46 protein-coding genes, 1 tRNA gene and 1 pseudogene are annotated in these 49,758 nt (G+C 43.1%); 18 read left to right on the forward strand and 30 right to left on the reverse strand.

Going from position 1 to position 49,758, the window contains the following annotated elements; translation table 11 throughout:
* Nucleotides 1-142: 142 nt before the first annotated feature.
* The 8 genes from rpsC to V7K25_RS23285 all read right to left on the reverse strand — a co-directional run bounded on the left by rpsC (nucleotide 143) and on the right by V7K25_RS23285 (nucleotide 4,717).
* Nucleotides 143-925 (reverse strand): 30S ribosomal protein S3, encoded by a 783-nt coding sequence (rpsC, locus tag V7K25_RS23250; RefSeq protein ID WP_335161006.1) that lies wholly within the window; start codon nucleotides 923-925, stop codon nucleotides 143-145.
* Between the two features lie 53 nt (nucleotides 926-978).
* A complete protein-coding gene (rplV, locus tag V7K25_RS23255) occupies nucleotides 979-1,335 on the reverse strand; it encodes a 50S ribosomal protein L22 (protein ID WP_100903154.1) in 357 nt (118 codons plus the stop codon).
* 109 nt (nucleotides 1,336-1,444) lie between these two features.
* On the reverse strand, nucleotides 1,445-1,723 hold the full coding sequence (gene rpsS, locus V7K25_RS23260) for a 30S ribosomal protein S19 (RefSeq protein ID WP_012410721.1): 279 nt from the start codon (nucleotides 1,721-1,723) through the stop codon (nucleotides 1,445-1,447).
* A gap of 99 nt (nucleotides 1,724-1,822) precedes the next feature.
* Complete coding sequence (rplB, locus tag V7K25_RS23265; protein WP_100901241.1) at nucleotides 1,823-2,686, reverse strand: 50S ribosomal protein L2; 864 nt, start codon at nucleotides 2,684-2,686, stop codon at nucleotides 1,823-1,825.
* A gap of 102 nt (nucleotides 2,687-2,788) precedes the next feature.
* A complete protein-coding gene (locus V7K25_RS23270; protein ID WP_094349089.1) occupies nucleotides 2,789-3,103 on the reverse strand; it encodes a 50S ribosomal protein L23 in 315 nt (104 codons plus the stop codon).
* Nucleotides 3,096-3,734 (reverse strand): 50S ribosomal protein L4, encoded by a 639-nt coding sequence (rplD, locus tag V7K25_RS23275; protein ID WP_100903153.1) that lies wholly within the window; start codon nucleotides 3,732-3,734, stop codon nucleotides 3,096-3,098. The genes V7K25_RS23270 and rplD overlap by 8 nt, the downstream gene beginning before the upstream one ends.
* 104 nt (nucleotides 3,735-3,838) lie before the next feature.
* A complete protein-coding gene (gene rplC / locus V7K25_RS23280; RefSeq protein ID WP_229450960.1) occupies nucleotides 3,839-4,471 on the reverse strand; it encodes a 50S ribosomal protein L3 in 633 nt (210 codons plus the stop codon).
* A gap of 72 nt (nucleotides 4,472-4,543) precedes the next feature.
* Nucleotides 4,544-4,717, reverse strand: coding sequence for a hypothetical protein (locus V7K25_RS23285; RefSeq protein WP_335161010.1), 174 nt, complete (start codon nucleotides 4,715-4,717; stop codon nucleotides 4,544-4,546).
* Between the two features lie 728 nt (nucleotides 4,718-5,445).
* Here V7K25_RS23285 and V7K25_RS23290 point away from each other — a divergent pair.
* Nucleotides 5,446-5,922: an NAD(P)H-quinone oxidoreductase subunit N gene (locus tag V7K25_RS23290; RefSeq protein WP_335161012.1), complete on the forward strand. Its 477-nt coding sequence runs from the start codon at nucleotides 5,446-5,448 to the stop codon at nucleotides 5,920-5,922.
* Between the two features lie 143 nt (nucleotides 5,923-6,065).
* Here V7K25_RS23290 and V7K25_RS23295 read toward each other — a convergent pair whose 3' ends face one another.
* Nucleotides 6,066-6,893 carry an ABC transporter permease gene (locus V7K25_RS23295; protein WP_335161014.1) on the reverse strand — a complete coding sequence of 276 codons (828 nt, stop codon included), beginning with the start codon at nucleotides 6,891-6,893 and terminating at the stop codon, nucleotides 6,066-6,068.
* A 559-nt stretch (nucleotides 6,894-7,452) separates the two neighbouring features.
* Here V7K25_RS23295 and V7K25_RS23300 point away from each other — a divergent pair.
* Nucleotides 7,453-7,992 (forward strand): DUF3172 domain-containing protein, encoded by a 540-nt coding sequence (locus V7K25_RS23300; protein ID WP_335161016.1) that lies wholly within the window; start codon nucleotides 7,453-7,455, stop codon nucleotides 7,990-7,992.
* 112 nt (nucleotides 7,993-8,104) lie between these two features.
* Here the strand turns inward: V7K25_RS23300 and V7K25_RS23305 are convergent, their stop codons facing one another.
* On the reverse strand, nucleotides 8,105-8,869 hold the full coding sequence (locus V7K25_RS23305) for a DeoR/GlpR family DNA-binding transcription regulator (protein ID WP_335161018.1): 765 nt from the start codon (nucleotides 8,867-8,869) through the stop codon (nucleotides 8,105-8,107).
* Nucleotides 8,870-9,176: 307 nt separating this feature from the next.
* On the opposite strand from V7K25_RS23305, the gene V7K25_RS23310 reads away from it, so the two are divergent.
* Nucleotides 9,177-11,096: a transketolase C-terminal domain-containing protein gene (locus V7K25_RS23310; RefSeq protein WP_335161076.1), complete on the forward strand. Its 1,920-nt coding sequence runs from the start codon at nucleotides 9,177-9,179 to the stop codon at nucleotides 11,094-11,096.
* Nucleotides 11,097-11,280: 184 nt separating this feature from the next.
* Here the strand turns inward: V7K25_RS23310 and V7K25_RS23315 are convergent, their stop codons facing one another.
* The 6 genes from V7K25_RS23315 to V7K25_RS23340 form a co-directional block, all read right to left on the reverse strand.
* Nucleotides 11,281-12,111, reverse strand: a complete 831-nt coding sequence (locus V7K25_RS23315) for an AMIN domain-containing protein (RefSeq protein WP_335161020.1) — start codon at nucleotides 12,109-12,111, stop codon at nucleotides 11,281-11,283.
* Between the two features lie 106 nt (nucleotides 12,112-12,217).
* Nucleotides 12,218-12,700: a hypothetical protein gene (locus tag V7K25_RS23320; RefSeq protein WP_335161022.1), complete on the reverse strand. Its 483-nt coding sequence runs from the start codon at nucleotides 12,698-12,700 to the stop codon at nucleotides 12,218-12,220.
* A gap of 5 nt (nucleotides 12,701-12,705) precedes the next feature.
* A complete protein-coding gene (locus V7K25_RS23325) occupies nucleotides 12,706-14,916 on the reverse strand; it encodes a cation:proton antiporter (RefSeq protein ID WP_335161024.1) in 2,211 nt (736 codons plus the stop codon).
* A 336-nt stretch (nucleotides 14,917-15,252) separates the two neighbouring features.
* Entirely contained in the window at nucleotides 15,253-16,542 is a 1,290-nt protein-coding gene (locus V7K25_RS23330; RefSeq protein ID WP_335161026.1) for a cation:proton antiporter, read from the reverse strand.
* A 384-nt stretch (nucleotides 16,543-16,926) separates the two neighbouring features.
* Nucleotides 16,927-17,361, reverse strand: coding sequence for a hypothetical protein (locus V7K25_RS23335; RefSeq protein ID WP_335161028.1), 435 nt, complete (start codon nucleotides 17,359-17,361; stop codon nucleotides 16,927-16,929).
* A 126-nt stretch (nucleotides 17,362-17,487) separates the two neighbouring features.
* Nucleotides 17,488-18,213 (reverse strand): GDSL-type esterase/lipase family protein, encoded by a 726-nt coding sequence (locus tag V7K25_RS23340; RefSeq protein ID WP_335161030.1) that lies wholly within the window; start codon nucleotides 18,211-18,213, stop codon nucleotides 17,488-17,490.
* A 342-nt stretch (nucleotides 18,214-18,555) separates the two neighbouring features.
* Between V7K25_RS23340 and V7K25_RS23345 the strand changes: the two genes are divergently transcribed.
* A complete protein-coding gene (locus tag V7K25_RS23345) occupies nucleotides 18,556-18,849 on the forward strand; it encodes a hypothetical protein (protein ID WP_335161032.1) in 294 nt (97 codons plus the stop codon).
* A gap of 24 nt (nucleotides 18,850-18,873) precedes the next feature.
* Here the strand turns inward: V7K25_RS23345 and V7K25_RS23350 are convergent.
* The 3 genes from V7K25_RS23350 to hisF form a co-directional block, all read right to left on the reverse strand.
* Nucleotides 18,874-18,946: transfer RNA gene (locus V7K25_RS23350), tRNA-Ala, on the reverse strand.
* 100 nt (nucleotides 18,947-19,046) lie between these two features.
* A complete protein-coding gene (locus tag V7K25_RS23355; RefSeq protein WP_100901219.1) occupies nucleotides 19,047-19,241 on the reverse strand; it encodes a hypothetical protein in 195 nt (64 codons plus the stop codon).
* Between the two features lie 99 nt (nucleotides 19,242-19,340).
* The gene (gene hisF, locus V7K25_RS23360; protein ID WP_335161034.1) at nucleotides 19,341-20,114 is read right to left on the reverse strand and encodes an imidazole glycerol phosphate synthase subunit HisF; all 774 of its coding nucleotides are present in this window, start codon (nucleotides 20,112-20,114) and stop codon (nucleotides 19,341-19,343) included.
* A 129-nt stretch (nucleotides 20,115-20,243) separates the two neighbouring features.
* Here hisF and ruvB point away from each other — a divergent pair, with 129 nt between their 5' ends.
* The 5 genes from ruvB to V7K25_RS23385 all read left to right on the forward strand — a co-directional run bounded on the left by ruvB (nucleotide 20,244) and on the right by V7K25_RS23385 (nucleotide 26,497).
* Complete coding sequence (ruvB, locus tag V7K25_RS23365) at nucleotides 20,244-21,344, forward strand: Holliday junction branch migration DNA helicase RuvB (RefSeq protein ID WP_335161036.1); 1,101 nt, start codon at nucleotides 20,244-20,246, stop codon at nucleotides 21,342-21,344.
* 180 nt (nucleotides 21,345-21,524) lie between these two features.
* Complete coding sequence (locus tag V7K25_RS23370) at nucleotides 21,525-22,328, forward strand: tetratricopeptide repeat protein (RefSeq protein WP_335161038.1); 804 nt, start codon at nucleotides 21,525-21,527, stop codon at nucleotides 22,326-22,328.
* Nucleotides 22,329-22,339: 11 nt separating this feature from the next.
* Nucleotides 22,340-23,614 (forward strand): glycosyltransferase, encoded by a 1,275-nt coding sequence (locus tag V7K25_RS23375; RefSeq protein ID WP_335161040.1) that lies wholly within the window; start codon nucleotides 22,340-22,342, stop codon nucleotides 23,612-23,614.
* A 239-nt stretch (nucleotides 23,615-23,853) separates the two neighbouring features.
* Nucleotides 23,854-25,137, forward strand: coding sequence for a glycosyltransferase (locus V7K25_RS23380; RefSeq protein ID WP_335161041.1), 1,284 nt, complete (start codon nucleotides 23,854-23,856; stop codon nucleotides 25,135-25,137).
* Between the two features lie 79 nt (nucleotides 25,138-25,216).
* Nucleotides 25,217-26,497 (forward strand): glycosyltransferase, encoded by a 1,281-nt coding sequence (locus V7K25_RS23385; protein ID WP_335161043.1) that lies wholly within the window; start codon nucleotides 25,217-25,219, stop codon nucleotides 26,495-26,497.
* A gap of 49 nt (nucleotides 26,498-26,546) precedes the next feature.
* Here V7K25_RS23385 and V7K25_RS23390 read toward each other — a convergent pair whose 3' ends face one another.
* Nucleotides 26,547-27,935 (reverse strand): cytochrome P450, encoded by a 1,389-nt coding sequence (locus V7K25_RS23390; RefSeq protein WP_335161045.1) that lies wholly within the window; start codon nucleotides 27,933-27,935, stop codon nucleotides 26,547-26,549.
* A gap of 74 nt (nucleotides 27,936-28,009) precedes the next feature.
* On the reverse strand, nucleotides 28,010-28,825 hold the full coding sequence (locus V7K25_RS23395) for a TIGR01548 family HAD-type hydrolase (RefSeq protein ID WP_335161047.1): 816 nt from the start codon (nucleotides 28,823-28,825) through the stop codon (nucleotides 28,010-28,012).
* 292 nt (nucleotides 28,826-29,117) lie between these two features.
* Here V7K25_RS23395 and V7K25_RS23400 point away from each other — a divergent pair, with 292 nt between their 5' ends.
* Nucleotides 29,118-29,417, forward strand: coding sequence for a 30S ribosomal protein PSRP-3 (locus tag V7K25_RS23400; RefSeq protein ID WP_069071048.1), 300 nt, complete (start codon nucleotides 29,118-29,120; stop codon nucleotides 29,415-29,417).
* A 10-nt stretch (nucleotides 29,418-29,427) separates the two neighbouring features.
* Here the strand turns inward: V7K25_RS23400 and V7K25_RS23405 are convergent, their stop codons facing one another.
* The 4 genes from V7K25_RS23405 to atpD form a co-directional block, all read right to left on the reverse strand.
* Nucleotides 29,428-31,317, reverse strand: coding sequence for a serine/threonine-protein kinase (locus V7K25_RS23405; RefSeq protein WP_335161049.1), 1,890 nt, complete (start codon nucleotides 31,315-31,317; stop codon nucleotides 29,428-29,430).
* 104 nt (nucleotides 31,318-31,421) lie between these two features.
* Nucleotides 31,422-33,533, reverse strand: coding sequence for an SPFH domain-containing protein (locus V7K25_RS23410; RefSeq protein ID WP_335161051.1), 2,112 nt, complete (start codon nucleotides 33,531-33,533; stop codon nucleotides 31,422-31,424).
* A gap of 262 nt (nucleotides 33,534-33,795) precedes the next feature.
* Complete coding sequence (gene atpC / locus V7K25_RS23415; RefSeq protein ID WP_335161053.1) at nucleotides 33,796-34,209, reverse strand: ATP synthase F1 subunit epsilon; 414 nt, start codon at nucleotides 34,207-34,209, stop codon at nucleotides 33,796-33,798.
* Nucleotides 34,210-34,324: 115 nt separating this feature from the next.
* Nucleotides 34,325-35,773 carry a F0F1 ATP synthase subunit beta gene (atpD, locus tag V7K25_RS23420; protein ID WP_335161055.1) on the reverse strand — a complete coding sequence of 483 codons (1,449 nt, stop codon included), beginning with the start codon at nucleotides 35,771-35,773 and terminating at the stop codon, nucleotides 34,325-34,327.
* A 1,234-nt stretch (nucleotides 35,774-37,007) separates the two neighbouring features.
* Between atpD and V7K25_RS23425 the strand changes: the two genes are divergently transcribed.
* Nucleotides 37,008-37,832 carry a SirB1 family protein gene (locus V7K25_RS23425; RefSeq protein ID WP_335161057.1) on the forward strand — a complete coding sequence of 275 codons (825 nt, stop codon included), beginning with the start codon at nucleotides 37,008-37,010 and terminating at the stop codon, nucleotides 37,830-37,832.
* Between the two features lie 44 nt (nucleotides 37,833-37,876).
* Here the strand turns inward: V7K25_RS23425 and V7K25_RS23430 are convergent, their stop codons facing one another.
* Nucleotides 37,877-38,320, reverse strand: coding sequence for an SRPBCC family protein (locus V7K25_RS23430; protein ID WP_335161059.1), 444 nt, complete (start codon nucleotides 38,318-38,320; stop codon nucleotides 37,877-37,879).
* A gap of 440 nt (nucleotides 38,321-38,760) precedes the next feature.
* On the opposite strand from V7K25_RS23430, the gene V7K25_RS23435 reads away from it, so the two are divergent.
* Nucleotides 38,761-40,413, forward strand: coding sequence for a mechanosensitive ion channel (locus tag V7K25_RS23435; protein WP_335161061.1), 1,653 nt, complete (start codon nucleotides 38,761-38,763; stop codon nucleotides 40,411-40,413).
* A 110-nt stretch (nucleotides 40,414-40,523) separates the two neighbouring features.
* On the opposite strand, the gene V7K25_RS23440 is transcribed toward V7K25_RS23435, so the two are convergent.
* From V7K25_RS23440 to V7K25_RS23450, 3 genes are all read right to left on the reverse strand, one after another.
* Nucleotides 40,524-41,444 carry an alpha/beta hydrolase gene (locus V7K25_RS23440; RefSeq protein ID WP_335161063.1) on the reverse strand — a complete coding sequence of 307 codons (921 nt, stop codon included), beginning with the start codon at nucleotides 41,442-41,444 and terminating at the stop codon, nucleotides 40,524-40,526.
* Between the two features lie 116 nt (nucleotides 41,445-41,560).
* Nucleotides 41,561-41,857 (reverse strand): hypothetical protein, encoded by a 297-nt coding sequence (locus V7K25_RS23445; protein WP_335161065.1) that lies wholly within the window; start codon nucleotides 41,855-41,857, stop codon nucleotides 41,561-41,563.
* 225 nt (nucleotides 41,858-42,082) lie between these two features.
* Nucleotides 42,083-43,702, reverse strand: coding sequence for a hypothetical protein (locus tag V7K25_RS23450; protein WP_335161067.1), 1,620 nt, complete (start codon nucleotides 43,700-43,702; stop codon nucleotides 42,083-42,085).
* An 88-nt stretch (nucleotides 43,703-43,790) separates the two neighbouring features.
* Here V7K25_RS23450 and V7K25_RS23455 point away from each other — a divergent pair, with 88 nt between their 5' ends.
* Nucleotides 43,791-47,090, forward strand: a complete 3,300-nt coding sequence (locus V7K25_RS23455; RefSeq protein WP_335161070.1) for an alpha-mannosidase — start codon at nucleotides 43,791-43,793, stop codon at nucleotides 47,088-47,090.
* Nucleotides 47,091-47,159: 69 nt separating this feature from the next.
* Here V7K25_RS23455 and psbN read toward each other — a convergent pair whose 3' ends face one another.
* Nucleotides 47,160-47,291: a photosystem II reaction center protein PsbN gene (psbN, locus tag V7K25_RS23460; RefSeq protein ID WP_100901201.1), complete on the reverse strand. Its 132-nt coding sequence runs from the start codon at nucleotides 47,289-47,291 to the stop codon at nucleotides 47,160-47,162.
* 85 nt (nucleotides 47,292-47,376) lie between these two features.
* Here psbN and psbH point away from each other — a divergent pair, with 85 nt between their 5' ends.
* The 5 genes and pseudogenes from psbH to V7K25_RS23485 form a co-directional block, all read left to right on the forward strand.
* A complete protein-coding gene (psbH, locus tag V7K25_RS23465) occupies nucleotides 47,377-47,580 on the forward strand; it encodes a photosystem II reaction center phosphoprotein PsbH (RefSeq protein ID WP_109011888.1) in 204 nt (67 codons plus the stop codon).
* Nucleotides 47,581-47,731: 151 nt separating this feature from the next.
* Nucleotides 47,732-48,004 carry a TatA/E family twin arginine-targeting protein translocase gene (locus V7K25_RS23470; protein ID WP_229468263.1) on the forward strand — a complete coding sequence of 91 codons (273 nt, stop codon included), beginning with the start codon at nucleotides 47,732-47,734 and terminating at the stop codon, nucleotides 48,002-48,004.
* Nucleotides 48,005-48,037: 33 nt separating this feature from the next.
* Nucleotides 48,038-48,682 carry an aminoacyl-tRNA hydrolase gene (gene pth / locus V7K25_RS23475; protein ID WP_335161072.1) on the forward strand — a complete coding sequence of 215 codons (645 nt, stop codon included), beginning with the start codon at nucleotides 48,038-48,040 and terminating at the stop codon, nucleotides 48,680-48,682.
* Nucleotides 48,683-49,454: 772 nt separating this feature from the next.
* Entirely contained in the window at nucleotides 49,455-49,589 is a 135-nt protein-coding gene (locus V7K25_RS23480) for a hypothetical protein (protein ID WP_335161074.1), read from the forward strand.
* 71 nt (nucleotides 49,590-49,660) lie between these two features.
* Nucleotides 49,661-49,758: pseudogene (locus tag V7K25_RS23485) on the forward strand (paraslipin); the annotation flags it as partial.

Below are 49,758 nucleotides of genomic sequence, written 5' to 3' on the forward strand. Positions count from 1 at the left end.
CCTCCATCCGTCCGCGCTGTTGTTTGCGGAATTTAGTTCTTCTAGGGCTTAACATGGTTTGTCACTTGTCATTTGTCATTTATCATTTGTCATTTATCATTTGTCATTTACTAATGACTAATGACTAATGACTAATGACGATTTATCCTTCATTTGAGCGGTCTTCAAATTGCTGGCGACGACGTTGTTGTTGACGACGACGGGGTTCACGATCGCGTTCGCGGGGATCGCGTTCGCGATCGCGGCTTGCTGGTGGTAGCGGATCTGGTTCCTGTCCAGGAATAATTTCTCCCTTAAACACCCATACTTTGATGCCCAGAATGCCGTAAACAGTCTTTGCCGTGCAATAAGAGTAGTCGATGTCAGCCCGTAACGTATGTAAAGGTACTCTACCTTCACGAGTCCACTCTGTCCGGGCAATTTCTGCACCGTTGAGTCGGCCGCTAACTTGGATTTTAATACCTTGGACACCAGCCCGTTGAGCACGCTGAATCGATTGCCGCACTACCCGCCGAAAGGAAACCCGGCGTTCTAATTGTTGAGCAATGTATTCGGCAATTAGGTAGGCATCAGCATCAACTCGTTGAACTTCAACTACGTTAATGCGAATTTGGCGATTACTACCTAACAATCCTTGGAGTCCGGTGCGTAAGGATTCAATACCTTGCCCACCACGACCCACTACTACACCTGGTCTAGCAGTGCGTACTTCTAAATCGATTTGGTCGGCTTTGCGCTCAATCCGCACCTCGGAAATCCCGGCGTTGTTTTGAGCCTGCCTACCCAGCTTTTGTTCTATATATTGACGAAGTTTGTAGTCTTCTTGCAAAAGTTCTGGATAACGATCAGGAACAGCAAACCAACGGGATTGATGCTCATGTGTAATACCCAGGCGAAAACCAACTGGATGAATCTTCTGTCCCACGAATGCTTCCTCTAAGATTTCTTACTTTACGTAATTTATTCGTGTAAGCGTGCTTATTTTTCTGGTGCGGCTCCAACAGCCACAGTAATATGACACGTTGGTTTGCGAATTTGGTAAGCTCGACCTTGCGCTCTTGGTTGGAACCGCTTTAGCGATGGCCCTTGATCGGCATAAGCCTGAGTAATCACTAGTTGAGTCCGATCTAACCCAGCGTTGTGTTCGGCATTTGCAGCAGCGCTTCTAAGAACCTTCAATATGGGTTCAGTGGCGCGATAGGGCATGAATTCTAGGATGATTAATGCTTCACGGTACGATCGCCCACGAATTTGATCGAGTACGCGACGCACTTTATAGGCCGAGATGCGGATAAAACGAGCGATCGCTTTTACTTCAGTAGTATTAGTAGCCATAATTTTCTCCAATTTTCTCCTTCGTCCTTTATCTTTTGTCCTTATATCATTTGTCGAAAGTTAATAACTAATGACCAATGACTAATGACAAATGACCAATGACTAATAACTACCTACCTGCTTTTTTGTCGCTTTTTCCATGACCTCTGTAGGTGCGTGTCGGGGCAAATTCACCCAACTTGTGACCTACCATCTGTTCATTTACAAAAACTGGAACGTGTTGGCGTCCGTTATGAACAGCTATAGTATGACCTACCATTAGAGGCAAAATTGTCGAAGCTCTTGACCAAGTTTTAATAACTTCTTTTCTGTTGTTGTCGTTGAGCTTTTCAATTTTCTTTAGAAGATGATCCGCAACGAAAGGACCTTTTTTTAGAGAACGACCCATAGTTCAATTTTGGATTTAGGATTTAGGAATTATGAGTGAGGAGTGAGGAATTAGGAGTTAGATTTTACTCTCAACTTATAACTCTTAACTCCTAACTCTTTAAGACTCACGACCACCGCGACCGCGTTTGGAAGACTTACGGCGACGACGGATAATCAATTTGCTGCTAAGTTTCTTGCGATTGCGTGTCTTCGCGCCCAATGTGGGTTTACCCCAAGGTGTAACAGGCCCTGATCTACCGATAGGTGCCCTACCCTCACCACCACCATGTGGGTGATCCACTGGGTTCATGACGCTACCTCTAACCTTAGGACGGCGGCCTTTCCAACGATTTCGTCCTGCTTTACCTGCACTCAGGTTTCTTGCATCGGTGTTGCCTACTTGCCCAATGGTGGCGTAGCATTCGCGCCGAATCAAGCGGACTTCTCCTGAAGGCAACTTGAGAGTTACATAATTACCTTCTTTTGCCACAACTTGAGCGCTAGCACCAGCAGCACGCACAATTTGACCACCTTTACCAGGAGTCAATTCTACGTTGTGAACACCAGTACCCAAGGGAATCCTTGAGAGAGGTAAAGCATTCCCATCTTCAAAGGGAGCTTCAGGCCCAGAAATAATTATTGTTCCAACTTTCAATCCATTGGGATGGAGAATATACCGTTTTTCGCCATCTTGGTAATACAAAAGGGCAATTCGGGCATTGCGGTTAGGATCGTATTCAACTGCTGCGACTTTGGCAGGAATATTATGTTTATCCCTTTTAAAATCGATGATCCGGTAAAGTTGTTTGTGTCCGCCACCCCGGCGACGACTAGTAATCCGCCCAGTATTATTCCGACCTTTGGCGCGATGCTTCGAGGTAGTTAGGGATTTTTCTGGCTCGGTTTTTGTGATTTCCGCAAAGTCAGAAACTGTAACTTGGCGGGTGCTGGGGGTATAAGGGCGATAAGAACGAGTACCCATATTTTTAAGTGCTGAGTGCTGATAGCGTTAGCGGGGCGTTTAGCCCGTGCTGAGTGCTGAGTTTTGAGTTCAGTAACTCTTAACTCCTAACTCACAACTTTTTTAGACTTCTGGGAATAGAACTTGTCTAATCTTGTCTTCATCCCCAGGTGCGACGGTAACAATGGCTCGCTTATATTGGGGCTTATAACCAATAAATTTACCAACGCGCCGCTTTTTACGCGGTGGTAAGATGGTGTTGACTTTTACAACCTTGACCTGAAACAAGTCTTCGATCGCAGCCTTGATTTCTGGCTTAGATGCTTTTGGAATTACTTCAAAGGTGTACTTATTTTGCTCCATTAGGATGGTCGCTTTTTCGGTGACGATTGGGCGACGCACTAAGTCGGCAAGATCGCGGGGGTCAAAGCTAGGCACTGTAGACCTCCTGAATTTTTTCTAGGGCTGATGCCGTAACTACAATCTTGTCAGCGTGCAGTAAATCAAAAACATTTAGCTGGTCGGCTGCAATTAGTTTTAAATTTTCAATGTTGCGGGCTGACAAATAAACGTTATCTGTATCCGCAATTTCAGACAAAATTAACAGTGACTTGCTTTCTGGTACTACTCCCCAACGGGCAAGCGCTGCCACTAATTCTTTAGTCTTCGGGCGAGATAGCTCGGTGCTAAATTCTTCTACTACGATCAAATCCTCAATGCGGCTGACAAATGCTGTCCGCAGTGCTAAACGTCGCTCTTTGCGGTTCAGCTTGAGGTTGAAGTCTCTGGGCTTTGGCCCAAAGATTACACCACCACCACGCCACAATGGTGAACGAATAGACCCTGCACGAGCGCGACCAGTACCTTTTTGTCGCCAAGGTTTACGGCCACCGCCTCTGACTTCTGAACGAGTTTTTGTACTGGCATTTCCTTGGCGAGCATTAGTCAATTGCCGTACTAAGGCGCGATGCACAATATGAGACGCTGTTTCTTCCTTGGCAACGCGCAACTCGAAGGTCGTCTCGCCGACCTGTTCTCCTTGCCAATTTTTAACTACGCTTTCAACCATCTTTGTTATTTGTCCTTTGTCATTTGCCATCTGTCATTTGTCTTTATGCCATTTGTCTTTAGCCAATGACTAATGACTAATGACGTTTGACTAATGACTTTTGACTATCCCACTGTTTTTGCAGGCACAATACTTACTAAAGCGCCCGGTTTACCAGGAATTGCTCCCTTAATAAGCAATAAGTTGCGTTCTGTATCAACTCGCACTATCGTCAGTTTACGAATTGTGATCCGTTTGCCACCTAAACGCCCTGCCATCCGCTTACCTGGATAGACACGACCTGGTGTTGTACCAGCACCAATAGAACCCGGCGCTCTGTGGTTTTTGGAACCGTGGGACATGGGCCCCCGACCAAAGTTGTTGCGCTTCTGGTTACCCGCAAAACCGCGACCGATGCTTGTGCCGACTACATCGACAATCTGACCTGCACTAAAAATATCTGCTTTAATCTCTTGACCTAAAGCATAATCACCAGAACTTTCTGTGTGATATTCATTTAGGTGACGCAATGCTGGGGCAGATGATTTAGCCAAATGACCCAGTAGTGGTCTGTTCAGTGCCTTTGGTTTAACTTCGCCATAACCAACTTGAATGGCAAAGTAACCGTCGGTTTGTTTCGTTTTAACTTGTGTAACGGTGCATGGACCTGCTTGAATGACAGTCACAGGAATGGCTACTCCTGCTTCGTCAAATATTTGGGTCATGCCCAGCTTGGTGCCGAGAATACCTACAGACACAGTAACTGGTTCTCCTTTCTACTTGCTGACCTTGGAATTGGACTCTAGAGGACACGCTTTGTACGCATCAGTTTAGGCTGGTTTAGCCTGCGAAATTTGGAATGGTTTAAATAAACCGCTCCAAATGCTTTCGGACACAACAAACCGTGTCCGTACTGCTTGGTGAATCTGTTTAGCTTCACTCACTAGATCACCAGAACAGCCACAAGTACCTTCCCATTGGGAAGGAGTAACTTCTGGAATCAATGCAAGGCGCTACAGCTTTCTTTAAGCTGTGTGCAGCAATGCTTTCTTCCAAGCAATTGCTCTGGCACTTTCTGGAGGCAGCGCTGTCGGCGGGTTTCCCGATTTTTAGACGCCCATAAGAATAAGACGGCTTCCCGGAGATTGGCTACTGCCGTGTTGCAGTTGGACTTAAGCGGTTTTTACCACCCAGTATCCGTTAACTGAGACTGACGTAATGCCATGAAACCAACATTGCTGCTCAGTTTTCACTTCCTTAAACACCTTAAACTATTGTTTAAGATTTTGCCTGCTTTTTCAGAGGCACAGGAGTAAATCGTACTCTGGAGCTTTGGATTGGCTTTAATTCTTCGTCCATAAGCTCCAATGTTGACCTGAAAGCTTTCTTAGTTTACCAGTCTATGATCAATCTGAGTTAGATTATCCAATTTGGATTGAGTCATCAGCTTTTGATGCTAACACTATCTCAAAATGACAGTAATAAGGGAGTCTAATTTGCGTCTTTGGTCACAATCTAATAATATAAATTATTTATTTATGTTTGTCTAGTAATTTATAGAGTTATTTTTGGGAAGTGGGGAAGAAGCAGCAAAGCAGGGGCAGGGTGCAAGGGAGAGAATAAAAAATTACCTGTTTGCGCTCTGCATCTTCTTGATGCCCAAAAAAATGCTTTTAATCTATCGGTTCAGGGTAAATAATAGAGATATCTAAGTGGGATAAGACGAAAATCTATGGCACTAATTACCACTGGCAACGGTTTAATGCGCGATCTGGAAAAATTTGGCGCTCTTGGCGTGTATGTACCTCTGGAAGGAGGTTATGAAGGTCGATATCAGCGCCGACTACGCGCAGCTGGCTATACCACCCTCCACATTACCGCTAAGGGACTGGGTGACGTAGCTGCGTATCTCACAAGAATTCATGGAGTCAGACCTCCTCATCTTGGTAAAAAAAGTACTGGTAGTGGTGCGGCAGTAGGTCATGTGTACTACTTACCACCAATTATCAATTCTCATCTAGAACAGCTACCACCAAAATCTAAGGGGCTAGTCTTGTGGATTATTGAAGGGCATATCCTTTCCAATGAGGAACTTGAGTATTTAACGAATTTGCCTCAATTAGAACCACGAGTAAGGGTAGTAATTGAGAGAGGTGGCGATCGCGCCTTCCGTTGGACTTCTCTAGAAAAAACTCTGTTGGCTAGTTAGTCCTTTGTCATTTGTCATTAGTCATTTGCTCATGACTAATGACTCAATTCAATCAGTATTTCAATAATGCTGACTCGAAAACCACAAGATGCAAAAGTTAAAGCACAGATTGTCATAAAGGCTTTAACTAATTACGAATTATTTTAATCTTGTTGGTGAGCGAATCTATAACCACCCCACAAAGAAAGAGCGATCGCTATTACTAGCAAAATCGGTATACTGTACCAAGGAAACTGAGACAAGGGTAAATGAGCAGCTGCACGTAGTCCGATGCTGGCATAGGTGAGTGGTAACAGGTAAACTACGACTTTAAGGGCTACTGGTAATGTACTAGGGTCAAAGAAGGTCGCTCCTAAGAATGACATGGGGATAATTATAAAGTTGTTGTAGAGTCCAACTGATTCGAGCGATCGCACACTCAAACCCACAATTACCCCTAACCCAGCAAATACCGAACAATTCAGCACTACCAATAATAGAAATAGTGGATTGAGAAAATTCCAGTTTCCAGTCAACAGCACCGCTACTAAAATCACCGAAGCCGATGTCATCAACCCTCGTACTACTCCCGCCAGCATTTTTCCGATGTACAAGGCTAAGGGATGTATAGGAGTTAACAACAATTCCTCGAAGGTTTTGGTAAATAGTCTGTCCCCACAAATCGAAAATGTCGTTCCAGCAAAGCTAACCGTCATTGACGATAGCGCCACCATCCCCGGTAATATGAATTCCAGATAGTTGTTATAGTTACCACTAATTCCTGAGCCTGGTTTGATGGAACTACCCAAACCCAAGCCAAAAGCTAAAATATATATCAGTGGGGATATTAAGCCTGATGCAGCAACTTGTACAATTCTGACACGTAAATCTAACCAATCTCCCCAAAAAATAGTCAGACTATCAGCTAGAAGGATTTGAAGTTGCGAAGTTTTGAACTTCTTGCTTGAGAATAACGCTCTTTGAGATGCCACTTGCTTCAATTAGTTATTAAAACTTTATTAAATTTTAATTTACATCGTTTAACATATCAATTACTAGGGGTAACAAAAATATCTCATACGAATACGAAAAATTCGTCTGGGAAAGTTATCAGTACAGGTTTACTTCACTCAGACTTTTCGCAAAATTACAAACACAAAGCTAGCTAATTCAAGCATTCTCACTGCATAATTTGTGCAAATTGAATCAAGACTATCTGATAGATATTAAAAATATGCTATGATTGGTTAATAAAATATAGAAATTAAAAATTTAGTTGCTCTATGATTTGCATGTGAAGCAGCACAAAGGTAATAAAAATTCCTTAATCAGCAAATAAATAAAAAGATTCACCAATTCTTCAAGATGGAAACAATAGCCAACAAGGTTGAGATTCTATCCAGATATCTAGATAAGTTCCTATTTTTATCATTTAAGAAGAATACTGTCCAAGACCTCGCAGACAATTACAGTTAAGAATAGGCATACTGAAAGAGGGAGAAAACTTTAGACCACTCCCTGCCAAATCGGCGTGAAGGTGATTAAGCAACAATGAGACGTAAACCTACTGGTAAATCGGCTACTACTTCTAAACCCTCTATTTTCCAATCCCCAATTTTTAACCTCTTCACCATCGCAATTATGGGAGGGGTGTTGATTTTAGGAATTGGGATTGGCATTGCTTTTAGTTCTACAACCACGTTAGCCCCATCAAATGTGGCTTCTCGTGAATTCATTGATTTGAAAGCACCTAACCCTGAGATTTGTGTGCAGTACGGAGCCAGCGCGATGGTGATGGACGCCAGACTGTTCGTCACTCTCAACCCCTTCAATGTCTATGTTGCCCAGCCGAGTATGCGTCCTGGATGCGTAATCCGACAAAATAACTGGGCGCTTTTAGAGCAACGTAAGCTAGTGACATCTGAGCAGGTAAATGAGTGCAAAAATCGCCTGAACACCTTTGGCTTTACAGGTAATTTGGACAGTGATAAACCTGATATTAGATGTATATATCAGAATGAAGCTGCTCAAAACTTCTTTACGGCTCAACCCGGAGCAGTTGGAACACCTCAAGAAACGGACAGATTTTAGATTTGGGCATTGGGGTTAGTTAGGGAAGACGTGACAGGTGACAGGGAATAATCTGTACCCTATTCCCCTGTTCAATCCCCAGTCTCTAGCGATCGCATCTGCCTTGATCAGATCATTCGTACTCATCACGTATAATGGTCAAACCTAAAGCTTTGTAGGCACTCAGCATATTATTAGATACTGTAGGTGCAGTTACTAGGTAAGTTAGGGCACGAATAGACTCCACTAGATAAGGAGCAGCTGTGTCTAATTTTTCTGCTGTCACTAATCCTACTACCTCTGCCGATCCAGCAATCATGGCTCGTTTGACGTGGGCTTCGTCTAGGTTAGGTACACTAATCCCAACTTCTGGATGCAAACTGCAAACTCCCAACATGCACAAATCTGCACGAATCATCCGTAATGTCTCAATCGTGACAGTACCCACGTTCACCAAGGCTTTTTTGTAAAGTTGTCCACCTAACATCACAACCTCTATATGGGGATGTTCTGCTAAAGCAACGGCGATTGGCGGACTATTTGTGATCACTGTTGCGTGCAAATCTAGGGGCAAATGACGGCTTACTTGGAGAGTTGTTGTACCTCCGTCTAAAATCACCACCTGTCCTGTACAAACTAATTTTGCTGCTGTCCGAGCGATCGCTTCCTTTTCTTTTGGCGCTTGCTTTTGGCGGTCGGCATAACTAGCGGTGGCTGGGGATTTAAGGAGCGCTCCCCCATGAACGCGTTGCAATAGTCCAGTTTCTGCCAGTTCTCGCAAATCCCGGCGAATCGTATCCTCAGAAACTTTGAGAACAGCACTAAGTTCTGTCGAAAGTACCTTTTTATCACGACGCAGTATTTCTAAGATGAATTGTCGTCGTTCAGCAGTTAGCATAATTAATTTTCCTGAAATTGCGTTTTTGGACTTGAAATTGCATGTTTGTGAGTTTATACTTATTGATATGCAAGTCTTTGTACGGTAATCCGTAACTTCAATTGAATTCAAGTACATTCATGCACAATTGAATGTATTAATTTTGGCATTTGATGAAATCACACAGTTCCACAATGGTTCTGAGTGGTTGGCTTGAGCTTGGATAATTGTTGCCCAATGGGGGTTTTAACAATTTTTTTGTAGTGCGATCGCACGTCTTGTCTGTTCAAATTGTTTTTTATTCAATCAATAAACCATGACTATTACCATGACTATTATTAATACCCAATTTCCAATCGATCTCGGTGCTTACAAACCTTTAGCGCTCAATCCAGCAAATTCGAGCCTCACAGATGAACAGCGAAAAACTCTAAAAGCGAATATTCAACTCTGCCGAGATGCGATCGTCTTTTTTACAGCGACTGGCGCTGCTAGCGGAGTCGGCGGTCATACTGGCGGCCCATACGATACAGTGCCAGAGGTAATGATTCTCGATGCCTTTTTTCGGGGAGCATCGGAGCAATTTGTACCGATTTTCTTTGATGAGGCAGGACATCGAGTCGCCACCCAATATCTGATGGCAACATTACATGGTGATTTACCTGCCGAGCAACTTTTACGTTATCGGCAAGCACATTCCAATTTACCGGGACACCCCGAACTAAAACTAACTCCTGGTGTGAAATTTAGTTCTGGGCGCTTGGGCCATATTTGGCCTTACATCAATGGTGTGGCAATGGCGAATCCAGGCAAGGCTGTTTTCTGTCTCGGTTCTGATGGTTCGCAGCAAGAAGGCAATGATGCCGAAGCTGCTCGCTTGGCTGTTGCTCAACATCTCAACGTTAAGCTGCTTATTGATGACAATGATGTAACGATCGCTGGACATCCTTCTAAATATTTACCTGGTTTCAGTGTTGCCAAAACTTTAGAAGGCCACGGTTTAAAAGTACTTCAAGGAGACGGGGAAGACTTAGACGATTTATACCGTCGCATTTGCGAAGCTGTGAATACTCCCGGAGCGATCGCTCTGATTAATAAACGCCCAATGTGTCCTGGTATTGAAGGCTTAGAAGGTTCCATTCATGGTCATGATGTAATTTCTGTAGATTTAGCAGTTAAGTATCTAGAATCTCGCGGACAAACTGCGGCTATCGAATACCTTAAAAATATTGAGAAACCTAAACAAACATATACGTTTCTGGGTTCCAGTGACAAATGGGGCGCTAACCGTAGTGTATTTGGTGAAGCCGTGGTGGGTGTCCTCAGTCGCATGAGTGAGACGGAGCGTAAAGAAAAAGTCATGGTCATTGATAGCGATCTAGAAGGCTCCTGCGGTTTGAAGAAAATTCATGAAACATACCCAGAAATATTTATTTCCTCCGGGATTATGGAACGCAGCAACTTCTCTGCTGCGGCTGGATTCGGGATGGACAAGGGCAAGCAAGGTATTTTTGCGACCTTCAGCGCCTTCTTAGAAATGTGTATCTCAGAAATCACAATGGCACGGCTGAACTATTCCAATGTTCTATGTCATTTTTCCCACGCGGGTATAGATGACATGGCAGATAACAGCTGCCACTTTGGTTTGAACAATATGTTTGCCGACAATGGCTTGGATGATGGCTACCCAACACAGTTGTACTTCCCGGCAGATAATAATCAAATGACAGCTTGTGTAGAAGCTGTGTTCTTTGAGCCTGGACTGCGGTTTATTTTCTCCACCCGTTCCAAAGTGCCCAACATTAGGGACAGCAACGGCAATGACTTCTTTGGCAATGGCTACAAATTTGTTCCTGGTAAAGATGAGGTTATACGAGAGGGAACGCAAGGTTACATTATCAGTTTTGGTGATGCTCTCTACCGTACCGTTGATGCTGTAGAGCGTCTTAAGCAAGAAGGGTTAGACGTTGGTTTGATTAACAAAACAACTTTAAACACCATTGATGAAGAAATGATTACCAAAGTTGGTAATGCTCCTTTTGTCCTTGTAGTAGAACCTTTCAACCGTCGCACTGGCTTAGGCAGCCGTTTTGGTTCCTGGTTGCTAGAGCGGGGGTTGACTCCCAAATATGCCCATCTTGGAACTTATAAAGAAGGTTGCGGCGGTTTGTGGGAACAGTACCCATATCAAGGTATCGATCCAGTCGGCATCATCAACAAGGTGAAAGAGTTAGTTGGAGGAAGGTAATCTATAGGACTTACGTAAAAATCGCCCAAAAGCTTAATTTATCGAACCGCCTTCTCTGCGAGAGGCGAACGCCAACGCGTAGCGTCTCGTAGAGAAGAATTCGTAGAGTGTGCGTAAGTCCTAATATACATGGCGCATAAAAGATGGGGCATTGGTTGGATTTCCAATGCCCAATTCCCAATTTTTATTTAGTTTTGGGTAAAGGTTGACCAAACTCAATGATTTGGGGATTGGGAGCATTGGGGATTGTTGGAACTGGAAATTCTGATATTCCCAAAGGAGGAATGTTATTTAAATTATTGGGTTGATTTGGAAAAGAAGGAGGGGGAAGAATCGAAGCAGGTTGTTGAGAGGATGTATTTGGATTTAAAGGAGGTACGGTGACGAAAGGCTGTCCTGAGTTAGTAGTAATTGTTGAGGGCAGTTGATTGGGTGGAGAGGGAACTGTCAGTAAGGGCAATTGTGGATTAGTAGTTATGGGTGGGTTACTAGGCGGCTTTTGGAGTGTTTGAGGTTGTTTCTTGGCTGAAGGCGCGGACTTTCCTGGTTTTACGGCAGTAGTTTTACCAGAAATAACCGGACGTAATACCCAGCGAGTGGGGTTTTTTCGAGAAACAGGTTGCAGTTGTATCTGTTTAGGATTTAAAACAGTCCCTGGTGCTAAATCTAGGACAATGCGTGTATCGTTTGCATTCAGTTGAGAAACGCGAATGCTTTTGATTGCTCCAGAATAATTTTGTTGTGTGGTAACTTTGCCCAACTTTGTATTCGGTAAATCTACAACAAGCCGAGACGGTTGGGCTAGGTAGAAATAACGGGGGGTTGTGCCTGCTGAAAGGGTGATTTCGAGTTGCTGTGTCTTGGAGGAAAAACGCCAATTTTCTAGCTTTGCCACTGGTGTCGCAGCAGTAGTGCAAGTTTCAAGCGCGATCGCTGCACAAAAGCCTAATAGACTGATGCTAAATAGCTGCTTGCGCCATTGGCAAAACTGCCTAGTCTTTAGTCCCTGATCCATTCTTTTTATCTGCTCCATAAAACCCATGCAATGCGCTCACATTGCTGTTTACTTCGCGCTTCCAATCCCGTAGACGCGATGAATCGCGTTTTTACCCACTCCCAATTCAATTAGCTTTTTGGGGCACAGCAGTAAATTTCAGAGGTTGGGGAATACCATTTACGGTTAATTGACCTGTCATATTACTTTTATCCACAAGTTGCATTTGAATTGTGACTGAGTTCAGAGGATCATTTTGGGGGCGAGGAATATTACAAAGGATTGATTTACCAACTTTTCCAGATAAATTTAACTGTTGATTTCGGAAGATGCCTGCCAGAGAGTGCTTTTCGTCAGTATCGGGGTTAGCGTTTGCCGGTAATACAGAGGCATTTAAGTAAATACCCGACTGCTGGATGTTTAACGTCAGGGTATCCGATTTTTCACAGTTAGGCAAATTCTCTGACAGGGTTAGACGATATCGACCGCTAATTGCAGGAGGAGCTTTAAGATTTGTTTCCCCGTAAGCACTGACAGTTTTAAACAACAGTAGCACTGAAATTATTGCTACTCCGTAAAAAGTTAAAGATTTGAAGTTGAAATGATTCATGAATTTCAACTCCTCAATGTTGGCTCTTGACTACTAACTTCAGGAAGCATAGAGGCAAGGTGAGCGGTGACTTGGCTGTAACGGCGGGTAATCAGCAGCGAGGAACGACATTGGATAGCTAGTTGATCTGTATATCTTCCCAAGGTTTGGCGCTCGATACCCCAAGCGCGGCTGGTACCAGCAATAGTTAGGTCAACACCTTCTGAGGCTTGAATGACGGCTTGGATTGGTTCTGGGGCTTCGAGAATTTTGATTTCAATGCGATCGCGTACACTGGGAGGCAATTGTTCCATCATCGTGTGCAGTTCATAACTCGATTCTTCCTTGGCATGATTTGCAACTATCTGTAATATCTGCAACATACAAGTCTCACGATTGATTAACAGTCTCAAAGCTAGTATTAGTGCTAAATCATCATGGATATTGGCTGAATAAGGTACCAATAAACTTTCTAATTGCTTTTTGCCTTTATCTACAAACACTGCTACATCCACCGGGGCAGTGGTAAGCATTTGTCCGACTCGTCCACCTAAACGATTACTACTAAAAGCTGGGCGATGCCAGCCCACGAGAATTAAATCAGCTTGTTCTGATGTGGCAATCTGTGCTGTTTCGCGGGCAACATTGCTGGATATGCGAACGATAGGATGCACACAAGAACGAGTTTCTGGGGGTTCGAGAGTATTGATCAATTCTTGTAGCTGCTGGCGGCGCTGGGCGATTAATCGGTCTGCTTCAACTGGGGTACTTTCAAAGGCATAATCTTCTTCAAATTCAATCAGGCTCAGAGGGTTAACAATGGCAGGATATCGATAATTGAGAGCAATACCTACGGCAGGCTGTGCCAAGGCTACTGCCAACTGTACTAAACCTTTTTGGGTACTTGGATTAGCCACTGGTACCAAAATTCGGAAAGGATGAGGGTAAGTTTCACTTCCAGCAGAGGTGTCTATACCTGTTTGTGCTTCCAACCCCGGTTCCATGACATCTAACCTGATCAGCTTTTTCGGATATGTCCATTCCAGCAGTGGCGAGGTCATGAATGTAGTTACCAATGCCATAATTACCAGCATGGTAAATATTAAGGGGGAAATTACCTTTAACTCTAGACCGATGTTTAGTACTATCAGTTCGGTTAAACCGCGAGTATTCATTAACCAACCAAGTGCTGAGGCTTCCCGTTTACTAATGCCACTCACACGGGCCGCTACATAAGTACCAACATATTTGCCTACGATCGCCACTCCTAAAACCAACGCACACAAAAGCCACAATTCTGGACGGTTGAGTAAACCAATCTGTGTCTTTAAGCCACTGTAGGCAAAAAATATAGGCAGCAAGAATATCAAAACAAAATCTTCGGTTTTTACTGCCAATTCCCGCACTAAATCTTCATTTTTGGGCATGGCTGCTCCCAGTAAAAATGCCCCAAAAATTAAATGAATACCAATTAGTTCGGTGATTAATGCCGACGCAACCACTGCCATATAAATCCCAGCTAGCAGCACTTGGCTGAGTCGTCCCGCACGAAGGTAGTGTTTAGCAAGGCGTTGGAGGAACCAACGTCCAGCTGTCAACATCAAACCGATGTAAACTATGCTGGCAATAATTGTGGGTATGGCACCTGCAAAGTCACCAGTTCGCGCAACTGCGATCGCAACAGCTAATAGACACCAAGCTGTTACATCATCCACTGCTGCACAAGTTAACGCCAACGTTCCTAAACGCGTTCCTTGTAAATTGTTTTCAGTAATGATTCGCGCCAACACTGGAAAGGCCGTAATCGACATCGCCGCCCCCAAAAATAAGGCGAAGGCAGTGAAGGATACACTTGCATCGGAAACTAGGGGATAAAGTAGCACCGCTAGCAATGTTCCTAAAGAAAACGGCACTAAAATGCTGACATGAGAAGTTAAAACAGCTACTTCTAATTGCCCACTGAGGTATTTTGGATTTAGTTCTAGCCCAATCAGAAACATGAAAAATATTAGTCCCACTTGAGACAAAACATTTAGAAAAGGAATAGTTTCTGGTGGAAACAAGGAAACTGCTACATCGGGAGCAACTAAACCAAATAAAGATGGGCCAAGCATAATTCCGGCGACAATCTCACCAATTACCAGAGGTTGCTTAATGGAACGGAATCCTAGCCCTACGAGCCGTGAAAGCCCAATAATAATCAGCACTTCAACCAGAACGAGAATAACTATATGCATGGTTTCCTCAAAATTAACTATCTGGTTTCCCTAAGATAATTCTTTAAAAGACTGGGAAATGTCAAGCTTGTTAGATACAGCGAAGGTTAATTTCTGCTTTGTTGTAATGTCAATTATTGTTACAATGCAGTTATAGCCGTGAAACATTAATTTTGATAATTTTAGGAGCCACATTTCTAAGAATATCCGAATTAACGATAACAAGAAAATTAGTTAATAGGCAGTCAGTTTGTAGTGGTGCTAAAACGCTACTACAAACTCCTTAGCGAGTATGACCAGAGTCAAAGCACAGAATTTTTCTCAATTACTAGATAATTAATCTAATATTTAAATTGCTTAAGCAGAATATTTTTCATAGCTTGTACCTTGCAACAGAAAGGCAATCAGTGGTGATGCCATGAGTGTAGTAATGACTGCCATAATAACCATGATAGTGAATAAAGTTGGGGTAATTATACCTTGCTCCAGACCAATATTAAGAATGATTAACTCCATCAAACCACGAGCATTCATCAGAGCGCCGATAGTTGCAGATTCACGCCAATTTTCTCCCGCCAATTTTGCAGCCAACATACAAGCAACACCTTTGCCAAGAATTGCGATCGTAATAATTAATAACGTAATTCCCCATAAAGTCGGTGTGTTTACCAATCCAATTTGAGTATTCAGTCCAGAGAAGACAAAAAATATCGGTAGCAAAAAAGAAGTAGTTAAAAACTCCGTATATTGGCGAATTTGTTGGGCGAATTCTCCCCGTGGTGTCACTGCTCCCAGCACAAAAGCACCAAATATTGCATAGATACCTGTGACATCGGTAAACCATGCACAAAACATCAAAATTATCAACATTAAAGTCAGAGTTTGTTTGTTCACACCTGCATCGCGTTTTGTCATGCGTGTGAAGGCTCTTAGTAGAGGTTGACCAAGAAAAATTGCAAATAGCACGTAGCAAATGCCGCCACCAATTGCTAATATGGCGATGCTGAGAGAATTTTTTACGCTAGCAAGCACGATCGCTAGCAAACACCAAGCAACTGCATCATCTACAGATGCTGCACCTAAAGCCAAAGTACCGAAGCGGGTTTGTGCAAGACCGCGTTCGTAAAGAATGCGAGCTAACATCGGAAAAGCCGTAATTGTCATCGACGCACCTAGATATAAAGCAGCTGACCAAGGCGTTACTTTTGGTTGAAAGAAATCGCCATTGTGATAAAACCAAAAAGATGCGATCGCTCCTAAAATAAAGGGAGTGATAATCCCGGCAGCAGATAGCAAACTTGCACTTTTAATATGATGTTTTAATAATTTGGTGTTGAACTCTAAACCAATTAAAAACATATAAATTATCAACCCAATCTGGCTAATAGCATATAAAATAGACATTGATGGGTTGGGTATCTTGAGTCCTACAGCAGTTATAATGGGAAGCTTAGGAAACAGCCATTGCTGAAAATCTGGTGCAATCAATCCTAAAAGAGATGGCCCTAACATTACGCCTGCAATCATTTCGCAAACAACATCGCTTTGACCAAGATAGCGGCGTCCTAAAATCGTGACGACGCGACATGTGACTAGAATAACTGTGAGTTGTAAAAATAGCTGAATAACCAGATCAAAATTTGACATTACACTTCCTTAATTTGCGTCTCTGCATTGAATAATCTCCCCAAACTGTAAAGCTTATCCTATGTTTCTCATAGATAACTACATCAGCACAAGCACCAATTTTGGAAACATAAGATAGCTGTTTTCATTTGATGAGATAGGGCAGTTGCTAGAACTACCATATTGTTCATAAAAATGCATACAACTGTACGTCAATACAACATATTGCATCTAAGCTGAAACCGCCATCTGTGAGTTAATTTTTATAAACCGATGTATTAGCCTAACAAGCCGATGCATTGGCGTAACACCTCAAGAGGCTTGTGTCTAGACCATAAACCAATACGCTTATTTGAATTTTTCCCCCTTCTCGCTAGGGGGTTAGGGCTATTTGCGGACACGATATTACAACCATTCCCCACCCCGGAAACGCCAACGGGGAAAGATAATTCGCATCAGGCTTTGTGAACTAATAAAAACTGCTAGCCACACGACGGCATAGTGCAAGAAAAAAACTGCTAACGGGAGTTCTTGTTTAGGTAAAGGTATTGGTAAGAAGCCAAACAGTTTTACTCCACAGAACACAAATATTAATTCCCATATACCAGCTAAGAGTTGATAAACTGCGGGCCAATCCCTATCCCATCGGAATTTTTGGAGATAATTATAAAGCACATCCCAACCTAAGCCAAAGACGGCGATATAACCAAGTATCCAAAAATAAACCGAGTTAGCATTAGAACCAATCCAACCCATTACAAAAGGCAAAGACACAAGTACACCCACCGTTGCAAGTAATAATAATCGAGTTTGCCAACGACCAAATAAAGTTGGTGTCATAGGAATACTGAGTAAAAAATAGGGAAAAGATGGATTTAAAAATTCAGCACTCTTGTAGTGCTTTTTGCAACGGCGGGAGATACGAGAATATTCGGTTAGCCCTAAAGCATCAAGATATTTATCTAATTACGATGGTTTAAGGCGGTAATCAAATTTAGAATGGTAAGTTGCTATGGCATCCCAATCGATCACATCTTCTAGCAAAGCTTGATAACCTAGTGTATTGGGATGAAGACCATCTTCACTCAAGCGTTTAAGCCGCCAATTTTCACCACGTTTCATCCATTGCTCAAAAATATCTAAATAGGGAATCTGCCGTTTGCTACAAGCAATTCGAGTTGCTTCTTTGTAACGGTACTGGTCGGCATGATTATAGTAAAAACAATCTAAAAATGGCATCTTGGCTTCATCTACTGGCACCATGCCCACAAATAACACAGGACATAGTTGCTGTGCTAAATCTAGCAGAGAAGCAATTTCCTTTTCAAACAATGTAAAATCTGTGTAACTTCGGCCATCGGGACGCGCCAACCGCGCTGAGTCATTTACGCCTACTGATAAAATAATCAAGTCGGGGACACGATTTCGCAGTTCACCTCGGTGGCGAAATTCAACTTCTAGCCTTTGGGCTACTTGTTGCGTGCGATCGCCTCTTACCCCTAAATTATAAAGAACATGACCCGCACTATCCGGCAACATCCACCATCGCCGTAGTTGCTCTATCCAGCCTCCCTTTTCCGGGTCGCCGAATCCATAAATTAAGCTGTCCCCCAGTGCGACAATCTTCATGGGCTGAAAGTCATTTGGTGGTACAGACACCTGCATTGAGGAAGAAGCTAGAAATGTGTGCATTTAAGAACTATATTTTATATCTTTACAAGATTCTATACATTTCTATACCATAGATGGCTATATTTAAAGATCCAAGCAGCTATGGTTCTAGTTCTTGATATGGTTGCAAGGTTAATATTGCCGCAGTTGAGCCTCCGAGAGTCAACTGTCGAGTAGAGAACTTGAAACGCCTAAGCGATATCTTACACCTACGCACTTTGCCAACTGAGTCTGAGAATCGAACCGTAGAGACGCTGAGGAGCCGAGAGCGTTGCTAACGCACAAAATTTCTACCCGGAATCTTTCCAGTCCAATCAACTCTCGCCTAGTTTAGAAGCATATTATCAGCAGCATTTACACAAAATGTTTTCACCCGAAAAAGGGACGGAACATAGCACAGATGTGTTAAATGTCTTAATACAGCAGCAAAAAGCAATATCAGTGGATGCTTTGGCGCAGACTGCCGCAGCGATCGCACAAATCATTAATACTGATGAGTATGAAGTTGAAGAAGTGCTAGAAAATTGGCTAGAGTTCTTACAGAAAAAACCAATTGCCTCAGAAACCCATTACAATCTCTATCATTCCAACTTTCGAGACTGGTTAGGTAAACAGCAAATAAAACCTTCTGAAAAATTTCATAACCCTTTCAGTTAATAGAGAAGGTTAGGGTCTGAAGAATGGAGCTAAGCGGATTCGAACCGCTGACCCCCTCAATGCCATTGAGGTGCGCTACCAACTGCGCTATAACCCCTTAAAATCCATTATACATAATGGCTTAATTATTGCTACTTTGTCAAGCTTGTTGTGAAAAATAAATTTTTAATTTTAATATCTCCTCAACCACTGGGCAATCACAAGGACACTTGCAATAAATAGGTCATACAGTGCCCCATCAAAAAGTAAACTACTAACATGGCAGCAGCAGCCAAAGCAACTAATGTACCAGCCAACATGAGAGAAAATTCTTTACTCTCGTAGGCTCTTTCCATCAAGTGCAACGACCATGCCACCAGGGCGACATCAAAAAGTAAAATAGGAAGCAACATATTTTTTAATATTTGTTAATACTTGTAAAATAATATTAACACCCTTTCAGGGAAGTGTGTCTAACCTTAGATAGATGTCATTAAACAGGAAATGATGGATCAAGAGGATGTTCTTACTGGCACGTTGCGATCGCGCAAGTAATTTTTGATTTCTGCTACGCTTAATTGTCCGTAATGTAACAATGATGCGAGTAATGCTGCTTCAGCTTTGCCTTCAGTTAGGGCTGTGTAGATATGTTCACAATTACCTGCACCACCTGAAGCAATAACTGGAATTTCTACAGCATTGGCAATTGCCCGTGTGATCTCAATATCATACCCAGCTTGGGTTCCATCAGCATCCATACTTGTTACTAGCAGTTCACCGGCCCCCCGTTTTTCAACTTCTTGTGCCCACATTAGAGCATCTAAGCCTGTATTTTCCCTGCCACCCCGCACATACACATCCCAACCTGGGTTCTCCGGGTTATTTCTGCGTCTGGCATCAATTGCAACAACTATACACTGATTACCAAAGCGATCGCTTGCTCGATTAATCAAGTCTGGATCGCGCACCGCCGCAGAATTAATACTAACCTTATCTGCGCCCGCTCGTAACAAAGCTTTAACATTTTCTAAGGATTGAATGCCACCACCCACAGTCAATGGAATAAAGACCTGTTCCGCAGTTCGGTAGACCACATCTAAAATAGTAGCTCGGTCTTCATGAGTAGCTGTAATATCCAGAAATACTAACTCATCAGCACCGGCTTCGTTGTAAACCTTGGCCAGCTCTACCGGATCGCCTGCATCTTGGAGATTTACAAAGTTAACTCCTTTTACAACCCGTCCCGCCTTCACATCTAAGCACGGTAAGATTCTTTTAGATAACATAATAACTTTTGTACTTCTGGGTAATTGACCGGAATTTAAATTTTAAATTGGCGCGGGTATTCTCAAACTAAAATTTTCACACCCCCAACTCCCTAGTCTCTAGTTCCCTTAAAAGTAGATAGCTGAATTATGGCGATAATCTCCTCGAAAAAACAGCCTCCAGAACCCAACGGAGAACCAAAGCAGCGTCTGGAATCGGCGAAAGCACCATCCACAGAAAATATTTTGAAGCCTGAAGCCGCTATTGATGAACAAGAACAGCAGGAAGAAGGTATTCGACCCCACCGATTTGCTGATTACATTGGGCAAAAAGATTTAAAGGATGTGCTAGATATTGCCATCAAAGCAGCCAAGTCTCGTGGTGAGGTGCTGGATCATTTGCTGCTGTATGGCCCGCCGGGATTGGGCAAAACCACAATGGCAATGATTTTAGCATCGGAGATGGGGGTAAATTACAAAATTACCAGTGCGCCAGCCCTAGAACGTCCACGGGATATTGTCGGGCTACTGGTGAATATGAAACCAGGTGATATTTTATTTGTGGATGAAATTCATCGCCTCTCGCGGATGACGGAGGAAATTCTCTATCCTGCGATGGAAGATTATCGCTTAGATATTACCATTGGAAAGGGTTCTAGCGCTCGGATTAGAAGTTTGCCGCTATCAAAGTTTACCCTAGTTGGTGCTACAACCCGTGTGGGTGCTTTAACTTCACCACTGCGCGATCGCTTCGGTTTGATTCAAAAACTCCGATTTTACGAAGTTGACGAACTGACTCAAATTGTACTGCGAACCGCTCTATTACTCAAAACCCCTATTACAGAAGATGGTGCAACAGAAATTGCCCGTCGTTCACGCGGAACACCACGGATTGCTAATAGGCTACTAAAGAGTGTACGTGATTATGCGGAGGTAAAAATCTCTGGAGAGATTAATGAAAGCATTGCATCTGAAGCATTGCAACTATTCCAAGTAGATCCTTGCGGTTTAGATTGGACAGACCGCCAGATGCTGAGTGTAATAATTGAACAATTTAACGGCGGGCCAGTGGGGTTAGAAACAATGGCAGCAGCGACGGGTGAAGATACTCAAACAATTGAAGAGGTGTACGAACCTTACCTGATGCAGATTGGCTATTTAACTCGAACTCATCGCGGCAGGATGGCGACTAAGGCAGCATATAAGCATTTGGGATTCACGCCGCCTAATGAACAGTTGTCATTATTGTAATTATTGGGCATGGGGCATTGGGCATGGGGCATGGGGCATGGGGCATTGATACTCGTAAATGAGTCTTTGAACTCCTTTAATGAGTCTTTGAACTCCTTTAATGAGCCTTTGAACTCCATTCCTCTGCTCAATGACAAATGGCAAATGACAAATGACAAATAACAAATTAGGTAAACCTAGATGATTAAGTTGATTAGTATTTTTCTCAGTCTATTAATTGTGTTTGGCTGGGGTACTCCAGTCATGGCACAATCTCAGCAGCCCATTACTCAAGAACAGTTAAGACAAGGCGATGAGTGGGCAACTCAAGCCTTTGCAGCGACGAATCAAGGTGATTTTGCAACGGCTGAAACTTATTGGACAAAGATTATTGAGCAATTTCCGACAAATGCCGGGGCGTGGAGTAACCGGGGAAATTCGCGGGTGAGTCAGAATAAATTACAAGAGGCGATCGCAGATTATAACAAAGCGATAGAACTAGCACCAAATGTCACCGATCCATATTTGAATCGGGGGGCGGCGTTAGAAGGGATGGGAAAATGGGATGATGCGATCGCAGATTATAATCATGTCTTAGAACTCGATCCTAATGATGCGATGGCGTATAACAATCGCGGAAATGCCAAAACAGGGTTAGGAAAATGGGAAGATGCGATCGTAGACTACAAAAAATCTAATGAGATAGCCCCAAATTTTGCCTTCGCCCGTGCTAACTATGCTCTCGCTCTTTATGAAACTGGTAAAAAAGAGCAAGCAATCCGTGAGATGCGAAATATCGCCCGTAAATACTCGAAGTTTGCTGATGTGCGTGCCGCCCTCACTGCTGCATATTGGGTAAATGGAGAACAAGGCGAAGCCGAAAGCAACTGGGTTGCAGCCTATGGACTTGATAGCCGCTATAAAGATATCGACTGGGTAAAAAATATCCGTCGTTGGCCGCCCAGTATGGTAGTGGCTTTAGATAAGTTCTTAAAAATCAAATAGAGGCATTAATCATGACTCATTTCGGTATCATCTGTCCTGGTGCAGCAACTGGCCCCCTCAATACAATGCTTCCTTTAGGGCAGGAACTTCAACGGCGTGGGCATCACGTCACCTTCTTTGGCTCACTCGATACTCAATCTAAGGTACTAGCAGCAGGAATAGAATTCCAAGCAATTGGTGAAAAAGATTTTGTCCCTGGCTCAACAGCAGAAACTTTTGCCAAGTTAGGTCAACTCCAGGGATTGGCTGCGTTTCGATACACTATTGACCTGCTGAAGCTTGTTTCATCTGTGACACTCCAAGAGGCTCCAGCAGCAATTAAAGCAGCAGGTGTAGAAGCTTTGCTAGTAAACCAAAGTTCGGTAGAGGGAGGGACAATTGCCGAGTTTCTCAAAATTCCTTTCATTACTGTGTGCAGCGCTGTGGTGCTGAATCGAGAACCTAGCATTCCTCCTTTTTTCACAACTTGGAAGTATAGCCCAGCTGCGTGGGCACGCTTACGCAACCAAATAGGCTACACGTTACTTAATAGCGTCGTCAAACCCATTGAAGATTTGATTAATGAATATCGTCGAGAGTGGAAATTACCCCTGTACTCAAGTCTTAAAGATAGTGACTCTCCACTGGCTCAAATAAGTAATGCACCTGCTGAATTTGAATTTCCCAGAGAAGAATTAGCTCCTTGGTTCCATTTCACTGGAAGCTACCATACTTCAGCTAGTCGAGCAACTGTTTCTTTCCCTTATGAAAAATTGACAGGGAAACCGTTAATTTACGCTTCGATGGGAACATTGCAAAATCGTTTGATTTGGGTTTTTCAGACTATTGCTTCAGCTTGTGAAGATTTGGATGCTCAGTTAGTGATTTCTCTGGGAGGTTCTGCTAAACCAGAATCACTGCCAGACTTAGCAGGAAATCCTTTAGTAGTTGAGTATGCGCCTCAATTAGAAGTGCTGGAAAAAGCCACCCTCATGATTACTCATGCGGGAATGAATACAACAATGGAATGTGTGAAAAAAGGAGTGCCAATGGTGGCGATTCCAGTTGCCAATGACCAGCCAGGAGTAGCAGCGCGTATCGCTTGGACAGGGGCGGGTGAGCTTATCACTCTCAAAAAACTGAATGTTCCCAGATTGAAAAATGCGATTAGGCGCGTGTTGACAGAAGAATCTTATAAACAGAATGCGCTCAGATTACAAGCAGCTACTCTTCGTGCTGGGGGGGTAAGTCGAGCGGCTGATATTATTGAGCAGGCTATTTCTACAGGTAAGCCTGTCTTGGCTTAAACACAATAATCAGAATGAAATTGATGATGAACTCGGACTCGTTTTATCCGTCTCAATTTTCTGACTTTTGACTTTTGACTTCCCCGTTCGCGTAGCGTCCCCAAGGGTTGGGGCTGACCGGATTATTTGAACATCCTTATATTCTCAGCAAGTTGAAGTAACTCAGCAAAAATTTCTTTTCTTTGCCTATATAACTGTTTTCTGGTATACATCATTGTAGATATACAGAAACAGTAGTTATGACTCATTATGGGCTGATCTGTCCAGCAACAACTGGTCATCTCAACACTATGCTCCCCTTGGGTAAAGAACTCCAAAAGCGAGGTCATCGCGTCACCTTATTCGGTATACTTGATGCTAAATCCAAGACACTCGCGGCAGAGTTAGAATTTCAAGCCGTTGGTGAATCTGAATTTCCTACTGGAGCGATCGCTGAATCGATAACTCAGTTAGGTAAACTGAGTGGACTCGCCGCACTGCAATATACCGTCAACTTCCTCAAAGATCAGGCGGCTGTTATGCTCAGAGATGCACCATCAGCAGTCAAGGAAGCATGTGTGGAGGCACTTTTAGTAGATCAAGTTTCACCAGAGGGAGGTTCTGTTGCAGAATTTCTAGGCATTCCTTTTATTACAGTTTGCAGTGCTGTGGTACTGAATCGAGAACCGAGCGTTCCACCTTATTTTAAAACCTGGGGCTACAATCCAGACTGGTGGGCGCGATTACGTAACCGAGCCGGCTATACATTGCTGAGTCGCACCGTAAAACCCATTACAGGGGTAATCAATCAGTATCGCCAAGAGTGGAAATTGCCCCCACAGTTTAGCTCTAACGATCGCTATTCCCAACTAGCTCAGATTAGTCAACAGCCTTCACAATTGGAATTCCCAAGGGAAAATTTGCCCCAGTGTTTCCATTTCACAGGCCCTTATCATAGTCCAATTGGTCGGGAACTTCCTAATTTTCCTTATGAAAAATTGACCGGACAACCATTGATTTACGCCTCAATGGGGACTTTACAAAATCGCCTATTGGGAATTTTCAAATCTATTGCCGAAGCTTGTAATGATTTGGATGCCCAACTAGTGATTTCGTTAGGTAGTTCTGCAACTCCAGAGTCTCTGGGAAGCTTGCCGGGGAATCCGCTGGTAGTTGGTTATGCACCCCAATTGGAATTGCTGCAAAAAGCGTCTCTCACCATTACCCACGCAGGTATGAATACTACTTTAGAGTCCCTAAATAATGGGGTACCAATGGTAGCAATACCAATTGCTAATGACCAGCCAGGCGTAGCAGCACGTTTGGCTTGGGCTGGTGCTGGTGAAGTGGTGCCGCTTGCTCGCTTGACTGTTCCCAAGTTGCGAAATGCTGTACAAAAGGTATTTACGAAAGATTCTTATAAACAGAATGCTTTGAGACTACAAGAGGCGATTCAACGAGGCGGGGGTGTGAGTCGAGCCATTGATATTGTCGAACAGGCTGTGTCTACAGGGAAGCCTGTTCTCAGACAAAAACAGCAATAACGATATTTTCAAGCCTCGAAGACAACTCTAGTATCAATGATCAGTTCTTTTAAACAGGTTGCATAGTAAAAACGCGCAAATGACTCATTTTGGTATTCCCTCTCCTTCAGAAACAGGTCACATCACTCCCATGATTGCATTGGGATGTGAACTTCAAAAGCGTGGTCATAAAGTCACCTTTTTCCAGGTTCCTGATTCCCAGCAAAAGGTACTCTCAGCCGGACTAAACTGCCATTTAATTGGGGAGTCTGAATTTCCCATAGGTTCAATGTCCCAAAGATATGCTGAGTTAGGGAAATTAAGTGGGCTTAGTGCGATGCGCTACTCAATCCAATTTGTGCAACAGGTAGCTGCTATGAACCTTCGTGAATTGCCTCACATCATCAAAGTAGCTGGTGTAGATGCGCTTTTGGTGGATCAGGTAGCGCGAGGGTGTGAATCTGTTGCAGAATACCTGAGTATTCCGTTTATTAGTGTGTGTAATGCCCTGCTGTTTAATAGAGAAACTAACATTCCCCCTCTCTTTACAAACTGGAGTTATAAACCCTCATGGTTGGGATACTTGCGGAACCAAATGGGCTACTCTCTAATTTCGTACCTCTCACAACCTTTTAAAAATTTAGTGAATGAATATCGTCAGCAGTGGAAGTTGCCACTCTACTCTAGCCCCAACGATTACTATTCCAAACTAGCTCAACTCAGTCAACAGCCTGCTGAGTTTGAATTCCCAAGGCAACATTTGCCGCAGTGCTTTCATTTCACAGGTCCCTTTATTAATTCAGCCAGTCGAGAATCTGTATATTTCCCATTTGAAAAGTTGACTGGACAACCCCTAATTTACGCTTCGATGGGAACCTTACAAAATCGCCAGGTGGAGATTTTTCAGTGTATAGCAGAAGCTTGTGTGGGGTTAGATACTCAACTTGTGATTTCTTTGGGAGGCGCTCTCAGCCCAGAATTGCTACCAAGCCTTCCTGGAGAACCTTTGGTGGTCAAATACGCACCGCAACTGGAATTACTGAAAAAAGCCAGTCTCACAATCACTCATGCGGGACTAAATACTACTTTGGAATCACTGCTTAATGGTGTGCCTATGGTTGCCATTCCTATTACCAACGATCAACCAGGAGTCGCAGCGCGTTTGGCTTGGACGGGGGCTGGTGAAGTTGTACCTCTAGCAAAGTTGAACGTTTCCAACCTCAGAAACGCCATTAAGCGGGTATTGAAGGAAGATTCTTATAAACAGAATGCAGTTAAGTTACAAGCAGTCATAGACAGAGCAGGTGGAGTGAGTCGAGCGGTTGATATTATCGAACAGGTAGTGTCTAGCGGTAAACCTGTTTTATCTAATCGAGCCTAAGAGGCTATTTGCGATCGCTCCCACCCTCTCTCATATTATTTCAAACTTTCTAAACAAAACTAGTCTCTCGAACTACCTGATTTTGCTGGCGTCTCCCCTTCACCACTATCTGCACACCACCTGCTGGGCTAAATAGCAAACCCTTACGTACTGGCTGCACTGGTTTGCTATCAGCCAGTTCCATCTCCCAGTGAGACAGCACTGTTGCCAACACCAGTTTCATCTCAAACAAGGCAAATGCCATTCCAATACAGCGACGGTTTCCGCCACCAAAGGGTAAATACTCATAAGGAGAAAATTGCCGTTCCAGAAAACGCTCTGGCTTAAATTGCTTCGACTCAGGATATAAATCTTCTCGATGATGGGTCAAATAAATAGAGGGAATTAGTATAGTCCCAGGCTCAAAGTTGTATCCCCCAATTTGTAGCGGTGATTTAACCAATCGATTTAGTGCCGACGTTGCCACTGGGTAAAGGCGTAGCGTTTCAGAACAGACAGCATTCAAATAAGGCAATCGGAAAATAGCGTTTGCATCTGGTTTTTCACCTAACTTATCTAATTCTTGCAGCAGTTTTTCCCGCACCTGCGGCTGATGATGAATCCAGTACAGCGCCCATGATAACGAAGTTGCAGTAGTTTCGTGACCCGCCACTAATAGAGTCATCAGTTCATCACGTAATTCCAAGTCTGTCATCGGCTCTCCCGCTTCATCACGAGCAGCCATCATCAAAGATAAAATATCAGTACCAGATAGATCGGGTTGTGCTTTGCGTTCTTGAATTTGGGCGTAGATGAGTTGATCGATTTGCTGCCGTAAACGCAAGTATTTCCCCCAGGGACTCCACGCTCCTAAATCCTGTCGCAGTGATGGGAAAATAAGCAGAACTGTTCTTAGTAAAGGGACTTTGGGATTTAGGATTTCAATTAGGAGTTTGCTGAGTTTCTTGTAACGTGGCCCATCTTCTAGACCAAATACAGCCTTCAAAATCACTTGGAAAGAGATTTCTTGCATACACGGCAGAACTGTAAAAGTTTCTCCAACCTGCCACTGATTAGTTACTTGCTCTGTGATTTCACGGATTAACTCACCATAAGCCAACATTCGTTCGCCGTGCAAGGGGGGTGTCAACAGCTTTCGTTGTCGCTGATGAGGCTTTCCATCTAGCGACAGTAATGATTGCTGTCCTAATAAAGGCGCTTTAATCCCTGCTGATGCACCAGAGTCTAACTGTTTTGGGTCTGTAGTAAAAATCTGCTGAATTGCCTGGGGATTGCTAATGAAGACTTGAGGAGCAAAATTTGATCCAAGTTGGAGGGTGAAGATATCACCATAACGTTTAGTACACGCTTCTATATATTCCAAGGGATTAGTAAGCCACTGATACATCTGTATCCAAGGGTGAGTTTGGGGCCCGTTAGGCAGTTTAAGTGCAGACATTTTTATTAATCTCCCAGTGATTAAAGCAAGATTCTTATCAGCCAGTTATTCATGCACCCCTAGCTTGATTAATCTTAGACCACAGATTGGGCAGATGAACTCACCAATTCTTGAATCTGGCTTGGAGTCAATTCTTGCACATTACGCAAAACTACATCTGCTCCTGCTGCTAGCAATGTCTCGCTATATGCATCACTACACGCTGCTGTTTCCTGGACATGGGGCGGTAAAACCCCTACACCAATCCAAGTGTGAGCAGAATCTAGACTCCGTGCTTTCTCGACGGTATACATATCTGCTACCGTATCTCCCACATAGACTACAGCTAATTTTTGCTCAATTCCATTATCTAACTCACGAACTGTAGCGAAAAGTCCAGTGGGGTCAGGTTTTCCTGGCGCATCTTCCATCGCAATTAACACCGGAGATTTCAAACCCAGCCGTTTTTCTAATACATAGTTGGCGGAAGCACGAGTTGCACCGCTAAAAAATCCCCAGGCAATCCCGGCTTGGGTAAGTTGTTCTAAATAGCTAGGTTGTAATAATAAAGGTTCATTACAGATATACCCAGTAAAATTATTTGGATCTGAGCCTCGGTAGCGGGATTGAAAAAATGCAACGATCGCACTGTAATCTAGTTGCAGTTGTTCGCGGGTCTGTCCTTGGGTTTCAAAGTAGCGGTAAATTAATTCCTGCGATGCTTCCCAATCGTTATTCCACACACCTTCAGACTTCAGCTGGTCAATATCCAGTGGGGTTGGCCGATATGCTGTGTTTGTAAAATATTCTACGGTATCTGCGATCGCCCGGCGATAGGAACCACTAACATCGCGCACAACGCCATCAATATCGAAAACAACGATCGCTTTTGCAGAAGTTGGTTGAGTCATGGGGTAGGAAGCAAAAGAGTTTTACATCATCATAATGCGCTCATGGATTAGCTAAAAAATCAAGGTCAAGTTCTGCCGTGGTTTGAATCCACAGGTAAAAATCTTGCTCATCTGAACCAGATGTTGTTTGAGGTTGAGGCAGTTGGGCAGTCATAAGCATTTTTAGTTAGCGCCGACTAAACCTTATGGTAGACCATTCTCAATCACTGTTTGGTCATTTGATATGGTATTGCGTTAAAATAAGCGATCGCTATCCTAGTTCAGTAATGCCCGGAAATTCCCGGAGGTGTGATTGACCAAGTTTATTTTGAAAATTCTGTGGTTAGACGAAAACGTTGCTCTAGCAGTCGATCAAATTGTCGGCAAAGGCACCAGTCCCTTGACTAAGTACTTTTTTTGGCCCAGAAATGATGCCTGGGAAGAGTTAAAAAAGGAATTAGAGTCCAAACATTGGATTACTGATGTGGATCGTGTCGAGTTGCTTAATAAAGCAACGGAAGTGATTAACTACTGGCAAGAGGAAGGCAGAAACCGTCCAATGGCAGAAGCTCAATTGAAATTTCCTGAAGTTGCCTTCACAGGTAGCGCTTGATATTACAAAATTAGCTATTGTCCTGTTCTACAAGCTGCCACAGTTTGATAGTCTTGTCCCGGCTGCCACTTGCAATTAATTGTGTAACTTTGCTCACAGCAACAGCAGATACTGAGTCTATATGACCAGAGAGAGTAACAATCTCTTCTGCTGTGCTTACCCTCCAAAGTTTAACTGTTTTGTCGCAACTTGCACTTAGGAGTGTTTCGCCATCGGCAGTAAAAGCCACAGCCACCACAGACCAAGAATGGCCTACAAGTGTGCAAATTAGCTGACCAGTGTTTACCTCCCACAATTTAATAGTGTTATCATCACTACCCGTCGCCAAAATTCGACCATCAGGACTAAAAGCGACTGTCAAAACCGCCCATGCATGACCCGAAAGGGTGCCTAACAAGCTATAGCATGGGCGGTTTTCAACAGGAGGCCAGGGGGCAGGGGGCAGGGGGAAAAGGGAAATGTTCTCCGCCCCTTGTGAATAGTCTTTTAACTCAGCACTATTCATATCCCCCTGCTCCCTGCTCCCTGCTCCCCTGCCTCCTGTTGGTATCTGCCACAGGCGAATTGTTCTGTCATAACTAGCGCTGGCTAAAAGCTGTCCTTGGGGGCTAAATGCCACTGAATTTATCTTTAATTGGTGTCCAGCTATAGTGCAAATTTCTCTGCCAGTATTGACATCCCAGAGTTTGATTGTCTTATCCCAGCTACCACTAGCGAGAATCTGCCCATCTGGACTGAAAGCAACTGATTTTACAGCGTGTGCGTGTCCCAAGAGGGTGCAGATTTCCTCTAATGTCTCAACCTGCCACAATTTGATAGTTTTATCATCGCTAGCAGTTGCCAGAATTTTTCCATTTGGACTGAAGCTAACTGATTTTACAGCTTGAGAATGTCCTGATAAGCTAGCTAGGACTTTTTTAGTATTTAAATCCCACAATTTGATGTTTTTGTCATCACTAGCACCAGCTAAAGTGTAACCATCAGGACTAATGGCAAGGGCATTCACACCACTTAATGTCCCAGAATGCCCAGTTAAGGTATGCAAGCATCGCCAAGGAGGATTTAGTAATTTCAAATTTTGAGTTTTATATTCGATACCCATTGCTTGCATAACTTCATCAGCCGATTGAAAGCGGCGGTTAACAGCGTTTTGCAGCAGCTTGTCGAGAATTTGCACCAAGCATAGACTCTTTGAGTCTTGTCGCCAGACATCGCTAACTTTGGTAGTAAGATATTGTTGCCAAACCCAGCAATCATTAGCAATATCAAATAAATCAAAGGGAGAAATCTGAGTAAGTAAGTAAATACAAGTTACACCCAAGCTATATAAGTCACTAGCAAAAACCGCTTTTCCTCTCGCTTGCTCTGGTGCAGCGTATTCTGGACTACCGATACTGGTTTCAGATGTTAGCCGATCAATTTCTGTGACGATTTTCGCAGTGGTAAAATCGACTATGACGAAATTTCCCTTCTTGGTAATTGGGGATCTACGGATGATATTTTGGGGTTTAATATCGCGGTGGATGATGTGGCGATCGCTAATAAACTGAAAAACTGGCAACACATCTTCTAAAAGTTGCCAAATCTGAGTTTCATTAAAAGCGCCTTCTTCCTCAACCGCTTGAGCTAAATTAGTGCCTGCAATAAACTCCTGCACTAAATAGAAATGCCCATCTTGCTGAAAATAATTTAGTAATGCGGGAATTTGCGGATGCTTCCCTAATTTTTCTAGTTGTTGCGCCTTTTGCCCAAAAGTAATAGAAGTCTCGTATTCTTGCGATAATTCTTGAACGACGCAAGGAATTGGAGGAAACTCACCCTCATCTACAGCGAGGAAGGTTTTAGAGAATCCCCCTTTACCAATCTGCTTGATTAAACGATAACGTTCTTGTAAAAGCAAAATTTATCTACCTACAAGGTGGGCAAAATGCCCACAATAAGATACTGTCGTCTATTTTTTGTAAGGGCAGAACAATGTTATGCCCCTACCTCATATTCCTGATGTTACTTATCTACAGGAAAATTCACAACTATCGGTGGGAGACCATTGTCTGTGGTTGGTTGTCCTTTGCTAACTACTGGTTGTGGATGCAAAGATGTTGGGGTCAATTCACCCTTACCAGTTTGATTCCATAAAATCATAGATAGTAGCCCATCTACTAAACCGTTATTGCTGCCGTTACTGCCAACTAAGACATCTGGAATCAAACGGACATTGCGATCGCCTATAATCTGCATTAGTTGCATTGCTGTATAACCTTGTGGCCCCAAGGCTTCCACACCAGTGCGGTAGGTTTCAGCTTTGGCATTACCTGTGGCTCGAATACCTTCAGCCTCAGCAATTGCCCGGAGTTTTGTCCCCTCGGCTTCACCGTTCGCCTGCTTAATTTGGGCTTGGGCTTTTAGGTCAGCAATATGTACACTCTGCTCTGATTTTACCATTTCTTGCTGGATATCAGCGAGTGCCGTTTCCCGGACAAGCTGCTGCCGTTGGGTTTGCGCCATCTGCTGGACTTCATAAGTTTTGCGTTCTTCTTCGGCAATTTTTCGGTCTGTCTGTGTCTGCATTAACGACGCTGGTGGCAAAATATCACCAATGAGGGTGTCGATCGCTTGCACGTCATAAGCCCGCAATGCTGTTTTAATATACTCAGCAGCCTCAGATTGTCGCTCGCTCCGAGCGGTGAGAAAGTCTAATACAGTATAATCTTGGGCTGAGTTGCGGAAATAATTACCGATAGTTGGTTCTAATACATGGTCTACTAGATTTTGCATTGCACCAACGCGAGAAATTACCTTCGGAGCATCTAAAGCACCCACATGGATAATTTGCGCTACTTCCAAATCAAAGGCAAACCCATCACGCGATCGCACTGTTAAAGAAGCCAGTTTAGCATCATAGCTGTGGCGTTCAGTCCGACCTGACCAGTTTAAAACAATGTTGGTCGTTGGTACTAGTTCAATCTTCATAATCCGGGAATTAATCGGGTGCTTACCAGGATATAGCGGTTCGACCCACACGCCCTTATGTCCCTGATTCACCAAGTTCCCGTGGGTGAAAGCTGCACCACTGACATCTTGATGTGCTTTACCCACGAAAGAAATTACCACACCCACATATCCAATGGGAATTTCAGTCATCGGCACTTGTTCAACTTGGACAAACCAAGGATTCAAGTTCCAAGAACCAGAAAGCAAGGTTTGTTCTTGTAAGCCTCGCCGCCCCCCGCCATTAATAAATTTCTGACCATTTTGGAAGTTGTTGTGTCCCTCAATTATGGGGCCTGCAAGTTCACCAGCGGAAATTGGGACACCATCTAAGGTAGTAACAATACCAACTTTGTCAGATGCCAGACTGTAAACCCGCAACTGTTCTGGAGTCATACCATGAACGCTAGCATTCGATGCCATGATGACTTTAAACAGGGCAGTGTTAATCCTGTATGTACCAGCTGTGAGAAAACCCATTTGCCGCCCTTTTTCCCCGCCTTGGGTGAGGAATTTTCGAGCATCTTGGAAGTTGTCGCAACCGACAATTTTACCCAAAATCCGCTCTGGTGGGTTGGATGCGCCATCTGCCGCCACAATCAAAGCGATTTCCCCTTGGGGAACCACAATTACCGATTCTTTCTTTACAGAATACTGCCAAGGCCAATAGCCCCAGTGCCAACCAGGAGCTAAAGTATCTGCCTGCAAGCCAGCTTCGCCGTTGAGCGCAATCAAACTGCCGGCAGGGAGTCCGCGCCCGGAAAGGGTAAATTTCCTAACTACAATGCCTACTTCACGTTCGCCAATTACTACAAGTCCGCCAAAGAATAGGGGGACGAATATAACTAAACCGCCAACAAGTAGAATTGGAACCAGTACAACAGGATCAATTCCAGCAGTTTGATATTGAGTCTTGCTAATTTGTAACTGGGCAATATTTGGTTTGGTCTGATTTAGCTGGACTGATGCAGTAGTTGTTTTTACAGGAGCCGCATTGGCAGAGTGGATACTTCCAGCGTTGGTCAGAGACGTTGGCGCAGCGATCGCTAACGTTGCTACGATAGATGCTGCGAGACGAACTACCTTATTTTGTTTACGAGTACCAAGTAAAGATGAAAAGCTTTTCATAATCTGTGCCCATCTGGGCAACTAATTAGCTAAGTTAACACTTCACTAAGGCTTGGCTCGATTTCTTAAACTTGACGTAATTTTTTTAAAATTTAATAATCAAGGAGCCAGAATTCAGAATACTCCATCCATTTACGGAGAAAATTTAGTATATTATACAGACTTAATACTGAATTCTGACTCCTGACTCCTAAGTTCTTTTTAATAAATAATTTGTAGGTTGGACATTACCCAACCTACAAAGTTGAAATAGAAAGTAAAATTAGACCAAACCGCCAGCCGCTTGAAACCGAGCGCGAGCGCGTTTGAAGGCTTGAGTTGCCTGAATTTGGGCTTGGCGATCGTCTGCTGACACTTGACTTAGACGAGCTTCTGCTTGGTTGTAAGCAGTACGGGCTTCATCAAGGTTAATTTTGTCGCCACGTTCAGCGCCGTTAACCAGAATTGTTACTTCATTTTCTTCGACTTCGGCAAAGCCACCCAAAAGGGCGATCGCTTCCCAATTCTGATTTTTAGCGGCGCGAACTCGCATTACACCAGTATCTAAAGCAGTCAAAAGTGGTGCGTGTCCAGTGAGGATACCTAGTTGACCAGTGGTGCTAGGCAAAACTATTTCTTCAGCTGGGGCATCCCATACTGTTTTATCTGGGGAAATTACACGAACGGTTAATGTCATTTGTCTTTTGTCCTTTGTCCTTCGTCACTTGTCACTTGTCTTTTACCATTAGCCATTAGCCATTAGCACTTGAACTAATGACTAATGACCAATGACTAATGACCAATGACTAAGACTAACCTTTGATTTTTTCAGCTTTAGCGATCGCTTCGTTAATATCGCCAACTAAGTAGAAAGCCTGTTCTGGCAGAGCATCCAACTCACCAGACAGAATTTTTTGGAAGCCTTTGATGGTGTCTTCCAACTTCACATACTTACCAGGAGAACCGGTAAATACTTCTGCTACAAAGAACGGCTGAGACAAGAAGCGCTCAACTTTCCGCGCCCGCGCCACGATTAGACGGTCTTCTTCAGACAATTCATCTAGACCGAGAATGGCGATAATGTCTTGGAGTTCTTTATAACGTTGCAGAGTTGATTGCACTGCCCGCGCAGTATTGTAGTGTTCTTCACCTACAATATTTGGCTGGAGCATGGTGGAAGTGGAACCAAGGGGGTCAACTGCGGGGTAAATTCCCTTAGATGCCAAACCGCGAGACAGCACTGTTGTACCGTCCAAGTGGGCGAAGGTGGTTGCAGGTGCGGGGTCGGTGAGGTCATCCGCAGGGACGTACACCGCCTGAATGGAGGTAATGGAACCCTCTGTTGTCGAAGTAATCCGCTCTTGCAGTTCACCTACGTCGGTTCCCAATGTGGGCTGATATCCTACCGCAGAAGGCATCCGACCTAGTAGCGCTGATACTTCCGAACCTGCTTGCACAAATCGGAAGATGTTGTCAATAAACAGCAGCACATCCTGCTTGTTCACATCCCGGAAGTACTCTGCTACTGTTAATCCCGAAAGACCAACCCGCATTCTGGCTCCGGGTGGTTCGTTCATTTGACCGTAGACTAGAGCAATTTTTGATTCGTTGAGGTTCTCGTTATTGATAACCCCAGACTCAATCATTTCGTTGTAGAGGTCATTGCCTTCACGGGTGCGCTCACCCACGCCAGCAAATACGGATACTCCACCATGCTGGGTAGCGATGTTGTTGATCAATTCCATCATGATCACGGTCTTACCAACACCAGCACCGCCGAACAGACCAATCTTACCGCCGCGTCGATAGGGAGTCAGAAGGTCAACAACTTTAATCCCAGTCTCAAACACCGAAGGTTTGGTTTCTAGGTCGGTGAATTTGGGAGCAGAGCGGTGGATGGGTAAGCTTGCCTCAGCATTTACAGGCCCCCTGTTATCCACAGGTTCGCCAAGGACGTTGAAAATCCGGCCCAAAGTGGCTTTACCAACTGGTACGGTAATGGGAGCGCCTGTATCGGTGACTTCAAAACCGCGCACTAAGCCTTCGGTGGAACTCATCGCAACAGTCCGCACTTGGTTGTCGCCCAGCAGTTGCTGTACTTCAACGGTGATGTTGATTTCCTGTCCACTTTCGTTGGTGCCAACGATTTTCAAAGCGTTGTAGATTTGTGGCAATTTCCCGCCGGGAAATTTAACGTCTACAACTGGGCCAATGATTTGAGTAATGTAGCCAATGTTTGTTTTTTCTGCGGTTGTGACCATGCTGCGCCTAATGATTGAAGCTATATTTCAGATACGGTCGGAGAAGACATAAGATTAAGCAATGTCACCTTTCACTGTAGCACCGGACGGGGACATAACTCCCTTAGTAATTCCTTAAAAAGCAGCTTGGCTGTTTTAGCCGTAACCCTCATTCTGAAAAGCTTGTCTAGACAAAGGGATGCTTTTTCTTTATCCAGTTAACACCCTAGTTTTTCACCAAGCTCATTTTAAGTCGCGTTCGCCCTTGGCGTTGGCGGAGCCATCGCTTTGGTTGAAGCCGCTTAAATAGCGGTACAAGCGTTAGTAGGTGTCAACACAAAAAAATGCTGTGTCTGGCGATCGCAGATATAAGCACTAGTAAAAATAACTAAAGTTTTGAAAGTAGCTTTTATCTTCTAGTTATTTAAGGAGGTTCTTATCTGTGTTTTCCTCACTTGCGTATTTACTTAGATTAGTGGCAATTTTTTTTATTGGCTAGAAATTTTGCGTGTATTCACATAAACATTACATTCCAAATTAGAATAAATAACACTTAAAATTTAGATAGAATGCGACTTATATACGCAGTATCAATTAAATAATTGACTAAAGTTTTGCAAACTTAAATTGTTGCTTTAAGATAAGTTTATCAACGTAATTATGCTTAAATTATTTAGTAGTAATAATTACACATAAAAATTTACTAGTAACACAACGTCAGTTTAAAAACTTAGGGTAGCGATGCCTGTGGCGAGCTTCTCTACGAGACGCTCCGCGAACGCTAACGCTTATTCGTTGATATTGAGCTAAAAATTGTATTGCCAGTGTATTTGCTGGCTCAATACACATTGGGGAAGCTTACATAAAAAATCTGCTCTCTCTAGCGATCGCAGAAAGAGCAGCTTTATACCATTTATTCAAATAGTTACTACATATCCTCTCAACGCCATTTCGGAATCTAATCAATCAGTAATATGAGTCAATTAATGCTGCTTAATAGCTTTATATTATACGTTTCTACATTTTTTATAATATAGCTTGACAAAATACTATAAACATGCATATTTGTCAACAAATAGGAGCTACATTAACCTATTCTCATTCCTTGGATAGATTAATGCCATGAAACTTATGCACAAACTAGATTTCCAAATCTTCTGAATATCCCTAATATAAAAATAGGTACAAAAAACTATTTTTCAGTTTAGCCAAGCCGCTCTCGCTTCATCCTCACACTTCCACCAAGCAACAGCTTATGAATTTCTCGTCAGCACGACAATATTTTTATCAGGAGATTCAACAGTCTGACGAACACATTGACCTAGCAAAGGCAGCTTTATATATTGCACAAGAAGAATATCCCAAGCTAGACCCAGAGGAGTATCTCAACGCCCTTGATACAATGGCATGGGAGCTTCAAGAACGCCTGCCTGATTCACGATATCCTTTGCGGATGGTTCAAAGTATTAACCAATATCTTTACGAAGATTTAAAATTTTCTGGTAACCAAATTGACTATTACGACCCGCGTAACAGCTTTTTTAATGATGTAATTGACCGTCGGCTAGGGATTCCTATTAGCTTGGCGTTAGTTTATCTGGAGGTTGCTCGACGGATCGATTTCCCGATGGTGGGTGTGGGGATGCCAGGACATTTCCTAATCCGCCCAGATATTGAAGATATAGAGATTTTTGTCGATGCCTTCAATGGCGGTGAAATAATATTTGCCCAAGATTGCGAAGAACGACTGTCTCAACTTTATCAGCAACCTGTGACGCTACAACCAGAATTTTTAGCTGTAGTCAGTAATCGGCAATTTTTGGCACGGATGCTGACAAATTTTAAATTTATTTACCTCAAACAGCAAGAGTTAGAAAAAACGCTGGCAGCAGTTGAACGAATTTTGTTGCTGTTTCCTGGTTTAACTTTAGAGTTACGCGATCGCGGTCTGATCTATTATCAACTCGGTTACTACCCCCAAGCCGTAGACGACTTACAAAATTATTTAGCAAAAGTTCCCGATGCTGAGGATGCATCTGTGATTCGGCGGCTACTTAGCGAATTGGGGAAAGATGGGTAGGGGGTGGAGATGAGGGAGAATGACCAATGACAAATGACCAATGACTAATTTTGTTGTTCTGCTACTCGTTTGAGGCGGCGTAGTTGGGCTTGCATATCTTCTTTTGTCCAAGATGCGGCAAAGGTGTTGAAACCCCAACTAACTAAGGGGTTAGGGATATCGTACTCAAAGCGGTTGAGTAGGAGTGTTCCCTTTTCTGTTGGCTGACATTCCCAGCGATCGCGTCCTTGAAAAAATCCCTGAAATTCCCAAACTAGCAAACCCGGTTGTCGTTCTACAACTATGCTATTCAATGTGGGTTTCAGTAGAGGAATTTGAATGATAAAACGACTTTTACTGCCAACATCAGTACTCCAAGTTTCACCCACAGGTTCGCAACGGAGAACGGGGTTGAGCCAGCGATGCATGAGAGCTAAATCGCTAATACAGCGCTCCACCACCGTAGCTGTAGCATTAATTTGAATCGATTGTGACAAAACTTGAGACATTAAAAATCTCTGATGCTGTTGCTGCAATTAGAGTAACGCAAAATTCTGGGGAATGGGGAATAGGGAGTAGAGAGTGGGGGATGAGGGGACAAGAGGTGAGAACTTGCAACAAGTCTTTCCCTTCCCGTTGTATCCAAGTCCTCTTCCCCATACCCAATGCCCAATGCCCACTGTCATTCAATCAAATTAGTCTTGATATCAATATATATATAGGACTATGATTTGATTTCTGAAAAAATCTAAGTAGCAAGTAGGGTGTGTTATGGCGTAGCCTAACGCACCTAACCTTTGGGCGGTGCGTTAGCCTTTGGCGTAACGCACCCTACGTATATTTCAATAATCAAATATGAGTCCTATATATATGTTTTTACTGGTAAATTGATAGGAAAAACACTGACTCAGTGTTTGCGGCGAATACTTAAGCTTAATTCCCGAAAACCATGAACACAACTTGGCAAGGAATAACCCAGGTGATAGGAGTTGCTTTGTCTACGAAGGTGCAGCAATTTTTGGCACAATCGCCCAACATGTACCTGACACCACCAGCAGTGAATCAAGGAATCGCTGATGTACAAGGTATTATTCAACAGTTAATTCTGTTTACACCCCGTCTGCTGGGGGCAGTGGCAATTTTGTTAGTAGGTTTGCTAATTGCCTTCGGCGTAGCCGCGCTGACGCGAGGAATTCTCAATCGCACAAATATAGATAACCGCATTGCCGCAGGGGTAACAGGTCGTCAAGATGTTCCCCAAGTAGAAAAATTAATCTCCAGCTTAGTATTTTGGAGCATTATTCTACTGACGGCAGTAGCTGTTTTACAGGCATTAGATTTAGAGGTAGCGTCTCGACCTCTCAATAATTTTCTCAATCAACTTATTGGCTTTTTGCCAAAGTTGGTTGGTGCGGGAATCCTTTTGGTAACCGCCTGGTTTTTGGCGACCATTGTGAAGATTATTACTGTGCGCTCATTACAGGCATTTAATCTGGATGAGCGTTTGAATCCAGAACCACAAGACAGCGCACCCAGCCTCAATCAGTTGTCTCTGAGTGAGACGATTGGTAATGCTCTGTATTGGTTTATATTTTTACTGTTTCTCGCCCCAATTTTAGATACTCTCGAACTCAGGCAGGCTCTACAACCAGTACAAGCTCTCATTACAGAAGTTCTGCTAATTCTGCCGAACATTTTAGCGGCGGTGCTAATTGCTGTAGTTGGCTGGTTCATAGCTAATGTGGTGCGGCGGATTGTAACAAACTTGCTAGCGACAACTGGCATTGACCATTTAGGTAGTCGGTTGGGATTATCTGCGGCTGCGGGGGTGCAACCTCTATCGAATATTATCGGCACAATTGTCTATGTTCTGATTTTGATTCCTGTGGCGATCGCAGCCCTCAATGCTCTAGAAATTAATGCGATCTCTATGCCTGCGATCGCTATGCTACAACAGGTTCTTAACGCCCTCCCTGCCATCTTTACAGCCGTGGCAATTTTGATTGTTGCCTATTTCGTGGGGCGGTTTATCGCGGATTTGGTTACAAGTATCCTCACCAATTTAGGATTTAATAACATTTTCACTATTTTGGGTCTGACAACACCCAGCAGACGAATCGTAGTTTCAACAGAATCAACAACCCCCCCGATTCCAACCCGCACGCCATCGGAAATTGCAGGCATTGTTGCCTTAGTGGGTATTATGCTGTTTGCAACGGTGGCGGCAGTGAATATCTTGAATATTCCAGCCTTGACAGCATTAGTGTCTGGAATTGTAATCATATTCGGGCGTATTCTAGCAGGATTGGTGATATTTGCCATTGGTCTATTCCTGGCAAATCTCGCTTTTAATATCATTACCAGTTCTGGCGACCGCCAAGCCCAAATTTTGGGACAAGTAGCACGGATTGCCATCATTACCTTAGTTTCTGCAATGGCACTGCAACAGATTGGAGTTGCTAGTGATATTGTGAATTTAGCCTTTGGACTTTTACTTGGTGCGATCGCAGTTGCTATTGCCCTAGCCTTTGGTCTTGGGGGGCGCGATATTGCCCGCGAGCAAGTTCAAGAATGGCTAAATTCTTTCAAAGGTAGAAACTAATTCCTCTGTGACATCTCCCACCACTAAATCGTCCCTCCCGATTTTGGTGGGGGCTTCCAAGATAATCTGGCTACTGCTGTGCGTAGGCTCTTTGCTTTAAAGAGGGAATGCTAAGAACCAGGAAACTCTAACTCACCGCTTCCGCGTCCTAACTGTGCCGTCTGGGGTGGTAGATGTCGCTCCAACCAATCTTCCAAATCAGCCATTACCTCTCGATAATTAAGGTCACTCTGAATTTCATGATAGGCTCCCGGATACTCGATTCTCAGCTTATCTGTGCAGTTTACGCGTTGATAAAAGATATCACTTCCCGCAGGTAAAGCAACTCGGTCTGCACCACCGTGGAGAATCAACAATGGTAATTGCCAATCAGCTGTATGAGCATAAATCCAATCAAGTGTTGCAAAAAATTCTGTAGCCAGACGGGCAGTAGCAAGGGTATGCCGCAGTGTATCCTGAGCGAATGCGGCTAAAACTTGCTGATCTCGTGAACCAGCACTGATGTCAATGCCTGTATTCAGGGTAAAACGCGGCCACACCCGCGAGAGCATTTTTCCTAAAAGCACCCGAATAGGTGAAGCCCCAACTTTCCCCAAGCTTGGCGCTAAAGCGATCGCACCTTGCAAAACTGATGCTTGTTGAGGATGGCGCAGAATATAATCTAAGACAATCACCCCGCCTAAACTATGACCCAAAAGAAAAATTGGGCATTCAGGATTCTGAGTCTGAATTAACTGTAAAAAGGCTCCTAAATCTTCGCAAAACTCACTCCAAGCGTTGATATAGCCTCGCTGACCCGATGAGCGTCCATGACCACGTAAATCGAAGGCGTAGACAGCATATTGTTTGGGTATCAAATGCTGAACTATATTATTGTAGCGATCGCTGTGCCCTCCAAGTCCATGCACAATCGCTAATATTGCCCGTACTTTACCTTCTGGATGCCAGCTTTGGTAATATAGGTCAAGTCCTCCAACACCTTGAAATCTGCCTTCTCTACGAGACACGACGCGATCGCTATGGTCAATCATAGGGTTAGTTTTTTACATATTTTCCCAGCAAGCTACTAACATGTCAACTAATTATTAATAACCAACAGGAGCTAAATTGCTACGTTATTTCCTCAATCACATATTGTGATGATGGTTTATTGCTCTAAAAAGTTTGTAACTTTGAAATTTGATGTTCCCTCCCAACAGTGATTTAAAAATGCGTTTACCTGAGCATCTGCTGAGTCAGCCGATTCTCTAGAAGCGTTGAATTGCACTGCTGTCACAATATATTCAAAAATAATTACAAATTGCTTTTGGGGTGAAATTCTTTCGACTACAATTGTTTCACCTATTTTAGGAACTTGAGGCACATTCACTACAAATGTCTCAATTTTTGGTTTATCTAGTGGGTTTTTGAAATTGAAATATTTACAGTAAACAATAATTTTCACTTAGACAACCACCAATAACATTATAGATAATTCAAATTATCCTTTAATTGAAAAATTGTAAACATTATAATAGTTTTTTAAAAAATATCTACCGATTTATACAAACAATCCCAAATCAAGCTACAAGATGTTAACCTGTAAACCCAGATTAAATCTAAAGAATCTTAACTACGAATTAGGTTAGCGTAGCGGTAGCGACGTAGGAGCGTCATTACAAATTACGAATTATTTCCCCTGCCATAGTTGCCGTAACGACTGAAAAATCCTTACAAATCTCTCTTCTAGCCAGAGCATAACATAATCAACCCATTCCAGAAGTTGCTCTAAAGGGTGCTTCTCGTAACCTATTGAAGTTGCTTTAGTTTCTATCCAGTCTGGCTGCGCCTCAACTTGAGTGCTTTGGTGAAATTGCTGGTGTAAAATTTCCCCTTTCCGACTCTCACTTTTACTTTGGGAAATGCTAGTTCGAGTTTGTTTTGCAGAAGCAACTCTAGATGTTTTTTGACTTCTTCGCGCCAAACCAGATCCAACTTTAGGTTGTTTTATAGTTAAATTATTTTGTGGAAAATGTCCTGCTGATAAACTTGAGGCTAAAGCAGGATTTGTCTTCCCAGAAAGTGTAATTGGCTTTTGAGTAATGGTTTCCGTGTCGCCAAATAAATCATTCCATGTTAGCCAAGGATCATCTGTTAAATCCTGGTTTTCCAACTGAGAGCTTTTGGACAAAAACTTTCTAAAGCGTGATGATGATAGTTTACCTTGCGATGGCTTATCACTAGTTGTTGATTCAAGTATTTTTCTATTCCCAACACCAAAAAAGTAATTAAGCGCTGCTTCAATCAAAGCCTGAAGATTCCGTGTATGAGTTTCTAAACCGTCACCATTGCTTGTAATTTCTCCTCTAGCAGCTAATTGCTCTTTCCCATAAAGAAATATATTTAACTGAGTTTGGGCAACTTGGACAATTTCTTGGCTACGTTCTTGCACAGGTACTAAAGCATTTAATTCCAATTTAGCAAAGGCTATATCTAGAAATGCTAATAATTTATCTGTATTAAGTAAATTTTTTGGTATACCCTCGGCTAAAAGTGAATTTTTAGCTGTATTTTCATCAGTTAGTTTTGCTAATAAATGGTTGATTTGTGGTAATAGCTCCGTTTCTTTTTTAGCTATAATCAATCGCCAAAACTTCCAATAATTAGCAACTTCGTTAATAATTCGGTCTTCTAGTATTGCTTGCTGCTGGGGTGTCAAAATATCTAGAATTTCATTGTCGGCAGTAACAAGTACTAAACTACGATCCATTAAATTTGTGGCAATTCCCCGTACTACTGGAAGATGCTGATTGAGAGCATTTTCTAGCTGTAAAGGGTTGAGACTTCCGCTCTGATTCTCAGTAATACTTGATAATTGAGTAAAATTAGCATTATTTGTAGACTTATTATCAGCGAATTTCAGCCGTAAAACTCCCAATAAAGCCAAGGGTTTGAAAGATTCAACTGTTTTTGCAGGAGTAGAAGTGGCTTCATTAGATGACAGATAATTGACTGCCTCTAGTACATGTTGAATCGGACTATCAACATTTGGAATTTCGGGCTGGAAATCGGTATCATTTGGTTGTAACTTTAGTCTAGTTTGTGGTTCTTTGGTCTGTAGCGTTTTTCCAGATGATTCAGATGACTGAAACAGTAGATACACTGGGTAAAGTAGTACCTCCACACCCCACTTAGTAGCAACTTGCATATGCCGGAAGGTGTGTTCCCACTGTTGTGTCACCCGCCGAGATTGCTGGTGGACAAAGTTAAATAGTCTGCTTTGATAACGCCCAGAGGAACCAGAAGACATAGTAGTAATTTTTTAGTTCAAGTCTTGTATAAGTTGTGAGACTCGCGCCAAACAATAAAAACGACCAACACCTCATCTTAGCGAATATATGACCCCGACTGTCTCTCAATCCCAGACCAAAATAATCTCACAAGCAATTGAGCAACTGCGCTCTTTTTGTCAAGTTAATCTCCAGTCTACTTGGGTATACCAGGAATCTGACCTGATTATTACTGATGTTGTAGCTGCTGATTTGTCTCATTGGCAACCTGTCCAGTTGAATGCTAAAGAACATATCGCTTGGACAGGCGGGAAAAAAGTGTTATGGCTAGTGCAAAGAGTGGTGGTTCCCCAAGATTTACAGGGCTATTCCTTAGCTGGGTTATCTTTGCGGCTGGCGCTGGTTTGGTGGGCAGATTCTGCTGAGATTTATGTAAATGGGGAGTTAGTGCTGGAGGGTGATTTATTTGATTGTTCGCCTAGAGTGCTTCTGGGTCAAGGGGTGACGCCAGGGGAAGAGTTTATTGTGGCTTTGCGGTTAGTGAGTCCAGGGCATTGTGATGGTGCTTTAGTGCGATCGCTCCTAGTTTATCAGTCTACTGTTGATAATAATCCCGATCCGGGTTTTGTGGCTGATGAGTTAGCTGTAGTGCAACTTTATTTGGAAAAGTTTGCGCCACAGAAGTTGGATGTTTTGGCAGCGATGGTGGGGGAGGTTACGAACCGCCAAGACGCCAAGAACGCGAAGGAAGAAAAAGGAGAGTTCGTAAAGTCGTTTTTATCTCTACGCCAAAACCTAATTCAATCCGATATCTTAGCCCCCCTTTTAAAGGGGAGCCACTGCGGTCTTGGGGTCTCCCCAAGTGGAGCAAGTGGCGTGGGTTGGGGGGATCAAAAATCTAAAATTTTCTTATTGGGTCATGCTCACTTAGATTTAGCATGGCTATGGCCTGTGAGTGAAACTTGGAATGCGGCGCAAAACACTTTTGAGTCGGTTTTGAAGTTACAAGCAGATTTTCCTGAGTTAATTTTCTGTCATTCGACTCCCGCACTTTATGCTTGGATTGAAGAACATCGCCCGGATTTATTCAGGGCAATTCAAGCACAGGTAGTTGCTGGACGTTGGGAAGTTGTCGGCGGAATGTGGGTGGAACCAGAACTCAACTTGATTTCTGGTGAATCAATAGTCCGTCAGCTATTGTATGGTCAGCGCTACATTCAGGAAAAATTTGGTAAGCTTTCAACTGTGGTGTGGGTTCCAGATTCTTTTGGTTTTTGTGCCACTTTACCGCAGTTTTTCGCTAATGCCGGAATTGAGTATTTTGTCACGCAGAAGTTGCGGTGGAATGATACTACTAAATTTGATTATGGGGCTTTTTGGTGGCGATCGCCTGACGGCAGTGAAGTCTTTAGTTTGATGTCTGCACCCATCGGTGAAAGCATTGACCCAGTTAAAATGGCATCCTACGCTCTTGAATGGCAATCCCAAACTGGTTTACCAGAATCCCTCTGGCTTCCCGGTGTCGGCGACCACGGCGGTGGCCCCACCCGTGATATGTTAGAAACCGCCCAACGCTGGCAAAAGTCGCCTTTTTTCCCAGATATCGAATTTACAACGGCTGAAAAATATTTAAAGCAAATTGTAGAGACGCGATTCATCGCGTCTGTTAATAATTATGATTCTTCCCCTGCCTCCCCTCCCTTCCCCACCTGGAATGACGAACTATACTTAGAATTCCACCGAGGTTGCTACACTACACACGCAGATCAAAAACGCTGGAATCGTCGTTGTGAAAATTTATTGTATGAAGCTGAATTATTTGCTACTTTGGCAACCGTAAGCTGTGGTGTGACATATCCTAAAGCAGAAATCGAAGCAGCTTGGAAGCAGGTGCTATTTCAACAGTTTCACGATATTTTACCTGGTTCTTCAATTACCCAAGTTTACACAGATGCGTTGCCCCAATGGCAGCAAGTGGAACAAATGGGAACGAAGATATTACAGGAATCACTTTTAGCGATCGCATCTCACATTACCTTATCAGAACCACCAAAACCCAATAGTTTGCCTATTTTCGTTTTCAATTCTCTCAATTGGCAACGCTCTGAGGTAGTCTCTGTAGCCTTACCCACGCCAGAGGAATGGCACATTTACGATGCTTCTGGAAAGCAGCTTGTCTCCCAATTATCTAAACTATCAACCCTACTATTTCTTGCCACCGAAATTCCACCCGTTGGCTACCGCATATTTTGGCTTTCCCCCTCATCTCCCTCATCTCCCCCATCCCCCTCATCTCCCCCGCTCCTCCCAGACTGGATTTTAGAAAATGAATTCCTACGAGTTGTCATAGATCCTGATACTGGAGATTTATCAAGTGTTTTTGATAAAACATATCAACGAGAGGTTTTGAGTGGGGCGGGGAATCAACTACAAGCTTTTAAAGACAGTGGTCAATATTGGGATGCTTGGAATATAGACCCCAATTATGCTCAACATCCTTTACCCTCAACAAATCTTCTATCTATTCAGTGGTTAGAACAAGGCCCAGTGCAAAGTCGTGTACGCGTGGTGCGTCAGTTGGGTGAATCAGAATTTTACCAAGACTATATTTTGCCAGCTAGTTCACCTCTGCTGAAAATAGCTACTACTGTCAACTGGCAAGAAAATCATGTATTAGTAAAAGCTGCTTTTCCTTTGAATATTGAAGCAGACTTTGCTACATACGAAATTCCCTGTGGCGCGATTCGCCGTCCAACTAAACCGCAAACCCCCGCAGAACAAGCAAAATGGGAAGTTCCCGCTTTGCGTTGGGCTGATTTGACAGAAGAAACACAGGAGGGTATTCACGGAGTTAGTTTGCTGAATGATTGTAAATACGGTTACGACAGCAAACCAAATCAACTGCGCTTGACACTGCTACGCAGCCCTAATTGGCCAGACTCAGAGGCTGACAGAGGTTTTCACGAGTTCACATATACCTTGTATCCTCATGCTGGTAGCTGGGAATCAGCCCATACAGTCCGGCGTGGCTATGAATTGAATATACCGTTGCAAGTGATATTGAATCCCGTTAATCAAAACCCACATAAAAATTCTCCCCTGTCTGCCGATAAAGAGTGGTTGGGGGTGAGTTTCCTAGATTTATCAGCTGAAAATTTAATCTTGATGGCCTTTAAGCCATCAGAAGAGAACCCACAGCAGTTAATTCTGCGGTGTTATGAATGTCACGGAGAAATAGCTGAGTTATCTTGGCAAAGTGATTTAGGGTTAAATCTAGGAGATACAGTAGATTTATTAGAGCGTTCCTCTACTACTGAATTCTCATCTGAGCAACAAATCTTGACGATACAACCTTGGAAAATCGCCAGTTTCAAGGTGATACCAGCGATTAATCCCAAGCTGGAGTAATTAACTAGTGCTATGTCATTAGTCAGTTGTGGTTTTCCACAGACCATTGACTAATGACTAATGACTCATTTAATCTTCGTGATCGTCAAACGGATCGTTCAATTGCTTGCTAGGTGGGCCAAAGGAGGTGTAAATCGAAATTCCGGTGATGGCAACTACCACGGCAGCCACAGAAATGCTAAGAACTATTGCGGGTTCCATAATTGAGGAATAGATGATGAGTGCTATTCTTATAGAATATTACAGAAGATTAAAAAAAGCTTTGGCAAGTAGTATTAGGTGAATTATGGCACAAAGGACTAGGTTGGGAGATATCCTGAAACCACTGAACTCTGAGTATGGAAAAGTGGCTCCAGGTTGGGGTACTACCCCTGTGATGGCTGTTTTTATCTTGCTATTTTTCGTGTTTCTGCTAATTATTCTGCAACTTTACAATAGAACACTGTTGGTTGAGGATGTAGTAGTGGATTGGCGGAGTTTAGGGCGCTAAAGGATACACAGCTATCAAGTTTGGATAACAAGTTATGTTACACCCGGTTCTTCCGGGTTTTTTTGTCAATGCTCAGTGCATACTAACCATTGAGTAGACTAAATAATATCTGAGTTTCTGTAGTAGTTCATATAGTTTACAGGAGACAAAAATGAATATATTTGGTATCGGTCTGCCGGAAATGGCTGTAATTATGGTAGTAGCATTGTTAATCTTTGGCCCCAAGAAGCTACCAGAGATTGGTCGCAGTGTGGGCAAAACAATTCGTAGTTTCCAAGAGGCTTCTAAAGATTTTCAAAACGAGTTTCAAAAAGAAGCAGAACAGTTAGAAGAAGCTGTCAAGACTACTGCGGAATTGGAACCTAAGCAAATCTACCCTGCTAAATCTGAGCAGGATACTGCCAGTTCTTCCCAACCTAGTTAGGAGAGTGCTAGATATCAATTGACTGTAGGCAAAATGACAGAAGCTGTGACGACGCAATCAGCTTTGGTGATTCCCCAGCTAATTGTCGGGTTGGGGAATCCAGAAAGCAAGTACGACCAAACACGCCATAACATCGGCTTTGCTGCTGTAGAAACTCTCTCCCGTTCTTGGCGCATTCCCTTAGCAGAAAACCGCAAGTTTCAGGGTGAGTATGGCGAGGGTATGGCCCCAAGTGGAGGTAAGATTCGCTTGCTAAAGCCGTTAACTTATATGAATCGCTCAGGACAAGCAATACAAGCGGTAACGAGTTGGTATAAATTGCCGCCTGAGTCAGTGCTGGTCATTTATGACGATATGGATTTGCCCTTGGGAAAAACTCGTCTGCGGTTATCTGGTTCGGCTGGGGGACATAACGGTATGAAAAGTGCGATCGCACATCTTAGTACCCAAAACTTTCCCCGTTTGCGAATCGGTATTGGTAAACCCAAAGGTGCAGCTAACAACGATGATTCTGATGCTGTTTCTCATGTGCTGGGGCGATTTTCCGCAGCAGAAAATCAGCAGATGTCTCTTGTACTTCAGTTCGTGGTTGAGTGTATTGAACTAAGCCTCAAGCAGGGAGTAGAAAAGGCGATGAATGTTTGTAATAGCCGTACCATTAATAATTCTGAGTCTTAGGATTGGATGAATACTGGCTTGTAAGTTTGACAAAGGCGCTTATTTTGGTTGATGGGCAGCGATTTTAGCTTGTTCCATCCAACTGAAATAAACCCCTTAACGCCTTCTGTACATAGAATAAGTCACTCATCTACACCCTAATTTGGGGTGCGGCATAGTTTGCTTAAATTTTGTAAGAATAATGGCACTGAATTTAGTAAAATATGATTTATATATACAGATATTGAAAGTTTATTCTGCTTTCATTAAATAATTTATATCAGGCTCTTAATGTGGCGAAAGCAACAAATAAATTTTATATACTAGTTGATTTTGACAATTACTCTACCACTGAATAAAATTAGTACTATGTCAATCCCTAATAAACCCATCCAAAATTACTAGCTTCTCTACGAAAAAGCACTAATGTAAACACATTTGGCATAATCGCTAATACCTAAACACTAGCTGGTAATCTGCTGGAAAAAGGTTCTATTAGTCGCTAAAAAACATGATGTTTTGATCAAAAAACTATAATTTTATAAAAAGTAAAATTAAACATATAAGTCTGATTAACAACCGACCTATAATATTTTTATATTTTTAATGGCTAAAGCCAATTTTAATCAGATTATACTAAAGTTTTAAAAATTATCATAAATTTTACTATAATTTAGTTAATCTATGTGAATATACTTAATTAAAGTCCAAGCTGTCTGAAGATGTCAATATAAATAATGTTGATTAGATAAAGTAGTCCTTGCCAGCATTTTATCAAGGTGCTTTAATAGCGATGTCTGACGACAAGAAGCAGAGCTTCTACGCATTCCGCAAAACAGCCCACTTACAGAATATGTACAAGACACGCAGCAATTCGACATCAGACATCGCTGCTGGTGTTCATAAAATTACAGACTCAAAACATTAAACTCAAAGATATGACAAGCTATTAGCATATCTTTGACACTAAATTCTCCCAAAAGCTAAATAGGAGTATATATGGAGCCAATCATTTTTATAGTTTTAGTGCTTATAGGTTATGCCTTAGGTTCTGCAAAACTGATTAATCAAGGTAATGAAGCCCTAGTCGAACGCCT

Source organism: Nostoc sp., from assembly GCF_036919495.1.
Lineage (GTDB): Bacteria > Cyanobacteriota > Cyanobacteriia > Cyanobacteriales > Nostocaceae > Nostoc.

Bases quoted from the DNA above. Each gene is read 5' to 3' on its own strand.
- rplV (WP_100903154.1), bottom strand. From the start codon at position 1,335: ATGGCTACTAATACTACTGAAGTAAAAGCGATCGCTCGTTTTATCCGC.
- rpsS (WP_012410721.1), bottom strand. From the start codon at position 1,723: ATGGGTCGTTCTCTAAAAAAAGGTCCTTTCGTTGCGGATCATCTTCTA.
- rplB (WP_100901241.1), bottom strand. From the start codon at position 2,686: ATGGGTACTCGTTCTTATCGCCCTTATACCCCCAGCACCCGCCAAGTT.
- rplD (WP_100903153.1), bottom strand. From the start codon at position 3,734: ATGGTTGAAAGCGTAGTTAAAAATTGGCAAGGAGAACAGGTCGGCGAG.
- V7K25_RS23290 (WP_335161012.1), top strand. From the start codon at position 5,446: ATGGCACTAATTACCACTGGCAACGGTTTAATGCGCGATCTGGAAAAA.
- V7K25_RS23300 (WP_335161016.1), top strand. From the start codon at position 7,453: ATGAGACGTAAACCTACTGGTAAATCGGCTACTACTTCTAAACCCTCT.
- V7K25_RS23305 (WP_335161018.1), bottom strand. From the start codon at position 8,869: ATGCTAACTGCTGAACGACGACAATTCATCTTAGAAATACTGCGTCGT.
- V7K25_RS23310 (WP_335161076.1), top strand. From the start codon at position 9,177: ATGACTATTATTAATACCCAATTTCCAATCGATCTCGGTGCTTACAAA.
- V7K25_RS23315 (WP_335161020.1), bottom strand. From the start codon at position 12,111: ATGGATCAGGGACTAAAGACTAGGCAGTTTTGCCAATGGCGCAAGCAG.
- V7K25_RS23320 (WP_335161022.1), bottom strand. From the start codon at position 12,700: ATGAATCATTTCAACTTCAAATCTTTAACTTTTTACGGAGTAGCAATA.
- V7K25_RS23325 (WP_335161024.1), bottom strand. From the start codon at position 14,916: ATGCATATAGTTATTCTCGTTCTGGTTGAAGTGCTGATTATTATTGGG.
- V7K25_RS23330 (WP_335161026.1), bottom strand. From the start codon at position 16,542: ATGTCAAATTTTGATCTGGTTATTCAGCTATTTTTACAACTCACAGTT.
- V7K25_RS23335 (WP_335161028.1), bottom strand. From the start codon at position 17,361: ATGACACCAACTTTATTTGGTCGTTGGCAAACTCGATTATTATTACTT.
- V7K25_RS23340 (WP_335161030.1), bottom strand. From the start codon at position 18,213: ATGCACACATTTCTAGCTTCTTCCTCAATGCAGGTGTCTGTACCACCA.
- V7K25_RS23345 (WP_335161032.1), top strand. From the start codon at position 18,556: ATGTTTTCACCCGAAAAAGGGACGGAACATAGCACAGATGTGTTAAAT.
- V7K25_RS23355 (WP_100901219.1), bottom strand. From the start codon at position 19,241: ATGTTGCTTCCTATTTTACTTTTTGATGTCGCCCTGGTGGCATGGTCG.
- hisF (WP_335161034.1), bottom strand. From the start codon at position 20,114: ATGTTATCTAAAAGAATCTTACCGTGCTTAGATGTGAAGGCGGGACGG.
- ruvB (WP_335161036.1), top strand. From the start codon at position 20,244: ATGGCGATAATCTCCTCGAAAAAACAGCCTCCAGAACCCAACGGAGAA.
- V7K25_RS23370 (WP_335161038.1), top strand. From the start codon at position 21,525: ATGATTAAGTTGATTAGTATTTTTCTCAGTCTATTAATTGTGTTTGGC.
- V7K25_RS23375 (WP_335161040.1), top strand. From the start codon at position 22,340: ATGACTCATTTCGGTATCATCTGTCCTGGTGCAGCAACTGGCCCCCTC.
- V7K25_RS23380 (WP_335161041.1), top strand. From the start codon at position 23,854: ATGACTCATTATGGGCTGATCTGTCCAGCAACAACTGGTCATCTCAAC.
- V7K25_RS23385 (WP_335161043.1), top strand. From the start codon at position 25,217: ATGACTCATTTTGGTATTCCCTCTCCTTCAGAAACAGGTCACATCACT.
- V7K25_RS23390 (WP_335161045.1), bottom strand. From the start codon at position 27,935: ATGTCTGCACTTAAACTGCCTAACGGGCCCCAAACTCACCCTTGGATA.
- V7K25_RS23395 (WP_335161047.1), bottom strand. From the start codon at position 28,825: ATGACTCAACCAACTTCTGCAAAAGCGATCGTTGTTTTCGATATTGAT.
- V7K25_RS23410 (WP_335161051.1), bottom strand. From the start codon at position 33,533: ATGAAAAGCTTTTCATCTTTACTTGGTACTCGTAAACAAAATAAGGTA.
- atpC (WP_335161053.1), bottom strand. From the start codon at position 34,209: ATGACATTAACCGTTCGTGTAATTTCCCCAGATAAAACAGTATGGGAT.
- atpD (WP_335161055.1), bottom strand. From the start codon at position 35,773: ATGGTCACAACCGCAGAAAAAACAAACATTGGCTACATTACTCAAATC.
- V7K25_RS23425 (WP_335161057.1), top strand. From the start codon at position 37,008: ATGAATTTCTCGTCAGCACGACAATATTTTTATCAGGAGATTCAACAG.
- V7K25_RS23430 (WP_335161059.1), bottom strand. From the start codon at position 38,320: ATGTCTCAAGTTTTGTCACAATCGATTCAAATTAATGCTACAGCTACG.
- V7K25_RS23435 (WP_335161061.1), top strand. From the start codon at position 38,761: ATGAACACAACTTGGCAAGGAATAACCCAGGTGATAGGAGTTGCTTTG.
- V7K25_RS23440 (WP_335161063.1), bottom strand. From the start codon at position 41,444: ATGATTGACCATAGCGATCGCGTCGTGTCTCGTAGAGAAGGCAGATTT.
- V7K25_RS23450 (WP_335161067.1), bottom strand. From the start codon at position 43,702: ATGTCTTCTGGTTCCTCTGGGCGTTATCAAAGCAGACTATTTAACTTT.
- V7K25_RS23455 (WP_335161070.1), top strand. From the start codon at position 43,791: ATGACCCCGACTGTCTCTCAATCCCAGACCAAAATAATCTCACAAGCA.
- psbN (WP_100901201.1), bottom strand. From the start codon at position 47,291: ATGGAACCCGCAATAGTTCTTAGCATTTCTGTGGCTGCCGTGGTAGTT.
- psbH (WP_109011888.1), top strand. From the start codon at position 47,377: ATGGCACAAAGGACTAGGTTGGGAGATATCCTGAAACCACTGAACTCT.
- V7K25_RS23470 (WP_229468263.1), top strand. From the start codon at position 47,732: ATGAATATATTTGGTATCGGTCTGCCGGAAATGGCTGTAATTATGGTA.
- pth (WP_335161072.1), top strand. From the start codon at position 48,038: ATGACAGAAGCTGTGACGACGCAATCAGCTTTGGTGATTCCCCAGCTA.
- V7K25_RS23480 (WP_335161074.1), top strand. From the start codon at position 49,455: ATGTCTGACGACAAGAAGCAGAGCTTCTACGCATTCCGCAAAACAGCC.